Genomic DNA, 57,671 nt, shown 5'->3' on the forward strand with positions numbered 1-57,671 from the left:
GTATATCAATGGTACAAACTGCTGAAGGTGCTTTAGAAGAAGCAGGAAACATAGCTCAAAGAATGAGAGAACTTGGAGTTCAAGCAGGAAATGATACTTTAGCTAGTGCAGATAGATCTAAGATAAAAACTGAGTTAGATCAATTACAAGCTGAAATGGACAAAATAGGTAAAGAAACTAAGTTCAATGGTAAAAACTTACTAAGTGGAGCAGGAAGCTTTACAGTACAAGCTGGAGCTAATAATGAAACTAGAACTATAAATACAATAGATTTAGTAAGTCAAGCAACTAGTTTAGCAAGTGCAGATGTTACTGATAATACAAAAGCGCAAGCTTACGTATCAAAAGTAGATGCTGTGTTAGAGCAAATAAACACAGGAAGAGCTAATTTAGGAGCGACTCAAAATAGATTAGAGTACACTTCTTCAAACTTAACAACAGCTACAGAAAACTTATCAGCTGCAGAATCAAGAATAAGAGACGTAGATGTTGCTAAAGAAATGGTTAAGTTATCTAAGTTAAATATATTAAACCAAGCATCTCAAGCTATGGTTGGACAAGCTAAGCAACAACCTGAGTCAGTAACTCAATTATTAAGATAATTGATTAGAATATATTAAGGTTGAAATTAAGGGGTAAAGCATATGCTTTACTCTTTATTTTTAAACTTAATTAGGAAAAGAGGGAAAAATAATGTTGTTAAGTATTGTTATGATGATTAAAAATGAAGAAAGATACTTAGATAAAACCTTAAATGCGTTAGTCCCATTAATAAATGAAATAGATAGTGAACTTATAATATTAGATACTGGATCTACAGATTCAAGTATAGAAATTGCAAAAAAGTATACAGACAAAGTATATTTTGAAAAATGGAATAATGACTTTGGGCAAATGAGAAATAAAGCTATAAGCTATGCAAATGGAGAATGGATTTTAATATTAGATGCAGATGAAGAACTAACTAATTATGAAAAATTAAAAGAGTTTTTTAACTCTAAGATGTATTTAAAATATAATTCTGCAACAATAATGCTAAAAAATATATTTTCTCAAGATAAAACATCATATAATATATCTCCGATGATTAGATTATTCAAAAATGACGAGGAGTTTGGATATAAAGGCGCTATACACGAACAACCTATATTTAAAAGACCTATATTCAACGGATTAGCAGAATTTAATCACTATGGATATTTGTTTGAAGATGAAGAAGTTAGACAATTAAAAGATGATAGAAATAAAAAGATATTATTAAAAGAAATAGAAGAAAAGCCAAATGATCCATATATGAATTATCAATTAGGTAAACAATATATTATATCTAATGATTATGAAGATGCAATATATTATATGGAAAAAGGATATAAAATATATGAAAGTATTGGATATATACCTATATTTGTAACTCTAGATTTAGCGAGTTTATATATAGATTTAAAAGAGTTTAATAAATGTGAGAAACTATGCTTAAGATATATAAAAAAAGATAATAAAAATATAGATATATATTACTATATTGCATTGAGTCAGAAAAATTTAAATAAGTACAAGCAAAGTATAGAAAACTACAATAGGTACTTATATTTAATAGAAAACTATGATATAACAACTCAAGCTAATGAACCAGAATGCAATTCAGATACTTTGATTCATAAAGATAAATGTAAAGTTAATATTTTAGATATTTACTATAAACTAGAGATGTATGATGAGATTGTAAAGGATATAGATGAGCTAAGTGATTATACCATAGAAGAGTCATATTTAGTTATATTTATGAGTTTATATAAGTTAAATAAAGAAGCAAAGTTAATAGATATATATAATAAGATTTCCACATCTATAGTTCAAAAAAATAAATTCAAAATAGCTATAGAAGTTATTTTAAAACGTATAAAAGAAAAAGACAAAGAAAAAATATACAGATTACTGTCTAATATAGATGGTAACTATGGAATTTTAAATAAGATAAGAGTAGGAAATGTATTAGAAGAAAATCAATATAATGAAATTTTGATAAATGAAAGAGAATCTTATTATGGCGATATAGTTTATTATGCATTAAAACAAGGAATAGATATAGAAAGATTATTAGATGGAGTAGATTATATAAGCATTCAAAATTATATAAGTTACATTGTTAATAATAGAAGGGATTGCATATTAAATTTATTTGATTACTTAGAATATGTTCCTAATACGTTAAATATAAAAAAGATACAACTATATAGTTGCATATCTAAAACATTGTTAACTAATGGAGGATTAACTAAAGATAAGCACAAGATATTATTTCATATGTATATTAGATACACATATGAAAATCTAAAATTGACATATAATCAGAAGTTAGATGATGAAGAAATTATTAATTTGTTAAGATTAGAAGAAGACCAATTTGTGTTTAATATAAATAAAATTAATGCTATAAGGAATATAGAACCATTAGCGTATATAAGAGCTTTAAAAAATTCAATTATTAAACATCAGACACATAAAAAGAGTATACAATTTTTAATTGACGAATTTGAAAGAGAATTAAATGAGAGTACTGAATTGAAAGAATTAAAGTCAAAATATAAATCAATAATTGAAAGTAGTATAGGCAGTGGAAATTTAAAAGATGCTATAACTATGATTGATGAATATGAATCTATATTTAAATCAGAAGACGAGGCCATATTAAATATGAAAGCTATTATAGCTATTATGAATAATGAATTTAAAGATGCGGAAAATTTGTTAAAGAAATCATGGCTTTTAAATGATAATAATTTTAATACTATATTTAATATTGCATATCTAAAAGAAATTTTAGGAGATATAGAAGAAGCTATAAGTTTTTATGGATTAATTGTAAATAGATGTAAAAATGACGAGATAGTAGCAGATGCAAAAGAAAAAATAAATAAATATAAAAGTAATTAAGTTATATTCTTAGGAGGAATAAATGGTAATTGACATAGTTTTAGCATACGCAGAAGGTAAGGGCGGATTAGAAGATGTAATAACTACTTTTAGTAAAGAGCTTATTAAAAGAGGTCATAGAGTAAGAGTATTTCAAGCGTATAAACCTAAATATAAAGAATGGATAGAAACTATAGATGAAATATATTTCTTTGGAGATAAAGATACACTTGAAAATGACAATAAAGAGTCACTTGCAAAAAATTATAAAAATATGATTTTAAAAATAGGAGAGCCAGATGTTGTTTTAGCTACACACTCTCCTTTATTAAGCTATATATGTTATAAAGCTGTTGAATTTTTAAAAGATAAAAGACCAAAAATACTGTCTTGGATACATGGAAGCCCATCATACTATGGAGGAGGACAATATCTAAGATATGCAGATGCACATCTAGCTATATCTAGTCAAATAGGAAATGAGATAAGTAAATATATAAAGAAAGATAAACCTATATACTATATATCAAATCCTGTTAGATTAAATGAAATGAAAAAAATAAATATTAATAGAGATATATTAGAACTTGTTTATGTAGGAAGATTAGACAATGTTCAAAAACGAATAGATATAATGTTTAAAGCACTAAGTTTAGTAGATTGTAATTGGAATTTAGATATTATAGGGAGTGGTAAAGACGAAGAAGCATTAAAATCACTAGCTAAAGATTTAGGAATATATAAACATATAAAGTGGCATGGATGGAAAGAAAATCCTTGGGATGCCTTAGAGTCTGCAACAGCACTTATGTTAACTTCAGATGAAGAGGGATTTGGACTTGTTATGGTTGAGGCATTAGGAAGAGGGATTCCAGTTATATCTACAGATACGGATGGAGCTAAAGACATAATAATAGATGGATTTAATGGATGCATGGTTAATAAAGGTGATTATAAACAATTAAGTGAATTATTGGAAAGTATAAATAATAAAAACATAGAGATTAACCCTAAAAATTGTATTGATTCAATACAAAAGTTTAGTGCAGATTGTGTTATAGATATGGTAGAAAATATAATTAATTATTATGATAAAAATGGAGAATATCAAAGCCTTATATTCAGCACTAAAGAAAATATAAAATTATTAATTGAAAATAATAAATTAGATGAAGCTAAAAAATTAATAAATGAATATACTGAATTAATAAAAGAAGATGCAGAAATATGTAATTTTAAAGCGATTATAAGTATGATGGAAGGTGATTATCCTAATGCATATGAATTACTTAAATATGGGAATATAAAATATGAATTAAGTATAGATTCAATTTTTAACCTAGCATATATATGCAGCTTGATGGAAAAAACTGATGAAGCTATAGAATATTTTAACTATATATTGGTTAACTGTGAAGATGAAGAGATAATTAAAGATGTAGAATTACAATTAGATAATCTATTTAAAAAAGTGCTAGAAACTAAAAGAAAAGATAAAAATTTTATTGTAGATATTGTAATTTATAGTGTCAGTGGAAGAGGTGGAACAGAAAGAGCTATTATTGATGTAAATAAAGCTTTAAGAAAAAGAGGATATAGAGTAAGGGTTTTTCAAGCTTATAAAACTCAGTGTAGAGAGTGGGAAAATGGATTTGAAGAATTATATACTTATGGGCTAAATAGCAGTATGAATGAAGATACAATAGAAAGTTTAGCATTAGGGTATAGAAAAAAACTTTCTCAAATAGGCAAGCCAGATATAATAATTGCCACTCATCAACCTGCATTATGTGGAATATGCAGATTAGCTATTAATGATCAATATAAGGATTCGCCTAAAATTATTTCATGGATGCACTCAGAACCTAAACTCATGGGAAGTAATCATTTATTAAAGTATAGTGATGGACATATGGCTGTTTCGAAATTTATAGCTAAAGATATAAACTTTTTGACCGATTCTTATAGTATATGCTTGGTAGGTAATCCAGTGGAAGAAAATAATTTAAAAGTAATAAATAGAGATAATGAAAAATTAAATTTATTGTATATGGGCAGATTGGAAAATTCTTTTAAAAGAATAGATATATTGTTTAAAGCTGTAAGTTTGTTAGATAAAGAGTGGGAGTTAACTATTGTAGGAAGTGGAGAACATGAAGATTATCTGAAAAAATTATCTAAAGAACTAGGTATACAAGATAATATTAGATGGTTAGGATGGAAAGAAGAACCTTGGGAAGCCATAGATAGTGCAACAGCGTTAGTGCTTCCTTCTGATTCAGAGGCATTTGGACTAGTTTTAGTTGAATCGCTTCAAAGAGGATTACCTGTTATAGTAAGTGACTGTGAAGGACCTAAAGATATTGTTGAAAACTGCAAAAATGGTTTCATATTTGAAAAAGGAAACTATGAACAACTTTCAAATATATTTAATGGTATTTTAGATAAAAATATAAACTTACCTAATTTTGAAGAATGTATAAAATCTGTGAAAAAATATAGCGTAGATAATGTTTTAGATAAAATAGAAGCATATTTACTAAGTAAAATTTAAATGGAGAATATAAATTATGCTAAAAATAATAAAAGAAGAATTAATGAGAAATAATTTAGAAGTAGCATTAAATTTAATACTAGAAAATGAACAAACCTACAAAAACGACATTGAATTTATGAATTTAAAATCTATTTTATGTATAAAGACTGAAGAGTATGATATAGCTAAAAGTAATTTAGAGTTTGCTATGAGCTTAGATTGTTACAATTTAGATATAATTTATAATCTAGCATATGTATATTATAAGTTAGAGGATATTGAGAGTAGTTTAGGTCTATATAAAAAAATATTTGAAGTTGCGGATGATGAAGAAACTATAGATGAAGTGTTGAATTTTGTAAATAGTAAAGAGTATTTTGAGACTACTAAAAAATATATAATAAATTTATTAGATGAAAAAAATATAAACTTTGCTATAGAATTTATAGATAAATTTAAACTAATAATAATAGACTCTAATTTAGAGGAATTAAGAAGTAGGGTTTTAAGTGAGTGTAATATTGAGAATAATAAAAAAATATCTGAAAATGTAGATATAAAAATATTAGATACTATATTAACTGATAAACCTGAAATTCCTAGTGACATAATACAATCAAGAGCTGATATTAATAGTAAAAAAGATAGACCTCTTGTAAGTCTTGCTATATTAGGCTACAACAAGTTAGAAGAATATACTAAAAAATGCGTAGAAAGTGTATTAAAATACACAAAAGATGTTGATTATGAACTTATTTTAGTGGATAATGGATCAACTGATGGAACATATGAGTATTTCAAAAGTGTAGATTATGATAGAAAAAAAATAATCAAAATAACTAAAAATATAGGGGTAGGGTATCCAACATCATATATATTTGATGAACTAAAAGGTAAATATGTAATGTGTTTGCCAAATGATATAATTGTAACTGAAAATTGGTTATCTAATATGATAAAATGTGCCGAATCAGACGATAGAATAGGAATGATAAATCCTGTTTTAGACAATGTAACAAATTACCAATCAGTCGATTTAAAATATAAAGATATAGATGATATGCAACAAAAAGCTGCAGAATATAATAAGTCAAATTCAAGACTATGGAATGAAAGGCTAAAATTAATAACATTAGGAGCGTTATTCAGAAAAGATTGCATAGATGTTATAGGTATAACAGATTATGGGTTTATACATCACTATGCAGATGATGATATAAGCTTTAGAGTTAGAAGGGCAGGATATAAAGCTATATTATGTAAAGATACATTTATAAGTCATATTGGAAAAACAATGGATAAAGGTAAAGATATTGAAAGTATAGGACTATCTAGAGGGGATGAATTTTTCACAAAAAAATATTATGGTATAAAATCAACTGATTCTATGAATTATGAAATAAATTTATTATCGTTAGTTGATGATGAAATAGGTGAAAAAAGAAACTGTGAAATATTAGGGGTAGACACTTTATGTGGAACTCCTATATTAGAGCTTAAGAATAAACTGCGAGAAAATGGAATATTAGATACAAAACTATATTCATTTTCAACAGAAGCTAAATACTGGTTAGATTTAAATACAATATGTGATGATGTAAAGGTAGATAGAATTGAATATATAAAAGAACATTATGAAACTAAATTTGACTATATTGTACTAGGTATGGAATTGAACAATTATAAAGATTCAGGTAAGCTGCTAACAGATTTAACAAGAATGCTAAAGGATGAAGGATCTATTTTAATAAAAGTTAAAAATTGTAATAATGTAAAATCGTTGTTACAAAGTGTTAACTTATTCAAAGATTATGAAAAGCAATTTACAAATAATATTAATATAGATATATTAAATCAACAACTAGCAAGTATGGGATATTACATAAAAGATATAAGTGGAGAACTAATTAGATTTACAAATGAAGAAAAAGAATATATAGATAATATACTATCAAATATGAATATATCTAAAGAACAAGCACCTAATATACTTATAGATACATACTTAGTTAAAATTAAAAAAGAAAAAAATATTTATAAAAAATAATAATTTAAGGAGACATTTAACATGAAAGCAGTAATAAAACCAGCATATGTAAAAGACAGAATAAAATTAGGAGAGGCACTACCTATATCAACACCTTATAGATTAACTATATCGCCAATACAATTATGTAATTTTAAATGTTTTTACTGTACACATTCACTAGATAGGGAAGAAGTTAAAAAAACTGGGTTTAAATTTTCGACTATGAAATATGAAGAGTTTGTTGAATTAGCAGATCAATTTAGAGAATTTCCTGAAAAAATTAAGTTAATTGTATTTTCGGGAATGGGAGAACCTCTATTAAACAAAGATTTTCCTAAAATGGTTAAGTATTTAAAAGATAATGATTTAGCAGAGAGAGTAGAAGTATATACAAATGCATCGCTATTAAGTGAAGAAATAACACATAAGTTAGTAGATGCAGGATTAGATAGTCTAAAAATATCAATACAAGGACTTAACTCTGATAAGTATAAGGAAGTTTGTGGATTTGATTTAGATTATGATAAGTTTATGAAGAATATAAAATATTTCTATGAAAATAGAAAACAATGTAAAATGTATATAAAGATAATAGATGCAATGTTAAAAGAAGGCGAAGACAAACAATTTTACGAAATGTTTGGAAATATGTGTGATGAAATATTTATTGAACATTTAAGTGACTGTCAACCTTTGACAGGAAACTGTGAAGGTAAAGTAGATGCAGGGTTTACTATGTATAATGATGTTGCTAAATATTCTAAAGTCTGTCCTTTATTATTCTATACTTTATATGTAGACGTAGAATGTAATATATATCCATGTGTTACATTAGGTTTACCAACTAGATTTGCAATAGATAATATAAAGAATAGATCAATAGCTGAAATATGGAATAGCGAAGAAATAAGAAAGTTAAGAATAGAACATTTAAAAGGAAATAAAGGATCACAGGATGTATGTGGAACATGTGGAAATATGACGGCTATGTATCATGAAGAAGATGACCTTGATGAATACAGTGAAACTTTATTACAAAAATATAGTAAATAAATTAAATATTAAGCAGGTATTATAATGAAAAATATTTTACATATAACTGCACATATGGGTGGAGGAGTAGGAAAAGTTTTATCCGGAATTTCTACATACGCTAACAAATATAGTGATAGATATAAACATAAAATAGTATTGTTAGAAAAGCCACAGAAAATGAATTTTATAGATATATGTTGCGAATCAGGTGTAGAAATTAAAATTTGTGATGACTTTGAACAAGTTTATGCGGAAATAGAAGCAGCTGATATAGTTCAAATTGAATGGTGGAATCACCCTAAAATGTCTGAATTTATGGCAAGTTTTCCGGAAATAAATACAAGAGTTGTTATATGGGCGCATATATCAGGTTGTACATATCCTAATATACCGTTTGAATTTATAAAAATACCTAGTAAATTTTTATTTACATCAGAATGTTCATACGAAAATCCTATGTGGAACAAGTTAGAGAGAGAGTATGTTAAGAAAAATACTAAAGTAATAAATAGTTCTGGTGGATTTGAAAAGTTAAAAGGGAAAAAACTTAAGAGGCATGAAGGATTTAACATAGGATATATAGGTACATTGAATTATAGTAAATTAAATGAAAAATTCTATGAATATTACCAATCTATAGATATTAAAGATGTTAAGTTTACTATTGTTGGAGATATAGAAAATTCAAATGAAATAGTTAAAGACTTAAAAAAATCAAATTTATATGATAAAACCATCATTAATGGTTATGTTGATGATGTAGGAAAAGAAATGGAAACATTTGATGTATTTTCTTATTTATTAAATAAAGATCATTTTGGAACTACAGAAAACATATTACTAGAAGCCATGGCTATGGGATTGCCTGTTGTAGCTATTAACCAATGTGCTGAAAAATTTATAATAAAACATATGGAAACTGGTATACTAGTTGAGACAGTTGAAGAATACAAACAAGCAATTAATTATTTATATAATAATCCAAAAGAAGCAAATGCTATGGGAGCAAAAGCTAAGGAATTTGTTCTGAATAAATTTTCTGTGGAAAACACTGTAAATAATCTTCATATGATATACTCGGAGATTTTAAATGAAGATAAGAAAATATATAATTTTAGAGAAGTTCTTGGAGAAAGACCTTATGAGTGGTTCTTAAAATTTTTAGGAGAACATGAAAAAATTTTCGATAAAATGTCGAAAAACATTGAAAAAACTCAAAAAAACGAAAAACTAAAAATTAACCTGAGAATTTTAAAAGAAAAGAATAAAAGTTCTATATATCAATTTTTAAAATATTATCCAGAAGATGAAATTTTGAAATATTGGAGTGATATTATAGAGTAGATTTATAATCTACTCTATAATTTTAGATTAAGGAGAATATTATGAACATAGTTGTAAGTGGAGCTACTGGATACATAGGATCTAATTTAGTACGAAAATTGAATTCTTTAGGACATAATATATGTATTATTATAAGAGAAAGTTCTAATATAGAGAAAATTAAAGATATAGAAGGAAAAATAAAAATATATACTTTTAGTGGAAATAGTGAAGAGTTGTGTAATATATTTTATGAATTTAATCCAGATATGGTTATACATTTAGCATCTTTATTTATATCTTCACATGATAGTTGTCAAATAGAGAGTTTAATAAATTCAAATCTATGTTTTTCTACACAGTTAATGGAAGCAGCTAGAAGTGCAAATGTAAAATATTTTATTAATACAGGAACTCAATGGCAACATTATAATTTAGAAGATTATAACCCTGTGAATTTATATGCAGCAACAAAACAAGCTTTTGAAGTTATAGGTAAGTACTATACTGAAAGTTCAGGTATTAAAATGATGACAATAAAACTTCCGGATACTTATGGTGTAGGTGATACTAGACCTAAAATTATGAACTTATTGATGGATATATACAAAACGGGCAAAAGTTTAGATATGTCAGGTGGAGAACAAGAGATAGCATTGTTGTATATTGATGATGTAATAAATGCATTTTTGGTAGCTATTGAAAAAATACAAGATAAAAAATGCATGAAAAAAACAGAATTTTTAGCTCTACCTAATGAAATATATTCATTAAGAGATACTGTATCAATATTTGAAAAAGTTATAGGAAGTAAATTGAATATAAATTGGGGAAAAAGAGAATATAGAGAAAGAGAAATGATGAATATTTATATGAAACAGGAGAATATTTTAAAAAATATACAAACAGTTTCTTTACAAGATGGGATAAAAAATATACTAATTAATATAGAAAATAAATAGGAGCAAATATGTACAATACTATAAATACTGAGTTAGATGGATGTGTAGAGATTATTCCAAATGTTTTTAAGGACAAAAGAGGGAAATCTATAAAAATATATCATAATACTACATTTAAAAATTTAGGAATAACAGAAGAATTCAAAGAAGATTTAATAGTTACATCTAATAAAGGAACTTTAAGAGGGTTACATTTTCAAAAAAAGCCTTATGAGCAAAGCAAGCTGATATACTGTCTAAAAGGTAGTGCATTAGATGTAATATTAGATATTAGAAAAAGTTCAAATACATATGGAAAATATATATGTATAAATATAAGTGCAAATAAAGGAAATATGATATATATTCCAAAAGGGTTTGCTCATGGATATTTAGCATTAGAAGATGATACTATAATAGGATATAAGATGTCACAAGAGTATAATCCAGAATATGAGGATGGCATAAAATGGGATTCTTTAGACATACCTTGGAATATAGAATCACCTATTATATCAGAGAGAGATAAATTATTTAAAAGTTTTTCAGACTACAAAGAATTAAAAGAAGAGGTGTAATATGAAACTAGTAATTCTAGCAGGTGGATATGGCAGTAGATTAGGAGAAGTTACTAATATAATACCTAAACCTATGGTAGAAATAGGTGGAAAGCCTATATTATGGCATATAATGAAAATTTATTCACATTATGGAATAAAAGATTTTGTAATTTGCTTAGGATATAAAGCTAATGTTATAAAAGAATATTTCTTAAACTTTGATAATAGAAACAATGATTTTACTATAGAAATAGGAAGTGGAAATGTAGAGTTTCATTCCAATCACGATGAGCATGATTGGAAAGTTACGTTAGTTGATACAGGTATCGATTCATTGAAAGGTTCTAGATTGAAAAAGGTAGAAAAATATCTAGATGATGAAATAAATTTATTAACTTACGGAGATGGACTAGCGAATATAAATATAAATGAACTTATAGAATTTCATAACAAACTAAATAAAACAATTACAATATCTGGAGTACATCCTCCTGCTAGATTTGGAGAACTTATTTCAAATGGAGATGTTTTAAGCAGTTTTGAAGAAAAATCTCAAACATCACAAGGTATGATAAATGGTGGGTATATGGTCTTTAATAAAAAATTATTAAACTATTTAACTGAAGATGATTCTTGTGATTTAGAGTATGGGGTATTTGAACAATTAGCTCAGATGGGAGAAATATCTGTATATAAACATGATGGGCTATGGGCTTGTATGGACAATGAAAGAGATATGTATAACTTAAATAAACTTTGGAAAGAAGGAAATGCGTTTTGGAAGATATGGTAATGACTAACTGTTTTAATAACGTATATAAAGATAGAGTTGTTTTGGTCACTGGTCATACGGGATTTAAAGGTTCATGGATAACTATGTGGCTAAAATTACTAGGTGCAAAAGTTATAGGGTACTCTCAGAAACCTAATACAAACCCAAGTTTATTTAATATATGTGAAGTAGAAAAAGATATAATAAGTATAATTGGAGATATAAGAGATGAACAACATATATATGATGTTATAGAAAAGTATAGACCAGAAATGGTATTTCATATGGCAGCACAACCATTAGTTAGAGATTCTTATGAAAATCCTAAAGAAACATATGAAATAAATGTTATGGGGACTATTTCGTTATTTGAAGCAATTAGAAAAAGTAATTTTGTAAAAACTATAGTTAATATAACTACAGATAAATGCTATGAAAATAAAGAATGGATTTATGGTTATAGAGAAGTTGATCCTATGGGAGGATATGATCCGTACAGTTCTAGCAAAGCTTGTGTAGAATTACTCACTAGTTGTTATAGAAGGAGTTTCTTTGAAGAAAAAAAAGTGAAGGTAGCTACTGTAAGAGCGGGTAACGTAATTGGTGGTGGAGATTGGGCTAAGGATAGGTTAATTCCAGATATAGTTAGAAGTATAACTTCTGACAATGATGTATATATAAGAAATCCTAAATCAATAAGACCGTGGCAACATGTGCTAGAGCCGTTATCTGGATATTTATGGTTGGGAGCATTGTTGCTAGAAGGGAAATCAGTGTATTCAGAAGGATGGAACTTTGGACCTGAATATAATGATACTTTAACTGTTAAAGAAATTTTAGACAAAACAATAGAAATATGGGGTAAAGGAAATTACGTATTAGATTTAAATCAAAATGTACATGAAGCTAATTTATTAAAATTAGATATAAGTAAAGCTAAATCGATATTAAGTTGGAGACCTTTATATAATTCAAATAAAGCTATAGAAGAAACTGTTGTGTGGTATAAAAATTACTATCAAAATCCTAGTATAAATATAAAAGAGTTTACACTAAAACAAATTAATGAATATGTAAAGTACGCTAGAAAAAATAATGTTATATGGAGTGATTCTAATGAGTGTTAATAATAGAAATCAAATAATAGATTTATCAAAAACATACTTTAATGAGAATATAGGAGAAAAAGAAATTATTCCAGGTAAAGATTACATACCTGCATCAGGAAAGGTGCTAGATGAATCTGATATGGCAAATTTAATAGATTCATCATTAGATATGTGGTTGACATGCGGGAGATATAGCGAAATATTTGAAACTGAGTTTCCTAAACAAATAGAAGCTAAATATTGTTCTTTAGTAAATTCAGGATCATCAGCTAATTTAGTTGCATTTACAGCTTTGACTTCATACAAATTGGGAGATAGAAGATTAAAAAAAGGAGATGAAGTAATAACTGTTGCAGCTGGTTTTCCTACAACTGTTTCACCTATAATACAAAATGGAATGATACCTGTGTTTATAGATGTTGATTTAGAAACATATGATTATAAAGTTGAAGATATAGAAAAAGCTATATCTAGTAAGACAAAAGCTATATTTATGGCTCACACACTAGGTAATCCTTTTAATTTAGATAAGGTTATGGAATTATCAAAAAAATACAACTTATGGGTTGTGGAAGATTGTTGCGACGCATTAGGAGCTAAATATAATGGAACATATGTAGGTAATATAGGTCATATAAGTACATTTAGTTTTTATCCTGCTCATCATATAACTATGGGTGAAGGAGGAGCTGTAGTTACTAATGATGTAAATTTACATAAAATTATAAAATCGATAAGAGATTGGGGAAGAGATTGTATATGTCCTCCAGGAAAAGATAATATATGCAAACATAGATTTGACCAAAAACATGGGGAGTTACCAGAAGGATATGATCATAAATATGTATATTCTCACTTAGGTTATAACTTAAAAGTAACAGATATGCAAGCGGCTATAGGTGTTTCTCAACTTAAAAAACTAAATAAATTTGTAGATGTAAGAAATAAAAACTTTAGTAAATTATATGATGGACTTAAAGGACTAGATGAATTTTTAATTTTACCTAAAGAAACTGAAAATAGCCAACCTAGCTGGTTTGGATTCCCTATAACGATAAAGGAAGATAAAATTGATAGAAATGAATTAGTTAATTTCTTAGAAAATAATAAAATTGGAACAAGATTATTATTTGCTGGAAATATAATTAAACAACCTGCATTTACGGAAAATGACTATGAGTATAGGGTTGTTGGAGATTTAAAAAATACAGATATTATAATGAGTAATACATTTTGGATTGGATTATGGCCAGGCATAAAAGATAATCATATAGATTATATCATTTCAAAATTCTATGAGTTTTTAAAAAAATAAGGATTTTATATAAAAACTAATAAAGGTCTAATTTTAATGAAATATTAAGATTGACCTTTATTAAAAATACTTAGAATTGTTTTAGTTTATTTATTGCAGGAACATAATTGTAACTAGATGATAACTTATAATAGTTTAAAGCTAAGTTTTGCTTCTTAGAGAGTTCATAAAATAAACCAAGGTTAAAGGCGGCTAAATAACTACCTGTACCTTCCACAATTTCAAAGCCACTAGATTCACCTAAATATAGTGCATTTAAATAGCAATTATCTATATTAGAAAAATGATTGATATATTTATTAGTATTATAAGCTACAGCTTCTGTTAAAAATAGTCCACAAATAAAATAAAAATCACAGCAATTATTCATATAATCAAAAACATTATCTATTACATAAAGACCTTTATCGAAATTTTGAACCTTAATTAAATTATATAAGTACAAAATTATACCGTCATATATGTAATTAGAATTATAATGAGTAATATTATCGTAAAATTTATCGAAATAGTAAGATGCATCAACATACATTTTATTAGAATAATACGTTTTTGCTGTTTGGTAAAGTAAGTATAAGTCGTTCTCATTTGTATTGAGCTCATTTAATAGCAGTTGTATGTTTCGGTCAAATTTATTAGTATTTAAATATCCATCATGTTCTATTGTTATAGGAACCTTTATTCTAGGAATGTTTGAATCAATCTGTTCGTGAACACTACCTTTAAAATAAGTTTTCTTTGGAGCTAAACGTGCAATGAAATCGATAGATTTACGAACTTCATTATCTTGTTCAAAATAATTTATTATCTTTATTTGTCCAACTGACTCTGAATTAGAACTCAGTATATTATAAAGAGATTCTAAGTCAATAGAATGTACATACTCATCCGCATCCAATATTAGATTCCAATCTGCATTAGATCTTTCTAATCCAAAATTTCTTGCATTAGAGAAGTTATCATCCCACTTATAATCATAAATTAGAGCATTAAATTTAGATGCTATATTTTTTGTAGCATCAGTAGAACCAGTATCTACAATGATTATTTCATCTACCAAATCTTTAACTGAACTTAAACATCTCTCTAATTTAGATTCTTCATTTTTAGTAATCATGACTAAATTTATTTTAACTGTCATATTTAACTCCTTTGGTTTTAGTTATATAGAATAATTATACGGATGAATCAAAAAGAAGTTAATAGAAAATAACTTGAAAGATAGTGTTAAGTTAAATGTTCGAATAAAAAATGCAAAAAAATACAAATTACGACAAAATAAGAAAGCATGGAAAAAATTTCACATACAAAAATGAAAATATTTATTTATATAATAAATAAAAAAAAAAACAAACGAAATTCAATTGAAATAAAATAAAGAAAATTCTGAAAAAATAGTTTAAAAAATATATAATAAAAGGAAATTATATAATCGTTGAAAATGCTTATAAGCATATGCTTATAATTAAGGTTATTTTAAAAAATAAATTATTTTAGTTTGAAATTATTTTATGGAAAAGTTATTCTTTGATAATAAAGTTGAAAAATGAAAAGAAATAATCAATTTTTTATAAAATGTGAAAATTTATTAATGTTTGAAATAATTAGAAAATAATATATATAGTTGAATAAAGTGAAAATTTGTTATAAAATAATAAAAGAAGTCGAAAAATGATATTAAAGGCAAAACTAGGGAAATCTAGTAACGCAAAGCTATAGGGGCTAAGGCTTATGTAAATAAGTTATGCCAGCCAGTTGCCAAAGGGTTATTAAACTTTTTGTTATCATTGCTAATAGTCAATTCAAAAAATACTATCTTTAATAGTATGTTTTGAGTTGTCTTAATATTAAAAATAAACTAGCAATTATTATGATAATAAAAGTAACTACTCTTTAAGAGTAGTTTTTTTTGTTTTAAAAGGAAAAAGGAGGTTAACATGGAAACATATGGCTTAATGAAAATGGGGTTAGATGCGACGGAGCTTAGAAGTAGAGTGATTGCTAATAATATAGCAAATGCTAATACCCCTAACTACAAAAGAAAATATGTAACATTTGAAGAAACACTTGATGATTCTTTAAATAACCACCCAAAGATAGAAGTTAAGACAGATGAAAACACTACAATGAGAGAAGACGGAAATAATATTGACCTAGAAAATGAGAAAGTTAATCAAGCCGCTACAACGCTTGAATATAATGCTCTTATAACTTTGACTAACATCAAACTAGGAATGAGTAGAAGTGTCATAACAGGGAGGTAAGTAAATGAGCATATTTGGAGGAATGAGAATTAGTGCAAGTGCACTATCTGCTGAAAGATTAAGAATGGACATAATATCATCTAATGTAGCCAATATGAAAACGACAAGGACTGAAGATGGCGGTGCGTATAGACGTAAAGTTCCTGTGTTTGAGGAAAATTATGATGAAAAATTAGGGATGTTAGGTGTTAAAGCTACTTCAATAGAAGAAGATAAATCACCATTAAGAAAATTATACGAACCTAATCATCCAGATGCAGATGAACAAGGGTATGTAGAATATCCAAATGTAGACATATTAGTAGAAATGTCAGATTTAATAACTGCATCTAGATCATATGAATCTAATATAGACACATTGAATGCACAAAAAAACATGGTTTCTAAAGCATTAGAAATAGGCAGATAAAAAGGAGGGTATATTTATGAGTGGAATAAGCGCCATAAGTTCACTAAGCAATATAGGAACTAATAATACAACACTTACAAAGGCTATTGACGTCAGTGGAGCTAAAAAAGAAAAAGAATTTTCAAATGTAATAAAAGAAGCATTTGATAGTGTTAATGATAAGCAAGTAGAAGCTAATCAAAAAATTGAAGGGCTTATAAAAGGAGAAGATGTTACAATGCACGATGTGATGTTATCATCACAAGAAGCTCAATTATCAATGCAGTTAATGATTGAGGTTAGAAATAAAGTGTATGAAGCTTATCAGGAACTAAATAGAGTTCAATTATAACTTCATAGCAAGGAGAATTTTAGATGAATATAAAGGAATTGCCACAAAACGCAAAAGATTTTGTGATAGTTAAGAAAGAACAATTTAATGCTTTATCTAAAAAAAAGAAAATAGCGATATCTGTTGCGGTTGTATCGCTAGTTTTAGCTATTGTATTTGGTGTAGTCCATGCGAAGCAAAATAAGTATGGAGTTCTTTTTTCAGGATTAGAACCTAGTGATGCTACAACGGTAACAAAAGAATTAGAATCAAGAAAAATTGAAACTAAGATAGATGGAGATAGTATATTAGTTCCAAAAGATCAAGTAGATAAGTTAAGGATGGAACTATCAACTAGTATATCTAATGGATCAAAAGGATTCGAAATAATGGATGAAGGTTCTTCTTTTGGAATGACTGATGAAGAATTTCAAATAAAGAAGCAAAGAATGGTTCAAGGGGAAATAGAAAGAACAATAAAAGTATTTCCACAAGTTGAAAATGCAAGAGTGCACATAACGGAAGGTGAGGAATCTGTATTCGCCAATGAGAGTGTACCAGGTAAAGCAGCTGTTTACTTAAATTTAAAGCCAGGAGAAACACTTAAACCATCTCAAGTAATATCGATAATGTCTTTGGTATCTGCAAGTACAGATAATATACCAAAACAAAATGTAGAAGTAATAGACCAAAATATGAAACTATTATCAGAGGGATTGATAGATGAAGATGGAGATATAAATACATCAAACTTAGGTGAAGTAGAAGAATCTTTAAAAGCTGAAAAAGATTTAAGTAGAGAATTTGAACAATCAATAGTGAGTCTTTTAGAGCCAATATTTGGACCAGGAAACGTAAGAGCGGCTGTTAACACTGATTTGAATTTTGACGCACAAGAGACTACGGAAATTGTAATAGATCCAAATAAAGTAATAACTAAAGAATCAAAATCTAGTAATAAATCGACTGAAAAACAAAATACTGGTGGAGCGATTGATAACAATATGAGTAACGTAGATGAAAGTGGTGCTGGAAGTAATGAAAGTACTGATGAAAGTATTGAATATCAAACTGGTAAAAAAGAGACTAAAACAATAAAGTCAAAAGGTGAAATAAACAAAGTAACAGCATCTGTAGCTATAAATGGAAAATTAACTGATGATGTTATAAGAAATGTAGAAACAATGGTTGGAAACACTATAGGAATAGATACTAAAAGAGGCGATGATGTAAAAGTAGTTTCTATGGGATTTGAATCATATGGTGAAGAAAAAGATACATTTAGTGTTATAAAAGATGCAATAAGTAAGGATAAATCAATGTCGAGTATGTTAATGATAGCTGGAATAGCAACTATTATAATTTTAATTTTATTAATAGGAGCTATAGCTTACATGATTATTAAGAAAAAGAAAGCAAAGAAGATTGAAGAAATAGATGAAGAAGATGAATTAGAATTAATCAACCAAAAATTAGAAGAGATAGAAAAGAATAGACAAGAAAGTAACGATGAAGAGGATGTAGAAAACTTAACTCTAGAAGATGAAGTTAAGCAATTTGCAGCTGAAAATCCAGAACAGGTTACAGATCTAATTAATAGTTGGTTAAATGAGTAAAGGGTGATTTTATTTGCAACAAGAAGAAGGTGTTAAAGGAAATGCATTTGATTTAGGTGAGATTCCTAAATTCAGAAGAGTTACAGGTGCAAGAAAAGCAGCAATATTATTAATGACACTAGGCCCAGAAGTCGCTTCTAGTGTTATAAAGAGTTTATCGGATAGAAAAATACAAAAAATAGGTGTTGAAATAGCAAATACAAATACTGTTAAACCTAGAGAAAGAAGAGAAGTTCTACAAGAGTTTATAGAACTAAATAAAGGAAAAGAATTTGTAATTGAGGGTGGTATAGATTGTGCAAAATCACTACTTAATGGAGCATTAGGAAGTCAAAGGGCTAATAAACTTTTAGAAGGTATAAAATATGATGCATATACAAAACTGTTTGTATCTGCAAGAAAGGCTGAGCCAGAGCAGATTTTAACTTGTATACAGGGTGAAAGTCCTCAAGCTATAGCTATACTACTTTCTCATATTCAACCAGATAAAGCAGCTATTGTATTATCAGAACTGCCTGAAGAAGTAAAACTTGAAATAGCACTTAAAATAGGAACAACATCTAATATACCACCTGCAGTTATAAAATCTATAGATAAAGCTATAGAAGAAAAGTTAACTGGATTAGGGAAGATGGATATGGAAAGTTCAGGAGGAATTAATAGCTTAGTAGATATATTAAGTAATGTTGATAGAAAAACTGAAAAGAGCATAATTCATTTTATAGAAGCTAAGAACGAAGAGTTAGCAGAAGAAATAAAAGCTAATATGTTCATATTTGACGATATTGTTAGACTTGATAATATGGCTATACAGAGAATTCTTAAGGAAGTTAATGTTAAAGATCTTGCATTTGCACTTAAAGGAGCCAATGCAGATGTTTCAAATGCTATATTTAAGAATCAATCTCAAAGAGCATCTCAAGCCTTAAGGGAAGAAATAGACTTATTAGGAAAGGTAAAGATATCTCAAGTGGAAGAAGCTCAACAAACTATTGTAAATGTTGTTAGAAGACTTGAAGATGCAGGAGAAATATCATTATCTAGAGGTTCAGACGATGAGTTCATATAAAAATAATATTATAAAATCTGAAGGAGTAGTTTTTAAAGGGTTAAAACCTTTAAAAACTACTCAAATAAATAAAGATACTAGCTCTAAGGAAACAAGGGAAGAAGATGAAAAAATAAATTCTGACTTAAAAGAAATACAGCAAGAAATAGAACTAGAAATAGAAAATGCAAAGAAAATGCATGAAGAAATAATGCAAAATACAGAGCTAGAAAAATCCAATATTATTCAAAGAGCTGTTGAAGAAGCGAATGATATAAAAAAGCAAGCTTATGAAGAAGGCCATTCACAAGGATTACAAAATGGATATGAAGATGGGTACAAAGAAGCGTATGAAGAAAACATACAAAAAGCAAAATTAGAATCTGAAAGAATAATTCAAGAAGCTACTGATATGTTATTAGATTCTAAGCAAAAAGTTACAGATTATATGAAAAACAATAGAAATCAAATAATAGAATTGAGCATAACTATAGCTGAAAAAGTTTTAAAGGATAAATTTAAAGAAGTTGATTCTATGAATAAAATAATAGACTATGCTATACGTGAATATGAAACAAAAGAAAATTTTGTTATTAAGGTAAGTTCAATTTATTTAGAAAATATCAATGCTCAAATAGATATACTAAAAAATGAAAAGTTTATAAAAGGTGAAGCTTTTGTTATAGCAGATGATTCTGTAAGTCAAGGAAATGCAATAATAGAAACTAACAAAGGAAGATTAATTGTTGGAGTAGATTCTGTTTTAGAAAAAGTAAAAGAGGAACTATTATGATGAACTTAGATTTTGATAGATTAAAGCAAAGAGTATCAGATATAAAAGAAGTAGTAGCTGAAGGTAAAGTGACTAAAATAATTGGATTAACAGTTGAAGTTGAAGGGTTAAAAGCTTTTGTTGGAGAGCTATGTATCATTTATAACTATGCTAATGAGCCTATAAATTGTGAAGTTGTAGGATTTAAAGGTGATAACATAATCCTTATGCCACTAGGTGAATTAGCAGGAGTAGCTCCAGGATGTATAGTTGTTGCTAGAGGAATACCTCTAAGTGTCAAATGTAGTGATGATCTTTTAGGAAAAGTTATTGATGGAATTGGAAATCCTATAGATGAAAATCTAGAGTTTCAAGGGGAAAGATATAGTCTTTCAAATCAACCTCCAGATCCAATGAAAAGACCGAGAATAAATAATATAATGCCAACAGGAATAAGAGCTATAGATGGTTTCTTAACTTGTGGAGAAGGTCAAAGAATCGGAATATTTGCAGGGAGTGGGGTAGGAAAAAGTACAACACTAGGAATGATAGCAAGAACAGCTAAAGCTGATGTCAATGTAATTGCACTTATAGGAGAAAGAGGAAGAGAAGTTCTTGACTTTATAGAAAGAGACCTTGGAAAAGAAGGTATGGAAAAATCAGTAGTAGTTTGTGCTACTTCAGATAAATCTCCATTGCTAAGACTAAAAGGAGCTTTAACAGCGACTGCAATAGCTGAATATTTTAGAGATCAAGGTAAGAAAGTTATTCTTATGATGGACTCGGTAACACGATTTGCAATGGCACAAAGAGAAGTTGGACTAGCGATAGGAGAGCCTCCAGCACAAAAGGGATATACACCATCTGTATTTGCAATGTTACCTAAACTTATGGAGAGAACTGGAATGTCTGAGAAAGGATCAATAACAGCATTTTATACAGTATTAGTAGATGGAGATGATTTTAATGAACCTATAGCTGATACAGTAAGAGGGATACTAGATGGGCATATAGTTTTATCAAGGGAACTAGCACATAAAAATCATTATCCAGCAATAGATATACTAAATAGTGTAAGTAGACTTATGAAGGAAATTTGCGAGGATGACCATCAACAAGCAGCTTCTCTAGCTAGAGATATACTTGCTACTTATAAAGAGGCTGAAGATCTAATAAATATAGGTGCCTATGAACAGGGATCTAATAAAAAGATAGATATGGCTATTGAGTATATAGATCAAGTTAATTCCTTTTTAAAACAAGGTGTTAATGAAAAAACTAAGTTTGAAGATAGTTTAGATCAATTAAGAAATATATTTAAATAACAAGGAGAATTTAAGGTGACAAAGCATAAATTTAAACTACAAAAGTTATTAGATATAAAGATACAAGAAGAAGAAGAAAGCAAGTTAGAATATACAAAAGCTCAAAATGACAAAAGAGTTTTAGAGGAAAATATAAAACAGTTAGATTTAAGCTATAAAAAATATTCAAATTTTAATTCTAATGAAGATATTATAAGTCAAAAAATTAGATTTAATTATTTATATTCAATTAGCCAAACAATAGAAGATAGCAATAAAGTATTAGAAGAAAAAGAAAAAAAAGTAAATGAAGCTAAAGAGATATTTATTGAAAAACAAATAAGCAGAAAATCTTTAGAAACTTTAAAAGAAAATAAGTTAAATAAAATAAAAAAAGAAGAAGAACGTAAAGTTCAAATTGAAAATGATGAGTTTGCATTATATGCATACGTAAGAAATAAAAAGAGTATATCGTAAAAGGAAGATAGTATATGAATTTAAATTTAAATGTTTCTCCAAACTTAGAGAAGATAGCGACAGGGAAGTCGAAAACAAATTCAACTTCAGCAACTGGTACTGGATTTGACGATATAATTAATTCTTTAGATGAAATAAATGAAAATGGGAAAGACGACTTATCAGGTGTTGAAGAATTAATAGAGAGCTTAATAGCTAATATAAATACATTTAAAGAAATTGACATTAATAATCAAGATATTAACTTAAAAGATTTAGATTTATTAAAAATAATAAGTTTTGAAATGGATAAAGTTAATACTAAAATAGATGAATTTGATATATCTAAGTATTTAAAAAATATTGAAGATACACTAGAATCAATCGATAAAAATACAGACCTTAAACTAAACTTAGACAATAAAGCTTTAGGAATTAAAAATGATTTACAAGTGAATACTTTAAATGATGAAAAAACTATTGATATGTTTGAAAGAATAGTTCATAAGTTAAATTTAGATAATGAGTTAGATTTAAAAAAAATGTCGAAAAAAACTGATGAAAAAACTATTAAAATAGATAATACAATCGATAAAACTCAAGCAGAAATGATTGGGAAATTAAATGATCAAGTTAAAAGTTTAAAATCGTATGAAGAATTAAATATATCTACAAATTCAAATAAAAATAGCATCAATGACTATAAATTAGATAGTGATGATAAAGATTTAAATGTTTTAACAAATATATTAGATGATAAAGGTAATCTATTTAATATTCAAGGAAATAAAATGTTTACACAAAATACATCTGAAAATCCAAGTTTACCAGTGGTAACAATTAGGTCAGACCATATGACCGAGGATTTTATAAAAATGGTTAAATATTTAAAAACTAATAATTTAGAAGAGATAAATGTAAGTATGAATCCTAAAGGATTAGGAGAAATGACAATAAAACTTATAAAAGATAGTGAAGCAACTAAAATTGTAATAAGTATAAGTAAAGAAGATACTTATAATTTACTTAACAAAAACATAGGTGATATAAATAAGCACCTTATGGATTTAGGAATAAAAGCAAAAGATATAGTTGTTGCAATGAAGTCGAATGATGAAAATCTCTTCTCAGAAAACTTTAATCAACAATTTGGAAACAGAGAAGAACAAAGAAAACAAAAAAGACATAATAATAGACAAAAAAATTCTATAGAAGAAATAGAAGAGATAGAAATATCTCAGCAGAACTTCAATATATTAGCTTAGAGGTTATAATATGAATAATTTTATGAACGTAACTAAACAAAGTGTAAAAGAAATGAATTTACAAACAAAGTCTACAAAATCTTCAGGGAAAACTGAAAATGGAACAGATATAATAATGCCAGGAGAAGAAACTGATAAAGATTTATTTTTAAAGCTTTTGGTGGCACAAATGCAAAATCAAGACCCATTAAACCCACAAGATCCAACTCAATATGTAACTCAATTAGCTCAATTTAATACATTAGAGCAAATGCAAAACCTTAATGATGGAATGAGTTATCTTTTAGGTATGACAAATGGAGTTTTAGTAAACTCAGCTCTTAGCACAGCCTCTTCATTAATAGGAAAAAAAGTAGAGGTATATGCACCAAAAGAAGATGAAGAAATAGATTCTACTGAACCAGAGAGTGTAGATGATATAGATTCAGAAAATGTAGATGACGATGAGCCTAAAACTTTAACTGGAGTAGTTGAAGGAGTAAAAATAGAAGATGGAATTGTCTACATGGAAATTAGAATAGATGAAACAGGAGAGTTAAAATCCATAGAATATGGATCCTTAATAAAGGCAAGTGAAAATAAGTAGGAATTAATACAAAAATTACAAGGAAAAAAGGAGTATAAACCATGTTAAAATCAATGTATTCAGGAATTAGTGGAATGAAGGCAAATCAAACTAAGATGGACGTAGTAGGTAACAATGTTGCCAATGTAGGGACTACAGCCTATAAAAAATCTGGAGCAAGATTTAGTGATGCGCTATACCAAAATATGATATATGCAAGTCAGCCTGGAAATGGAATAGGTGGTGTTAACCCAGGGCAAGTTGGTATTGGAACTAAAGTTACAGGAATATTTAAAAATATGACTCAAGGGGCTATACAACCAACAGGTAGACCAACTGATTTAGCGATAGATGGAGATGGATTTTTCAAAGTTCAATTATCAGAAGGAAATTATGCATATACAAGAGATGGATCATTTAGTTTAGATAATGATGGAAACTTAGTAACAGCTGAGGGGTATTATGTTTTAGGAAAAGATGATAAGCCTATAAAAATACCAAAAGCAGTAGATGAAAATGGAAATGACGTTCCTGTAGGATCAAAAGATTCAAAAAGAGTACTATCTTTTAACTTTTCAAAAGAAGGAAAAATATCATACTTATTAGAAGATGGATCAAAAATGCCAATATTAAATGAGGATGGAAGTGTACAAAAAGGAACTCAACAAATATTAAATATAGCAGTATTTAGAAACCCAGAAGGATTAGAGGCATTAGGTGGAAATCTTTACAAATCTTCTGCAAACTCAGGAGATCCTATAGAAACTGAAGTTATGGGTAAAATAAATCAAGGTGCAATAGAGATGTCAAATGTAGACTTATCAGAAGAATTTACAGAAATGATAGTAACAACTAGAGCATTCCAAGCAGCTAGTAAAGTCATAACAACAAGTGATGAGTTATTACAGGAGATAATAAATTTAAAAAGATAGTCTAGGAGGTTAGTATGAAAAAAATTGATATATTAACTCCTATTGGGTTTGTTTTTGTTGTAGGGGCTGTACTATTTGGGATAATGCAAGGAAGTACAGGTATAGGGGCCTTTATAGACCCCGCCTCTATAGCAATAACAGTAGGAGGATCACTTGCAGCTGTATGTATAACATTTCCTATGGAAGATATATTAGCAGGTCTAAAAGTGACAAAAGAATTATTTAAAGTTGTAAATATTAATAAAGTAGATTTAGTTGACCAATTCAAAGAGTTATCTAGAAAAGTAAGAAAAGATGGACCGCTTGCAGTTGAACAAGAGGTATCAGAAATTGAAGATGACTTCTTAAGAAAAGGACTAGAACTTGCGATAGATGGAATTGATATAGAAGAAATACAAGAGATATTAGAAATAGAAATGACTGAACTAGAAAATAACTATAGTAAAGGATCTAAGATGTATAAGGTTTGGTCAGCATATTCACCCGCATTTGGTATGGTAGGTACATTAATAGGATTAATCCAAATGCTATCAGACATGGGAACGCCAGATGCTATAGCCAGTGGTATGGCAGCAGCTCTTATAACAACTTTCTATGGGGCGTTAATGGCCAATGGGGTATTAACTCCTATGGGAATTAACTTAGAGATAAAAGGTGAAAAAGAGTTAGAGAAAATGGAAATGATGATGTGTGGGATTGTAAGTATGCAAAAAGGTGAAAGTAGCAGGGTAATAGAGGAAAAATTAGTTAATTTCTTATCTTCTAAAGAGAAGAAAAGTTACTATAGCAGAGAAGGTATAGAAGGAGATAAAGCACATGCCGCGTAAGAGAAGAAAAAGTAAAGATGATGATATAGGTGGTTCTTGGATGGACACCTATGCTGATACTATAACTCTACTTCTTACGTTCTTTATATTACTATACTCTATATCAGCAGTGGATAGTCAAAAACTAAAACAACTATCAAAAGCTTTACAAGAATCTTTAGGAGGTAGTACTGCTGTAACTGAATTAAAAAACCTTGATGAGTTAAAAGTTGATGCAGGTGAGGGGAATGAAACTAAAGAAGATCTAGTAAAAAAGGTAAATGAAGCTATAAAAGGCAATAGCCTAGAAGAGGTTATTAAAGTTAGAGAAGAAGAAAGAGGCGTAATATTACAGTTAGACGAAACTATATTGTTTGACTCAGGGAAAGCCGATTTAAAAGAAAGTAGTATAAAAGCCCTTGATACTATAACAACATTAGTAAATAGTATGGAGAATGATATTTTAGTAGAAGGACATACAGATAATGTTCCTATACATAATTCGCAGTTTGCTTCAAACTGGGAATTATCAACAGAAAGAGCAGTAAGTGTTGTAAGATATTTTGTTGGGGAAAAAGGTGTAGCTCCAACTAGATTTTCAGTAAAAGGGTATGGAGAATTTAAACCTTTAGTAGATAACTCAACACCAGAAAATAGAGCTATAAACAGAAGAGTAGATGTTTTAATAGTAGATCAAAAAGATGAGCAACAAGCAAAAAAAACAAATGATGAATAAACTCAAAAGGAGCAAAGTTAATTTATTATGATGGATGAGACATTAAGATATTTAGTTAATTTAAGTACATTTATCATACTAATGTTTTTAATAATACTAGTAGCATATAAATTAAATGGTACTAATTTAAAAGGTGCCGGGATTTATAGATATGCAAAAGTAATAGAAAAGGTAAATATTAATCGAGATATTTACCTTGTTATTTTAAAAACAGGAGAAGATGGATGTGTCTTATTAGTATCACCCAATAACTTAGAAAAAATAAAAGAGCTAAGCAAAGAAGAGATAGAAGATATAGAGACTAAGAAAAAGAGTAATAAATTTAAGTTCAACAAGTCTAACTTTATGAAAGTTAAGTTTAATAAAATTAACTTTCATAAAGATGTATATAATACAATGGATTTAATAAACAAACTAAAGGAGAAAAAAGATGGAGACATTAAGTAATCTAACACCATATGTAAGTGAATATACTCCTTTAATGAAGATGTTTGTAGTTTTAACAATGCTAATGTTTTTAAGTGCTATGGTATTTATGATGACAAGCTTTGTAAGAATTATAATTACATTTTCGTTTATAAAGTCAGCACTAGGAGCGCAACAGTCTATACCAAATCAAGTGTTAGTTGGATTAGCATTGTGTTTAACTATGTTTATTATGGCTCCTACAGTGAAACAAATAAATGAACAAGCTATAAAACCATATATGGAACATGAGATTAAATTTGAAGAAGCAATAGAAAAAGCTGAACAACCTGTTAGAAAGTTCCTTTTAAAGCAAACTAGACAAGAAGATATAAAGCTATTTGTTGAAAATTCTGATGTAGACCAAAAGGAATTAACAAGAAACAATGTACCACTTTATATACTGATTCCGGCCTTTGCTATTAGTGAATTAAAAACAGCTTTTCAAATTGGTTTTTTAATATATTTACCATTTTTATTAATAGACCTAGTAGTATCAAGTGTACTTATGTCGATGGGAATGTTTATGCTTCCACCTGTTATGATTTCATTACCGTTTAAACTATTACTATTTATAATGGTAGACGGATGGAATTTATTAATTAAATCTTTATTATTAAGTTTTCAATAATTAAGGAGAGTACTCATTATGAATGAAAGTATAGTAGTTAGTATAGTAAAAGAAACTTTGTACACAGCCATGCTAGTAGGAGGTCCAATATTAATATTATCTTTATTAGTTGGTTTATTAGTAAGTATATTTCAAGCAACCACTCAGATTCAGGAACAAACATTAAGCTTTATACCTAAATTAATAGTTGTTGCATTGACTTTGGTCGTTGGTGGGTCTTGGATGTTAAATGAGGTAGTGCAATTTACTAATAAAATTATGAGTATGATAGCTGGTATAAAAGGTTAGTTTTAAATTGATATTTGTATTCATTAGATTAATTGCATTTTTTTCATGCATAAATTTAATATTTCCAAGTGGGACACCAAAAGTATTTAAAGTTACTTTTTCATTATTTATATCAGCAATAATATCTTTTACTATAAATATTAATGTAGATGTTACTACAATGTATGACTTAATTTATATAGCGGTAATGGAGACTGTAACAGGATTAGTTTTAGGATATATAACTAGTATATGTATAAATAGCTTGAAAATAGCAGGTAGCTTGATAGATCAACAATTAGGATTATCTATGATAAACATCTATGATCCAAATAGCCAAGACAACACAACTTTAATTGAAAATATCATTTATTGGGTTGGAATAATGGTATTTTTCACTATTAATGGACATCACAAACTAATAACAGGTATAAGTAAAAGTTTTGAACTTATAAAAATAGGAGATTCCATATTACAAAATAATTATAGTTACATAGTAAATGTATTTGTACAATGTTTTGTAATAGGGTTTAAAATTGCAGTACCAATAGTATTAGCTCTTATAATAACAGATTTTATAATGGGGTTAATATCAAGAAGTGTCCCTCAGTTAAATGTAATGATTATAGGCATGCCTTTAAAAATTATAGTGGGGATAATGTTCTTTGTAATATCACTGCCATTTATATTAAATGAGATGCACAACTTATTAATTAATATGACTGATATTTTAGATGGTACCTTTTTAAGTCATAGTTCGTATTTTACTGCTATGGCACCATTAGGAGCAATATTATCTACAGATGATAAAACGGAAGAACCTTCATCTAAGAAAATAAAAGATGCAAGAAAAAGTGGAAATGTAGCTAAAAGTAAAGAAGTTGTAACAACAGTAACTTTATTGGGAGTACTGATGATAATTTATGCTATGTCAGATTTTATAATTTCAGAACTTAAAAACTATATAGTAAAGTTTTTAAATGTTGGGGTTACTAGGGATTTTTCTATAGCCATGGTAAGACAGTTATTAATGACGACACTAGCTGGATTTATGAAATTAATAATACCTATTGGTATGGTAATAATAGTATTTTCAGCGATAGGAAACCTAATGCAGAGTGGATTTATGATGACTGGAGATCCATTAAAACCTAAACTATCAAAATTGAATCCTTTAAGTGGATTTAAGAATATGTTCTCGAAAAAAGCATTAGGAAATTTAGTCAAAAGTATAATTATAGTATCGGTTTTATTAAAGATAGGGTATTCATTTATGGAGAAAAACTTCATGGGAATACTTAAAACAGGAGATATATATTTACCATATTTAATGGAGACTATTATCACACTTCTTAAGGATTTAATACAAAATATACTATTAGCTTTATTAGTGGTTTCCGTATTAGATTTTGCTTATCAAAAATATGTATACAAAAAAGATTTAAAAATGACTAAGCAAGAAGTAAAAGAAGAGCATAAACAAATGGAAGGTAATCCAGAAATAAAAGGTAAGATAAAGCAAAAACAAAGAGAAATGGCATCAAGAAGGATGATGGAGGCTGTACCTTCAGCTAGTGTAATTGTAACAAATCCCACTCATATATCTATAGCTATAAAATATGAAAAAGGAACAGATCAAGCGCCTATGGTAGTTGCAAAAGGAGCAGATTTAGTAGCCTTTAAGATAAGGGAAATAGCAAAAGAACATGATATACCTATAATAGAAAATAAGCCTTTAGCAAGACTTATATATAAAGAGGTAGAGATTGAACAAGAGATACCAGAAAAAATGTATCAAGAAGTAGCAGAGGTATTAGTAGCGGTTTATAAAATAAAAAATAGATATAAAAAAATGTAAAAAAGAGGTTTTAAATGGAAAAATTGAAGCTTAAAAAAAGAGCTGATATATTAGTTGGATTTGGGATAATTGGAATTATACTTATGATAATAATTCCACTACCACCTTTTTTATTAGACATAATGTTAGCTGTTAACATAGGATTTTCTGTGCTGATATTACTTATGACTATTTTTTCAACTAGTATATTAGAATTATCGATATTTCCTACAATACTCTTAGTAACTACTTTATTTAGACTAGGACTTAATATATCATCGACAAGACTTATATTAGGAGAAGGATATGCAGGGAATGTAATAGAGTCTTTTGGTAGTTTCGTTGTTAGAGGAAATTATATAGTAGGAATAATTATATTTTTAATTATAGTAATAATACAGTTTGTTGTTATAACAAATGGTTCAAGTAGAGTATCAGAGGTATCTGCAAGATTTACTCTAGATGCTATGCCAGGTAAACAGATGAGTATAGATGCAGATTTAAATGCTGGCATGATAGATGAAAAAACAGCGAGAAAAAGAAGAAAAGATCTTCAACAAGAAGCTGAATTTTATGGATCTATGGATGGGGCATCGAAATTCGTAAAAGGAGATGCAATAGCAGGTATTATAATAACTACTATAAATATACTAGCAGGAATAGTTATAGGAGTTGTAATGCTTGATATGGATCTTATGGAATCTATACAAACATATACAAGACTTACTATAGGAGATGGATTAGTAAGTCAGATACCAGCACTTATTATATCAACTTCAGCAGGTATATTAGTTACTAAAGTTAACAGTGATGAGAACTTTAGTACTCAGCTTGGGAAACAATTAGTATCAATTCCAAAAGCTATTTTAATGACAGGAATAGTACTATTTTTACTAGGATTTTTACCTGGTCTTCCTAAATTATCGTTTTTCACTTTAGGAGGAGGGGCTATATTTGTAGGATATACGCTAGGTAAAGAAGAAAAAGAAAAAGAACGAGCACAAGAAGCTTTACATGAAATTGAAGAACCACCTACTCCAGAAGAGAGTTTAGAAAATGCAGAGGATGTTTCTACTTTAATAAATGTAGAACCTATTGAGGTTGAGATAGGATATGGAATAATTCCTTTAGCAGATGAAAGTAACGGTGGTGACTTATTACAAAGAATAGTATCTGTAAGAAGACAGTGTGCAATAGATATGGGGATAATTGTACATCCAATAAGAATAAGAGATAATTTACAGTTAAATCCAAATCAATACACTATAAAAATAAAGGGTATACCGGTTACCACATATGAGCTTATGCCTAATATGCTTTTATGTATGAATCCTATGGGAATGGATGCAGATATGGAAGGTATATCAACGAAGGAACCAACATTCGGACTAGATGCTTTATGGATAGAAAAGGATAAAGCAGAAGAAGCTGAATTATATGGATTTACGGTTGTAGATCCAACAACGATATTAGTAACGCACTTATTAGAAACGATAAAAGCAAAATCTCATGAACTTATGGGTAGACAAGAAGTTAAAGCCATAATTGATGCGACAAGAGAAAGATATAGTGCGGTAGTAGATGAATTAATACCAGATTTAATGACATTAGGAGAGGTACAAAAGATATTCCAAAATTTACTAAAAGAAAAGGTATCGATAAAAGACAGAGTAACTATATTAGAAACTTTAGCAGATAATGCAAGAAATACTAAAGATTTAGAGCTACTTACCGAATATGTAAGAATGGCGATGAGTAGAAGTATATGCTTTGAATTGATAGATGAAAACAATTCAATTACAGTAGCAACACTATCTGCAGAAGTAGAAAACTTAGTAGCTAATAGTTTACAAAGGTCTGTAAATGGAACATATCCAGCTATAGATCCAGATACCACTAATAGATTATTTAAAGGAATACAAAATACTATAGAATCTATAAACTTTAACAATAATAGACCTATATTATTAGTTTCTCCAAAAATAAGAGCACCATTTAGGAGATTAGTAGAGATGGTCTTTCCTAACTTAACAATATTGTCATTAAATGAAATACCTAGTGATGTACAAATTAAATCTCAAGGTGTAGTTAATATATAATGATTGGAGAGTTATAGTTATGATCAATAAAGAGGAGCTTATAAATGAAAATATGCCTATTGTTAAAAGTATTGCGTCTAAATATTATACAAATAAGATAGGTATGGAGTATGAAGATTTAGTTAGTTATGGAGTGATGGGACTTTTAGATGCAAGTGATAAGTTTGATGAAGGTAAAGGTGTTAAATTCTCAACATATGCATCTATAAGAATAACATCATATATAATAGATGAAATAAGAAAGCAATCAACTATATCTAGAGGATGCTTAAGTAAAGTAAAATCTTATAAAAATTGTGTAGAACATTTACAACATAAATATCTTAGACAACCGACATTAGATGAAATATCAAACTATATGGATATATCTAAAAAAGAAGTTCATAACATAAAAAAAAGCACTCTTAATTTAACTACAAGTTCTCTTGACAATGTAGTTTTAGATGCTGAAAATGATTTAAAACTTATTGATACAATAAAAGATAATTCTATAAATATAGAAGAGTCTGTTCAAAGAGAAGAATTGATACAAACTATGACTAAAGCTCTAGATATGTTAAAAGAAAGAGATAAATTAGTATTATCATTATATTATTATGAAGAATTAACATTAAAAGAAATTGGAGAAGTATTGGGAGTTTCTGAGTCTAGGGTATCACAATTAAATAAAAAAGCTATTTCAAACTTAAGAGGTATGATGAAAAAATTAAATTACCTAGATTAGGAGGCAATATGATAAGAGGACTATATACATCAGTATCAGCAATGTTAAATCTTCAAGAAAGACAAAGTGTTTTAACTAACAATATGGCTAATATAAAAACTAATGGATACAAAGAAGATACGCTAGTATCTAAAAGCTTTGATGAAATGACCTTAGTAAATCATGATAACTATGTAAATGGAGTTCCTAAAAAACAAGTCTTAGGAGACATAAGTTTAGGAACGAGAATAGATGAAGTAAATACAAACTTTAAACAAGGAACTTTTATATCAACTGAAAATAATTCAGATTTTGCTATAAATGGAAATGGATTTTTTGAAGTTAAGGATTACAATGAAAATACCTACTATTCTAGAGATGGATCATTTAAGGTTAACTCACAAGGATATTTGGTAACAAATGCAGGTCATAATGTTATGGGTATAAATAATGCTACAGGAGCTTTAGAACCTATAAATGTTGGAAATGGAAAAATAAATATAACTCCAGCTAATGATATATATATAGATGGAGTAAATAAATATAAATTTAGCATTAAGGATTTCAATGATTATAAGAGCTTAAAAAAGGCTGGAGATAACTTATATTCTGGAGATAACCCGATAAATGCAAATAACTATTATATAAAACAAGGATATGTTGAAGGTTCAAACGTAGATTATATAAGCACTATGGCTGAGACTATGGAAACTATAAAAGAGTTTGAAGCTAATCAAAAAATTATACAAACAATAGATTCTACATTAAAACAAATTGCTAATGAAATAGGAAGCGTAAGGTAGGTAGAAAAATGTACAATATAATGCATAATAGTAAATCTGGAATGTTAGCAAGTCAATCTAACATAGATGTTATATCTAATAATATAACTAATGCACAAACTGTAGGATATAAAAAATTAGAAATAAGTTTTTTAGATCTATATAGAGAAACATTGGATAGAAGATCATATCCAAACAATGATAAAGATGCAACAACAGGAACTGGCTCTAGAGTATCTCAAACAACTAGAAATTTTAATCAAGGAGCTATAAAAGAAACTCAAATAAATAGCAATTTAGCTATAGATGGAGAAGGACTTTTTAGAGTTAAAAGACCTGATGGAAGTTATGCATATACAAGAAATGGAGAGTTTAACATAGATGCATCTGGAAAATTAGTCGATGACAAAGGAAATGTATTGGATATACAGATGACTAATGGAAATATGGGGAATGTTAACTTAAAAAATGGAGATTTAAGCATAAATAAAAAAGGTGAAGTATACTTAGATAAAAATAAAATAGGTGAAGTCAACTTATATAGATCTAAAGGAGATGCAGACTTTATATCTATAGGTGATAATTTATATACAGCTAAAGAGAATTTGGTAGAGGTAGTGGATAATTCAAATATATTACAGGGATATGTAGAAATGTCAAATGTAAGTATGCAATCTGAAATGACAGATTTGATAATGGCACAAAGAGCATTTCAATACAATAGTAAAGGAATACAAGCTGTAGATGAGATGTGGTCAATAGCAAATAACCTTCAAAGTAGATAACAAATATAAGAATATAACATTTTTTATGTTGTATTCTTAATTGTATATTTTAATAATATATTAACAAACTGATTTGGATTAGTTGAAAATGGGTATGAAAATGAATGTAAATAATGCTTATATCATAGAAAAGTTAAGCATCTATTCTAGAAATTTTATCACGAACTTTAGATATATGTCTTAAGGCTAAGTTAGATTTAAGACATGTAAAGATGACTTTTAAAAGATATATTTGATTTATATAAATTCACTGGCTTTATTAAATTTTAATTATAATTTATAATAGAAGTAATATAATAAGAAGATTAACTTGAAGTTTATAAAGGAAATTAGTGAATATTAATGAATAAATCAAAGTTCATTTGCGAAGGGTGAAAATTATATATGATAAAAATACTAAAAAGTAAATATAGTAGTAGTGGAGAACGATGTGTAGATGCCTGCTTAAATTATGGAGAATTAAGATTTGTAAATGAGGATGGAACTCCTGTAAGTATAGAAATTCCTATGGATAAATACGAGGAAGCTATAGCAGATTTTGAAGATCGAATAAAAGAAGGTATGACACAATCCACACTAGAACCAAAAAAGATATTAAAAAGAGGAAGTTTTACATATAATCAAGCTAAAATTATAGCTAATGAAGGGAAAGTAAAAGGGGTAGACTTTTTTGAAATAGATGGAAGTGTAGAAACTGAACACATTTTAGGTATGTCAGGATGTATAGAATATGCACTTTCTATTTGGAATGGAGATTCCAAAGAAGAGGCATTAATAAAGTCTATTATAAGAAGTATAAAGATTTATGGAGAAGAGTTTATTGAAAGTTTAAACTTAGATAGCACTGTAGATAAAGATGCATATATTAGGTTTGCAAAGAATTTACACTTTACAAGTGGATCATTTGATATAGAACTATATAAGCATAGAAACTATGCTATAGATGAAGAGTTTTACTTAGAAGATAAAAAAAACTATCAAAAGATAAATAATGTTAAGTTATCACTAGGAATAATTGGTGGATCACTAGCATTTCTTTTAGTTTCATTAATTACTAATTATGGTAAGCTGATAGACAACATGAACTTATATATTATTATAAATATAATATGTATAATAATAGGAGCAGTTACATTTTCTAGAGGATCTAAACTTCTGATAAACAAGTATATAAAAGATAGTAATAAAGAAGTTATGGAAATGTTTAATGAAGAAGTTGAAAGAGTATCTACTGATAATTTACTTACACAAAAAGAAATTTATATAATATTAAAAAACATAACTAAGGGAGAATTCTCTAAGCTACTATTAGATATGAAAGGTAGTGTAAATAAAAAGATTTCAAGTGTTAATATAGTTAATAAAGAAAGTAAATTTATATTAGATGCAAGAAGATTTGTAATATTACCAAGTGAATTTGAAATAAAACAAGGTTTATCTATTCTTATAAATGGATACAAAGAAAAACTATCTACTGACTACAATATTGACAATGTATAAACTAAGCTTAAATAATAAAAATAAAAAAGGAGTTAATTCTTAGCTATTCCGATCAACTAAGAAACTCCTTTTTTATTTTTTATAAATAAAAATTTATTTGGCAAGAGAAAATTTTTATTTAAGGCAAGCTATCTCTATATATATACACAATAATTAGATTTCTAAACATAAATTTAAAAAATTATATTATTTTTTAGCACCTTTGTTATTAAGCATCAAGAAGTATATCTCTGCTTTTTCTGTAGTCATGAACTCTTTAGAGTCTTTATACTTATCTACCATTTCAGATGTTAATCCAACCACATCTATCTCCCCAGTTTCATATAGGTTTACAGCAGAGTTAGAATCTTTAACAACTTTAAGATTAACTTTATCTAATTTTACAGTATTTTTATCCCAATAATTTTCATTTTTACTTAATACACAAAGGTCATCCATCTTCCAAGTTGTCATAGCAAAAGGTCCGTTATAAACAGTGTTTTCAGCAGTAGTACCGTTTTTGTCAGCTTGTGCTTCTACGAAATTTTGATTTTGTGGGAAAAATACACAGAATGACATAAGTTGATCAAAATAGTTAACGCGTCTATTTAATTTAACTTCTAAAGTATTATCATCTAAAGCTTTAACTCCAACACCATCTGCATTGTCAACTTTACCATTATTGTAATCACTAGCGCCTACTATATCATACATAACGTATCCGTATTGAGATGCTGTTTCAGGATTTAAAGTTCTTTTCCAAGAATATTCAAAGTCATGTGCTGTTACAGGATCTCCATTAGACCACTTAGCATCATTTCTTATTTTAAATGTCCAAGTCTTACCATCTTCGGATTGTTCCCAACTTTCAGCCATAGCAGGAGTTGCTACACCTTCAGCATCAACTCTAGTAAGACCTTCCATAGTATTTGTTAACATATAGAATGAATCCATGTCCGAAGCTTTACTTACATCTAATGTAGGTATATCTCCGCCTAGTGTTAAATTTAATTCTTTTACATCTTTATCAACATCTGCCCACTTATATGAAGCAGGAGAACCATAAGTATATCTAACTACATCTTTAACATAATCTTTTTGAAGTAGAGAACTACCAACTTGATAAAGAGGAGCTATTTGAGCACCATCTAAGAATAATTTTTCTGCTTCTCCAAACTTTTTAAAACTTTCTTCTGGAGTTTGCGCAGCTTTTGCTTCATCTATTAATTTATCATAGTCAGGATTAGAGTAAGCTAATCTTTGACCATACATTCCTTGTGTTGTAAATAGTTCTAAGAATGTTAATGGATCAGGATAGTCTGCAGACCACCCGTTTAAATCTATATGATAGTCCCCCTTAGTACCAAGTTCAAGTTTTTGTTTTAGAGGTTGTTGCTTTATTTCTACATTTAATCCTTCTAGATTTGAATTAAGCTCTGATTGTATAAACTCAGCTGTTTTTCTTCCATACTCACCTTCATAAGTTAATAACTCAATTGTAACAGTATCAAAGTTGAGCTCTTCTTTAGCTTTATCCCAAGCTTTTTTAGCTTCTTCATCGTTTGATTTATAACCCATATCTCCAACTATTTCTCTATAATCTTTTCCATCTTTTGTATAAGCTAGTTTGTCAGGTGTAACAAAAGATACGGATTTAGATCCATTGTTAAGTATTATATCTGCTATTTGGCTATTATCTATAGACATTACTATGGCTTTTCTTGCGTTTTCATTTGCAAGGACAGCGTAAGGATCTATAGATGAAGAAGAACCTGTACCCCCATTAGATGAATCAGTACTAGAACAACCTGAAAGAGATAATGCTCCAACTGATGATAAAGTGAATAGTAAAGCTAGTTTTTTTCTTAAAACCATATAAATTTCCTCCCAATAAATAAAAAATTATAAAAAATTAAGGATAAACTATAAAAATTGAATTTTATGATGATAAAAATAGGATTAGCCAATTTTATGATTAGATTATTAGTTTTAGTAATATAATAAATTGTTAAAAATATAATTTATTACATTAATAAAAAAATTTCACAATTAAATATATTTACTATGAGTATAACTATATTTCTGATAATTAGCAATTGAAAAAATAATATTTTTTTAATGAAAAATAAATTGATTAAAAATTTTCTGATTATTTTTTATATAAACAATAAAATGCTACTTAAAAATAATAAATATTAAGTAGCATTTTATGTAGAAAATATTTAAATTATAATATTAAATAAATATAAACTTTATTTAAATTGATTTGTGTATTTTTTGTTTTTCTCTTGCTTTGTAGAACAATCGTTTTTGAAAGCCGGGTCACATCCTTCTAATCTCTTTTTTGTTGTATTAGTTAGCTTAACATTACTATTACTTTTATAATTAGGTCTAGTACTCATAAGAAGACACCTCCATATAATTAAAAAAATTTTCTTATTCAATTATAGTATTTACTAAAGTAATTAAAGTATTTTGGAAATTATTTAGAGAATATGAAAAATATTAAAAAAATTTTTTTTTATTTAAAATAGTAATCTAATTATAAAAAGTGAAAGATAGGGGGATATATAGTTCAAAAAAATAAAATAGTAAGTAAAGAATTAAAGTATTGGTATTAGTTATTTTTTAACATAAAGTAAAAAATTACCAGAATGCGTCTATTATTCATTTTGAAGGGGGTATGAATGTATACAATTAATTAACAGAAGATTTGAAAAAATACATGTGAAAACGATTTGATTATTGATATTGACAAGGTACGATAAAAATATATAATAGAAAACGTAATCATACAAAATTTTCAGGAGGAAAACATCAATGTCTGATCAAAACAGGAATTTAACGTGGCAAAATATTGCACTAATGGGATTTGTCATGGTATGGGGATTTGGTAATGTTGTTAACAACTTTGCAAACCAAGGCCTAACAGTTGTATTTTCATGGATATTCATGATAGCATTATACTTTGTTCCGTATGCTTTAATGGTAGGGGAATTAGGTTCTGCATTTAAAGACTCTCAAGGAGGAGTTTCAGCTTGGATAAGATCAACAACAACTCCAATGCTTGCATTTATGGCAGGATGGACTTATTGGGTTGTTCATGTACCTTACTTAGCACAAAAACCACAATCTTTATTAATAGCACTTTCGTGGGCAATTAGTCCATCAGGAGAATTATCTACAGTATTAAAAGAATTAAATCCTTTAATACTACAATCTATGGTTTTAGCGGTATTTTTAATATTCTTATATGTATCAACAAAAGGAGTTAAAGTATTAAAAGTTATAGGTAACGTAGCAGGTATGTCAATGTTTGTTATGTCTCTATTATACATAGTATTAGGATTAGCAGCTCCTGCTATAACAGGACATGCTATTGCAACACCTGATATAACACCAAAATCATTTATACCTAAATTTGATTTTGCATATTTAACTACTTTATCTATGTTAGTGTTTGCAGTTGGAGGATGTGAAAAAATATCTCCTTATGTAAATAACACTAAAAATCCATCTAAAAACTTCCCTAAAGGAATGTTAGTTTTAGCAGGAATGGTTGCTATATGTGCTCTTTTAGGTTCGATAGCTATGGGTATGATGTTCAATGCTAACGCTATACCTGAAGACTTAATGATGAATGGCCAATATTATGCATTCCAATTATTAGGTGAATATTATGGATTAGGAAGTTTATTTGTTATAGTTTATGCATTAGCAAACACAGCAGCTCAATTATCTGCACTAGTGTTTTCTATAGATGCACCACTTAGAGTTTTATTAGGTGAAGCAGATGATAAATTTATACCTAAAGCATTATCTAAAACAAATAAAAATGGTGTATTAGTTAATGGATACATAATGACTGCAATATTAGTTTCTACATTAATAATAGTTCCTGCTTTAGGAATAGGAAACACAAATGAATTATTTAACTGGCTATTAAAACTAAACTCAGTTGTAATGCCAATGAGATACTTATGGGTATTCTTAGCTTATATGGGTCTTAAAAAGATGAGTAGCAAGTTTAAAACTGATTATAAGTTTATAAAAAGTGATAAATTAGGATTTATAGTAGGAGCTTGGTGTTTTGGATTTACAGCATTTGCATGTATAATGGGTATGTTCCCAACAGAAATACCAGCATTTAGTCCAGAATGGATATTTAGAGTATCTTTAAATGTTATAACACCATTAGTGCTAATGGGAATCGGATTAATACTTCCTGTTATAGCTAAGAAGACAAATACAAAAGAAGATATAGCTAATAAAGTTAGTTAAGTTATATAAAAATGAGTGAAGAAATCTTCACTCATTTTTTATTTATTAAATTTTATAAATATTGTTTATCGAATCAATTTTATTAATATCATTTACTAAGTCATAACTTAGAGATTTTATAAAACTTGAATTATATACATATCTTATATAAGTTTTTATAATAGTTTTTAAATTCATTTACATAAAATTATAGAATATATTTAGCAAAATCATACAATAAATAATTTCTTCATAAGTAATTAAATTTTTAATTTATAGATCATAAAAGTATTGATTATTAATTTGAAAATTGTAACTAAGTTGTAACTTTTAATGTGAAGTTTATGTGAATTTTGTTTACAAATTACAAAATATATATTAATATTAATAAAAAGTTACAAAATGGTTACAAAAGCTGAAACTAATTATCAAAGCAGATAAGTAAATTTTAAATATATAGTTTAATTAATTTGGAGGGATAAAATATGAGTATGAATAAAAGAGCAAAAAAATCATTAATATTAACATTAGGTTTAGTAATAGGGGGAATATATGCATCTACAAATGGTGTATACGCAGCTGAAAAAGAAATAGTTAAAGTTGATAAGTTAAATGTAAGAAAAGGGCCATCTGTAGAAAATGACAGAATAGGATCACTAGATAGAGGTATGGTAGTTGAAATAGTAGAAACTAATGATGGGTGGAATAAAGTTAAGTTATCTAATGGAGAAGAAGGTTGGATAAATGGAGATTATACAGAGAAAGAAAAGGGAGAAGTAACAGCAACTAAATTAAACGTAAGAAAAGGGCCATCTATAGAAAATGATAAAATAGGATCACTAGATAATAAAGCTGAGATAGAGATATTAGAAGAACAAGATGGATGGTATAAAATACAATTAGACGATAAAGATAAAGCTGAAGGTTGGGTAAGTGGAGATTATGTATTAACAGAATCTCAAGCTTTAGAGAAAGCTAAAGAAGCTGCTAATAAAAAAGTTGAAGCACCTAAGCAAGTAGAAAAAGCAGTTGCTGCTCCTGTTAAAGAAGAAAGCACTAAAGAAATTACTACTGAAGTAAAAGAAAGTAATAATACAAATAATAATGTAGTTGAGAAAGAAGAACCAGTTCAAGAAGAAACTAACACTTCTAACAATGGAAATAGTGGACGTTTAATGACTGTAAATGCTAGTGCATACTCAGGACATACAATAACAGCTACAGGAACTACTCCTAAATGGGGAACTATAGCAGTAGATCCTTCTGTAATACCTTATGGAACTAAAGTTTATATACCTAAGTTTGATATGGTATTTACTGCAGAAGATTGTGGAGGAGCTATAAAAGGAAATAAAATAGATATATTTATGAATAGTGAAGCTGATTGTATAAACTTTGGAAGACAAAACATAGAGATACAAATATTAGGATAAATACTATAATAATGAATAAAAGTACTACAAATATAATTATTTGTAGTACTTTTTTATTTATATTAAGAAAAATAATCGTTATACAAAGAATTTAATTATAGGAAAAATATGTAATAGTTTGATATTTAAGTTTTTTTTAGCAATATTGAAGAATTACTAAAGTAAAATAGAATAAATACAAATAAAATTAAAGTTAAAAATATAATAACTTAATTTAATTAACTAAAAATGAACATAAAATGTCGAAAACTTTAAAAAAATACACAAAACCTCGAAAATAGTATATAATATAAATATAACAAAGACACGGAGGTATAGACATGAAGAAGTTTGGACTAACTAGTAAAATTTTAATAGGGTTATTTTTAGGAATGGTATTTGGATTAATAATTAGTAAAATGCCATCAAGCTATATGAAAGATACATTAATATTAGATGGAGTTATAAATATTATAGGAAGCGGATTTACAAAAGCTATAAAAATGATGGTAGTACCACTAGTATTCGTATCTCTAGTATGCGGGGTATCTGCTATGGAAGATGTTAAGAAATTAGGAAGAATAGGATTTAAGACTATGGGATTCTATTTAATAACAACTGCAATTGCAATATGTACATCACTAGCGTTAGGAGTACTTTTAAAACCAGGTGCAGGATTAGATTTAGGATCAGTTGCAACTCAAACAACAACAATGTCTGAAAACCAATCATTAACAGATATTATTTTAAATATAATACCATCAAATCCAATAGAAGCATTTGCTAAAGGGGAGATGTTACAAATAATATTTTTTGCTATGCTTACAGGAATTTCAATGAGCTTAGTTGGAGATAAAGCAAAACCTGTTAAAAAAGTATTTGAAAGTGCAAATGAAATATGCATGAAAATGGTAGGTGTAATAATGTCATTTGCACCTTTTGGAGTATTTGCTCTTATAACAAATACATTTGCAACTGTTGGAACACAAGCTATAGGATCATTAATTAAATATATAGTAATAGTTTTATTAGGTATGCTAATACATGTAGCAGTAGTTTATGGAGGAGCTTTAAAAATATTTACTAAGTTTAGTTTAAGAGATTTTATAAAAAGATTTACAAAAGTAGCTGCTGTAACTTTCTCTACAGCTTCAAGTAATGCATCAGTACCAGTAAGTTTAGAACTAATGGAGGAGATGGGTGTAAGTAAGAGTATACGTTCATTTACTATTCCTATGGGAGCTACAATAAATATGGACGGAACAGCTATAATGCAAGGGGTAGCAGCATTATTTATAGCTCAAGTATATGGAGTACAATTAAGTATTAATGATATGATAACTATTGTATTAACAGCAACACTAGCTTCAGTGGGAACAGCGGGAGTTCCTGGAGTTGGTATGATAATGTTATCTATGGTTCTTCAATCAGTAGGACTTCCACTTGAGGGTATTGGTCTTATAATGGGAGTTGAAAGAATAATAGATATGTTTAGAACTACTGTAAATGTTATGGGAGATAATACTTGTACTTTAGTAGTTGCAAGTAGTGAAAAAGAGTTTGAAAAAGGATATGAACAAAAACTTGAAGTAGCTTAGATAAAAACACTGATAAAGTTAAATCTTTATCAGTGTTTTTTTAAGTAGGAATTTGTTGACATATATATATACTGAGTTATAATTAAACTGTAATATAAAATGAATAGCTAGGGGTGCCTAATGGCTGAGAAATGATTTTTCATTAACCCTCAAACCTGATCTGGATAATACCAGCGTAGGAAAGCATTACTAAATATACAAATGAAATTTATTTAATTAGTAAATCAAAAGCTATATTCCTACATACTAGGGATATAGCTTTTTTATATATAAACAACTAAAGGGGGAACATTAAGTGGAAAAGTATAAAATACCAACACTTACAATAGCAGGATCAGATTCTTCAGGAGGAGCAGGGATACAGGCAGATTTAAAAACCTTCAGTGCAATAGGTACTTATGGAATGAGTGTAATAACAGCTATAACAGCTCAAAATACACATGGAGTATTTTTAGTTGAAGATTTAAGTAAAGAAATAATACAAAAACAAATTGAGGTAGTATTTGATGATATACCTCCAAAGGCTGTAAAAATAGGTATGGTTTCAAGCCCAGAAATAATAAAGGTTATAGTAGATACTCTAAATAAATATGAAACTAACTACTTAGTAGTAGATCCTGTAATGATTTCTAAAAGTGGATATTCATTATTAAAACCAGAAGCTAAAGAAAATTTAATAAAGTACCTTATACCTAAAGCGTACATAGTAACTCCAAATACATTAGAAGCAGAAGAAATAACAGGTATGAAAATTGAAAACGTGGAAGATATGAAGATAGTTGGAGAAAAGATACTTAATTTAGGACCAAAATATGTACTGATGAAGGGTGGACACCTGGATGGAGATGCAGTAGATGTTCTTATAGGAAAAGATATTTTTGAAGTTTATAAAAGTGAAAGGTTAAATAGGAAAAATACTCATGGAACAGGTTGTACATTATCATCTGCAATAACTGCTTATCTAGCATTAGGATACAACATAGTAGATGCAGTTTCTAATGCTAAAAAATATATTACAGATGCAATAAGATACAGTTTTGATATAGGGTCAGGAGTTGGGCCTGTACATCATTTTTATAAGTTTGATGAAAATAAATAAGTATATTTACATAAAGGGAGAAAAGAGATGTATAAACTATTAAGTAATGTTAAGCACATAAATCCATTAGTACTTCATTACACAAATGAAGTGACTATAAATGATTGCGCAAATATAACTTTAGCATTAGGAGCGAGTCCACTAATGAGCTATTCATATGAAGAAGTAGAAGAAATAATACCTATTGCTAACTCAGTTGTTATAAATATAGGAACTATGAATTCTTCGCATATAGAGTTATTTATAAAAGCAGGTAAAGTAGCTAATAAATTCAAAAAGCCTGTAGTATTAGATCCAGTAGGGGTATTTGCAACTAAATCTAGAAGTAAATTAGTAGAAAGACTTTTAAATGAAGTAAAGTTTGATGTTATAAAGGGAAATATTTCTGAAATTAAGTATATAGGTGGATTTGATGTAAAAGGAAAAGGTGTAGATTCTTTTGATGAGGAAGAAAATATAGATAATATTATAAAAAAAATATCTAGAAAGCTTGAATGCGTAGTTGTTGCTACAGGAAGAGCAGATGTCATAACTGATGGTGAAAAAATGATAAAAATTTTAAATGGAACACCTAAGCTAAAAAATATTACGGGAACAGGTTGTATGAGTGCTAGTTTAATTGGTAGTTATCTAGGTTCATGTGATGATAAATTAAATTCAGCAGTTATGGGTATTTTAACTATGGCTGTATGTGGAGAATTAGCAGATAGAGATGACATAGGAATTGGAAGTTTTAAAGTTAAACTAATGGATAATATATACAAATTAAATGAGAATATTTTAGAAGAATTTTCAAAAATGGAGGTGTTATAGTGAAATTTACAGACTGTTTATTCGAAGAGGTTAGAGATATATGGGAAGGTTACTTAACACATCCTTTTGTAAGAGAAATAGGAGAAGGAACATTACCTAAAGAAAAATTTAAACGATATTTAATACAAGATTATCTATACTTAAAGGAATTTTCAAAGGTGTTTGCTATGGGAATGATTAAAGCAGACACAGTAAAAGAAATGAAATTTTTCAATGCAGCAGCTAAAGGTGCTATTGAAGATGAAGCAGCTATACATATTACATACATGAAAAAATTAGGGGTACCTCCAAAAGTTGCTGAAAAATGCAATTATGAATTGGTGTCTAGTAGTTATACTAGTTACATGCAAGCTACATCATTAACAGGAGATGTTAAAGAAATAGTAATGGCAACACTACCATGCAACTGGAGTTATAACTATATAGGCCATTATCTATATGATACATATAAAGATAATTTAGAAGGAAATTATTATAAAGAGTGGATTGAAATGTATATGGATTCTAGCTTTGATAATGTATTAAATGAATGGCTAAATTATACAAATGAATTATGTAGTGATATTAGTGAAGTTGAAAGAAAAAAACTTATAGATATATTTAAAAAATCAAGTATATATGAAATGGATTTTTGGAATATGGCATATGAAGATGTAAATGAGGAAGATTTAATATGTCAAGCGTAGTAATAATTATTATAAGTATTTTCTTATTTTATTTATATATTAAAGAAATGCGTAAAACAAAATTCACTACAAAAGAAATAGTTACAATAGCTATGTTTAGTTCAATATCATTTATATTATATATGATTCACTTTATAAAGTATCCCCAAGGTGGAGGGATAACATTATTTTCTATGTTGCCAACAATGTTATTAGCTATTTTATATGGTAGATGTGCAGGAGTAACTGGAGGAATGATATTTGGATTATTAAAGTTATTAAATGGGATTTATATTGTCCATCCAGCACAGTTTATACTAGATTACTTACTTTCGACTATGGCACTTGGACTAGCTGGAGAGTTTGGAAGAGAAAGAAAAAAAGATATAGTAAAAGGATGCCTATTTGCTACTAGTTTAAGTGTACTTGTAAATATAATATCAGGAGTAGTATTTTTCGGACAATATGCACCAGAAGGAATGAATGTAGTGGTATATTCATCTATATATAATATATCTAGTGCTGGAGTAGAGGGTGTTCTTGCAACAATAATAATTGCATTACTACCTATAAATAGATTTAAGAAGGTATTAAAGTTATCTTCTAATTAAGGGAGCGATATTATGAAAGACAAATTAAAACTATATTTAGTTACAGATTCAGATATACTTAAAAATAGAGATTTTTATAAATGTATAGAAGATGCACTTAAAGGTGGTGTAACTACATTACAATTAAGAGAAAAGAATGTAGGAGGTAAAGAGTTTTTAGAAAAAGCTATTAAGCTAAGAGAACTTACAAAAAAATATAATACATTATTCATAATAAATGATAGAGTAGATGTAGCTATGCTTTGTGATGCAGATGGAGTTCATGTTGGACAAAGTGATATACCTGTAGATAAAGTAAGAACTTTAATAGGTAAAGATAAAATTATTGGAGTATCAGCACATAGTGTAGAAGAAGCAAAGAATGCTAAAGATGGTGGAGCTGACTATATAGGTGTAGGAGCAATGTTTAACACTACAACTAAAAGTGATGCTAGCATAGTTACAATAGATACTTTAAAAGAAATAGATCAAAACGTAGATATACCGAAGGTTTTAATAGGTGGAATGAATTTAAATAATATAAGCTTATTTAAAGGTGTAAATATAGATGGTTATGCAGTTGTATCAGCTATATTAAATGTTGATGATATATATGAAGAGTGTATAAAGTGGAAAAAAGCTTTATAAAACTTATATGGAGGGTTAGAAATGATTAATACAGTTATAATAGTACTTAGCATAGTATTTTTTATATATTATATAAAAGGATTAAAAAAGACTAAATTTACTACTAAAACAGTAGTTATTATAGGTATGTTTAGTGCTATATCTTACATATTGAATATGATTGAATTTATAAAATATCCACAAGGTGGTGGGATATCCTTATTTTCTATGTTGCCAACAATGTTATTATCAATACTTTATGGTAACCCAGTAGGAATAACTGGTGGATTGGTATATGGGATACTTAAACTTTTAAATGATGTGTATATAATACACCCAGCTCAATTTTTACTTGATTATATACTTCCAACAATGTTACTTGGACTAGCAGGAACATTTGGAAATGAAAAGAAATCAAAAATTGTATTAGGATGCTTATTTGCAGTAGCTTTAAGTGTTTCTATGAATATAATATCAGGAGTAGTATTTTTCGGAGACTATGCACCAAAAGGAATGAATGTATTTGTCTATTCGTTTATATATAATGTATCTAGTGTAGGAGTAGAAGGAATATTAACAACTATATTAATTGCGTTATTACCACTTAAACGACTAAATACAGCTTTGAAATTAGGAGTTAATTAAAGAAGAGGCTAAATAGCCTCTTCTTTGCATTTTATTGACAATTTTATAGTATAGATGTAATAATAAAATTATAGAATATTATTATATTTAATATTAAATATAATAATATGATAAAAAGGGGATATCATATTACTTTATAGAGTTTATAATAAAGTACTTATACTTACATAGTAGATGATTTTATTTGGAGGGGAAAATGGATAATAAAGTTAAAATAGGGATAATTAGTTTAATTTCAGTAGTAATTTTAGGTACTGCAGGATTTATGATTTTTAAAAATGATAGTACAACTAATCAGTTAAGTAAAAATGGCGAAAAAGTTAAGTCTGAAACAGGCAAAGAGGTAACTTATACAGATACATATCAAAGTATGCTAGATAATGCTTATAATGGAATGAAAGATAATAAATCTTTTAAGTTTGAAAATTATAATGTATATGACTTAGTTCATTGGATATCAAATCCAGTTATAACAGCAAAAGAAAATAAAAAGATAGGATTTATAGAACCAAGTCCACAAAATATAGATAAACTTATAGTTGTAGTAGAAAAATCAGATATAAGTCATAAAAAGTTTTTTTTAGAAACTCTGGAAAAGTGGAAAAAAGGTGATTTTGTAGATGTAGTAGATATGCATAATACTGCTTGGAAGATGTTAGATGGTAATATAGGTAAAGCTAAAGGTTCAGATGAATATGAAATTAATAAGCTAAAAGAAAAATATTATAAATAAAAATATTTAATATAATTGACAATATATAAATTTTGATTGTAGACTATATGTGACATATGAATAGAAAGAAGGTAATTAAATGGAAGAAATATATAAATTAATAGAAGAAAAAATAAAAAATGCGGGATACAATGGAGCTATAAGTGGAGAAGAAATATATGAAGAAATATGTGATGAAATAGAAGAAAAAGAAAATGGTAGTTATATATTTATGTCTAAAAAAGAAGATGATATATTCTTTGAATACAAGATAGATGTTATGGACGAAAACTTTAATTTATCTTATATAGATATAAATACTCCAGTAGGAAAAGTACACGTAGACTTTGATGAAGAGTAAAAATAAAAAGAGTTGTCTGTTTTATATTAAGACAACTCTTTTTTTACGTATTAGCACCAAAAAGATTAATCAAAGCTAATTTTTATATAAAGATTATATGTGATATAATTAGAATATTAATTAAATTAATAAAGAGGAGCGAAATATGGATTTATTTGATTTGCTAGAACAAACTAAAGCTAAAGAAGAAGAAATCAAAGAATCTGAAACAACTAGAGGTGACATTATAAGATTAAATAGCTATGTTGGATCTAGGATGAATACAGATTTTAGAATTAAAAATAAAAAAATAGTTGATTTTGATAAAAAAGAAATTCAGTTAAATGAAAAAGAAGAAAAAAATATAGATAATAAGAATCAATGTGTAAGTTGTGAAATATTAGAAAGTGAAGAGTGTACAGAAAAATTACTTATAATTGATGGATCATCACTTTTAAGTACAAGTTATTTTGCAAGGTTACCAAGACAAATTATGTTTGCTAAAACTATAGAAGAAAAAGAACAATATTATGATAAAATACTTCAAACTAAAGATGGAGTATATACAAATGGAGTATTTGGTTTTATGCAAATAATGATATCTATGATAAGGGAGCAAAAACCGACTCATATTGCAGTATGTCTTGATTCTACACGTATGACATTTAGAAAGTTAATATATGATGACTATAAAGGAACTAGAAAACCAATAGAAGTTCCACTTAAAGAACAATATACGTTATTAAGAGAAATGCTTGAGACTATAGGTGTAAAAGTTTTTATATCAAATCCTAGTGAAAACTATGAAAATGTATATGAAGCTGATGATTTTGCTGGAAGCTTAGCGAAGAAGTTTCAAGATAATATACCTGTTATTTTATATACGAAAGATGAAGACTATCTTCAGTTAGTTGATTATAATACTGTTGTATGGATGAATACGTCAAAGGCAAGCTCTATGGCAGAAGACTGCAATATAGATTTAAAAAGTATGAAGTTGCCTAATAATACTTTCGAATATACTGTAGAGTTATTAAAGAAAGTAAAAAAATTAGCTCCTAAACAAATTATTGACTATAAATCTATATCAGGAGATTCATCAGATAATATACCGGGAATTAAAGGACTTGGAGATACTACAAGTATACCATTGCTTCAAAAGTATGATAGCTTAGAGGATATATACGAAGCTATTGATGGATTAGATGATAAGGAATTGAAAGAGATTGCCAACGATTGGAAGAATGAGTTAGGCATAAGAAACCCTATGAAAAAATTAGTAGAACAAAAAGATAATGCATTTATGTCTAAAAAATTAGCTACAATAAAAACTGATATAGAGTTAGATTTAAAGCTAGATGATTTAAAATTAAACATAGATAAAAAGAAATTACAAGAACAACTTGATAAATATGAAATGAAGAGTATAAAATTATTTTAATTAAAGGGCTGAATTATTCAGCCCTTTTAATTTTAAGATATATTTTCAGAACATTTAGTTTCAGTAAGCTTAGATATTAATGTTGCTAATATACCACCTATTATAGCTGGAACTACCCAATTAAATCCTAAAGTAGCCAAAGGTAGTTTATGAACAATATCTATATTAAATCCTAAACTATCTATAACAGTAAGTAAGCTTACTAAAAGAGTAGAATAAGCAGCTCCTTTTAAAGTTAGATCATTAGTAAATACATTTTTAAATATATTCATAATTACTAATACTATAGAAACAGGGTAAATTAAACTTAATATAGGTATTGCTACTTGTATTATTTTATCTACACCTAAATTTGAAACTAGAGCACTGAAAATACATATGAAAATTACAATGTATTCATACTTTAACTTTTTATTAGTAACATCTTCGAAATACTTACCTGTAACAGATGTTAATCCAACTGCTGTCGTAAGACACGCAAATCCTACAACTATAGCTAAAATAATGGTACCTGTAGTTCCTAAAAGAGAACTAGTTATATTTATAAGCAATGTAGTTTGAGCTATATTGCTATCATATAAAGCTGAAGACGTAGCACCTAAGTATGTTAGACCGCCGTAAACTAGTGTAAGCCCTATACAAGCAATTAAAGAAGCTTTTATAGTAAGACTTATTTTTTCGTTTTTATCTGTATAACCTTTACTCATAAATGAAGTCATAACGAGAGCAACTATTCCACCTATCCCTAATGCATCCATTGTTTGATATCCTTGAGTTAATCCATTTATAAATAAATTATTAGAATTTACATCTTCTAAACTTCCTATAGGAGACACAATTCCTTTAATTATTAAACAAGCTAAAGCTAATAATAATACAGGAGTTAAGAACTTTCCTATTATATCCATAACTTTATTTGGTTTTATAGTAAGTATAAGTGTTATACTGAAAAATACTATAGAAAATATATAAGGATTAACATTATTAAATAATGGTAATATACTCATTTCAAATGTAGTAGCAGCAGTTCTTGGAATTACTAATATAGGTCCAAGACACAGCATCATCAATAACTCTAATGTAACACCAAATTTCTTACCGGCTCTACCTATAACTCCTTGTAAAGATCCAGCTTTTGATACTGCGATTATGGATAAGAAAATTATTCCAACGTCTCCTAATATAAAGCCTAAGAAACTTATGAGCCAACTACTACCTGATGTTAAACCTATATATGGAGGGAAAATTAAGTTACCTGCTCCGAAGAACATAGAAAACAATGCGAAACCTATTATCAATGTATCTTTATTTTTATTCATATTAAAACCTCTTTTCTAAATAATTTATATTTTATATGAAAAAAAGCCACATAGTGTACACTATGTGGCTTTAATTGCCTAGGATTAAAAAAACCACATAGTGTTTATCTATGTGGGCTTAATTACAAGCTAAAGTTAGCCATCATAGATACAAACTTTTTTAGTTTGCATCTATGATGGAATATATATCATAAACACAAACTTAACTATAATAGCTAAAATAAAAGTTATTAAATTGTAAAGCTTTAGTTAAGTTTAAATTATTCATATTAACTCAGTTCTCCTTTAATTAAATATTTATTAGTTGTTAGGAATTATTATAGTAGTTGTTGGTTAAAAAATCAATATTAAATTATAAAAAAATTAAGAAAAATATAAAAATTAAGACTAAAGCATTCATAGAAAAAAATAATAAGTGTTAAAAAACTTTAATTCTAAATATAAGAAATTTTGAAAGGAGATTATAAAAATGAATGAATTTAAGTATATATAGATAATAAATACAAAACGACAAAAAGTAACAATGAAAATTAAATTTAAAATATAATACATAAAAAATATAAAATTATTTTAAAATCTATGTATTACATATGAAAAATAGAAGATAAATAGAGAAAAATATATTAATATAGATTAAAATCGACAAATATGAAGATAAATATAAAAAAATAAATTTAAATAAATAATAATAACGAAAAAAATAAAATTATCAATTGTTTTATTATTTAGAAAAATGAAAAAAATCATAATATTTAATAAAAAATAAATTGTATTGAAAAGTCAAAATAATGATGATATTCTTTGAAATGGAAGAGGGATGATAAATTAATAACAAAAAAGTTGTTAATTTACATACAAAGTAATCATACATATATTTAAGGGGGATTAACATGTCACAACCAAGCAATAATGCAAAAAAACTTACATTAGTACCGTTAATACTTATGATATTTACATCAGTATTTGGATTTACTAATATGCCAAGAGCATTCTATTTAATGGGATATGCTGCAATACCTTGGTACATATTAAGTGCAGCACTATTTTTTATACCATATGCCTTTATGATGGCAGAGTATGGATCTTCATTTAAAAAAGAAAGTGGAGGAATGTATTCATGGATGGAAAAATCTGTAGGGCCTAAATATGCTTTTATAGGAACATTCATGTGGTATGCTTCTTATATAATTTGGATGGTAAGTGTATCTTCAAGTTTATGGATACCGTTATCAAATGCTATATTTGGATCTGATATGACACAAAGTTGGTCTTTATTTGGATTAACTTCAGTTCAAACTTTAGGAATTTTAGGTATGGTATGGATAGCAATAGTAACTTTCGTATCAACTAAAGGTGTTGATAAGATAAGTAAGGTAACTTCTGTTGGTGGTACAGCTGTAGCATTATTAAACATAGTTTTACTAGGTGGAGGAATGTTAGTAGTTTTATTAAAAGGAGAATTAGCTCAACCTATAACTAATATAGCTCAGTCATTTACTCAGTCTCCAAGTCCAAACTATCAAAGTGGAGTATCTATTTTATCATTCTTAACATTTGCGGTTTTTGCATTTGGAGGACTTGAAGTTTTAGGTGGACTAGTTGACCAAACAGAAAATGCTGAAAAAACTTTCCCTAAAGGGCTTGCTATATCTGCAATAGTTATATCTTTAGGATATGCATTAGGTATATTTGCATGTGGTATGTTCACTAACTGGAATGATATATTAGGTGTAGAAACTGTTAACATGGGTAATGCGGCATATGTATTAATGAGCAACTTAGGATACCAAGTAGGTTTAGGATTTGGATTATCTGAAGCAGCGTGTTTAAGTATGGGGGCATGGACAGCTAGATTTGTTGGACTTTCAATGTTCTTATCATTAACAGGAGCATTCTTCACATTAACTTATTCACCACTTAAGACTTTAATACAAGGTGCACCAAAAGAGTTATGGCCTGGGAAATTAGGCGATTTAAAAAATGGAATGCCTGTAAATGCTATGAAAGTTCAAGCTATAATTGTTATAGCTATGATAGCTATGGTTTCATTTGGAGGTAGTAGTGCAGATGAGTTCTTTACTATTTTAACTCTAATGACTAATGTTGCTATGACAATAACATACATGTTCTTATCAGCAGCATTCCCTGCATTTAAGAAAAAGCAATTAAATGGAGAAATAGAAAAATCATATGTAGTTTATAAAACTAAAACATCTGCAATAATAGCTGCAGTTATAGTAACTGCTATAGTAGGATTTGCAAATGTATTTACAATAATAGAACCTGTATTAACATCACCAGATGGATTAAAGAAAACTTTAACTATGATAGGTGGACCATTAGCATTTGCATTAACAGGATTTATATTATTTACAGTTTATGAAAATAAACATGGGAAAAAAGCTAATAAGTCAGAAAAGGCTGTAGGATAGATTAAAGGAGAGTATATACTCTCCTTTTTTAATTAATAAAAATATAATAGAATATGGTTATTATTTATATAAGTAGAAAAGATATTATAGTGTATAATATCTTTTTTTGTGTAAAAATTAAAACTTTTTATTATACATAAAACGTCTATATATATGTAGAAAGGAGGTAAGTGATTTAAAAATGAAATTATTGAGCTCAGATAAAAAAATAAAAGAAAAGAAAATAAAAGATTACATAGTGAACAATCAAGAAAGTTTTTATAAAATAGCATATAGTTATGTGAAAAATGAAGATGATGCATTAGACATAGTTCACGATTCTATATGTAAAGCACTTTCAAAAATAAATTCACTTAATGATATAGAGGTAGTTAAACCATGGTTTTATAAAATTTTAATAAATAGCGCTATAGATTATATAAGAAAAAACAACAAATATATAACTTTAAATCAAGATGAATTTGAAAATGAATATATATCCAATGATGTATATTCTGATATAGACCTTTTACAAGCATTAGATAAATTACCAGAAGAATATAAAACTATAATTATATTAAGGTATTTTGAGGATATGAAAATAGAAGATATAGCTATAGTTTTATCTCAAAATATTAATACTGTAAAAACAAAATTATATAAAGGGTTAAGAAGGCTTAGGATAAAGATAAATAAAGATGATTATTAAGGAGAGCTATTTATGAACAATGATAAAAATAAGATAGATGAATTAAAAAAATATTATGATAGTATTAAAATTCCGGATAAATTAAGCTTTGTAGTAAATGATGCAATAAATAAAAATAAAAGACAAAAAAGAAATAGTAGATACTTAATAACTGCAGCATCTGTAGTTGTAGTTATAGGAGTTATTAATATAAATCCAGTATTTGCACAGACACTAGAAGAAATTCCTGTTATAGGAAGTATTGTAAAAGTTGTAAACTTCGCAAATTACAAAATAAAAGAAGGTACATATGAAGCATCTATAAAAGTACCTAAAATAGAAGGGTTAGACAATAAAGACTTAGAATATAAGCTAAATAAGAAATTTGAAGAAGACGGAGAAAAATTATACAATCAATACTTAGAAGAAGTTAAAGGATTAAAAGATTCAGGTTCTAGTGAGCATAAGGCATCAGAAAGTTGGTATGAAGTTAAAACTGATAATGATAAAATATTATCTCTAGTTATATATAACTATCAAGCGCAAGGATCATCAAATACAACTAGAAAATTTTATAATATAGATAAGAAAAATCAAACGGTATTAACTCTTGAAGGAATGTTTAAAAATGATGATTATATAAACATAATTAGTGACAACATAAAAAGTCAAATGGAAGAACAGATGAAAAAAGATGAAAACAAATATTATTGGTTAAATGATGAAAATATAGGTGATGAAAATTTCAAGGCTATAAAAAAAGATCAAGGATTTTATATAAATAATAATGGTGAATTAGTTATATGTTTTGATAAATATGAAGTAGCGCCAGGGTATATGGGTTTAGTTGAATTTACTATACCTAAAGATGTAATAAAACAATTACTTAATTAGTTATATGAAATTAAAGAATATTCAAATAAAGAAATAGAGTCTACTATATAGGCTCTATTTCTTTATTTATGTGTACTTTTAAAAAGAAAGAGAATAGTAGAAATAATTAAAATTAAAAAAAGAGTAGACTTTTTGGATTTATATGATATACTAATATTGTGAAAAAGGTATACTAATTAAAGTCGGAGGGGAAAAATGTTCAACATAAAAAATATAAATGATGAATTATTTGGGAAGGTAGTAGCAAATCCTACTAGAAGTGAGTTAAGAAATTTAGCAAACAACATGGAAAAAACAACAGAATTTAAAAGTGCTAGCTATATAAGCAAAGTTAGAAATAGAAGTGCTAAAAATACATATATAGTAGATGAAATTGAAGTAGGGGTAGACCAAAAAGAAATAAGTAAATCTAAAGCTGATGAAATTGCAGCTAAGGTTTTTGAATATATAAAAGATAAAGAAGTAATTAGAGTAGATAGAAAAATGGGAATGAATGATAAGTTTTCATTTAACTGTAGATTGTATATATCTAAAGAATATGCAAGAATTGCACACATGTGGAATAATACTTTATTTAATCCAACAAATACTGAGAATCCAGACTTAGTAAGTATATATATACCGGAATGGCCAGAAAGAATGATGTTTGCTTATCCAGAGACTGGAGTTACATTTATATTAGGAAGTGACTATTTTGGAGAATCTAAAAAGTCTTTCTTAAGAATGGCGATGTATAAAGTAAAAAAAGCTGGTGGATTAGGATTTCATGCAGGAAGTAAAGTTCTTAGAGTTTACAATAAAGACAATGAATTAAAAGATGTAGGGTTTATAATGTTTGGACTTAGTGGAACAGGAAAGACTACATTAACTATACATGATCATGAGTTAACAGGAGAGGAAAAAGCAGTTGTAAGACAAGATGATGTTGTATTTATGGATAAAAACGGATACTGCGTAGGTACTGAAAATGGATTTTATATAAAGACAGAAGGGCTAAATCCAAAAAATCAAAGTGTATTATATAAAGCTGCAACTAGCGAAAATGCAGCACTTGAAAATATAACAGTTGATGAAAATGGAAATGTTGATTTTTATGATACAACTTTAACTTCAAATGGCAGAGGTGTTATTCTAAGAGAAGAAATAGAAACAACTGATGATACAGTAGACTTAGAAAAAGCAAATAAAATAATATTTATAACTAGAAGAAATGATATAGTTCCTCCTGTAGTTAAATTAAATCCAAAACAAGCATTAGAAGCATTTATGTTAGGTGAATCTATAGAAACTTCAGCAGGAGATCCTACAAAAGCAGGTCAATCAAAAAGATGTGTAGGAACTAACCCATTTATAATGGGTCCAGAAATTGAAGAAGGAAATAAGCTTAGAGAAATACTTCAAAAAAATCCAGATATGGAATGCTTTATATTAAATACAGGAAGTGTTGGAGCTAAAGATAATACAAGTGGAGAAAAATTAACTATAAAAGTATCTACAACTATAATGAAAGAGATTGCTAAAGATAATATAGAATGGATAGAAGATAAAGAATGGGGATATATGATACCGAAAAATGTAGATGGTTTAGAAATCGATAAATATAACCCAAGAAATTATTATACAAAAGACGAGTATAATAAAATAGCAACTAAATTAAAGCTAGAAAGAAAAGTATGGTTAGCTAAATATGAAGATTCGGTAGTAGATGAAATAGCAGCTACTATATAAAATAAAAAAAGTACTACAACTTACATAAGTTGTAGTACTTTTTAAAATGAGGAAATTTACCCCACAATTATTATTATACCACGAAAAAAAAATAAAAAACAGAATAGTAATTAGAAATGTTTTCCTATACAATTAATGTAAGTTAAATATAAAACCTTTAACAAGTACATATTTAACAAATGTTTTATACAAGGGGGTACTACTTATGAACATAAGAGTAATCGGTAAAAATATAAATCCAACAGAGAGTATAAAAGATAAAATAGAAAATAAGATGGAGAAGTTACAACAGTACCTTAACGTAGATACAGATGTAAAAGTAACAATAAGCACTAATAAAGAAGATCAAAGAGTAGAAGTAACTG

The 57,671-nt window shown here is 27.7% G+C and carries 54 protein-coding genes and 2 riboswitches (1 of these 56 running past the window's edge); of the genes, 50 read left to right on the plus strand and 4 right to left on the minus strand.

The features are described from left to right. The 11 genes from ACEXNK_RS04120 to rfbH form a co-directional block, all read left to right on the plus strand. A partial coding sequence (locus ACEXNK_RS04120; protein WP_373601556.1) for a flagellin occupies nt 1-602 on the plus strand: 602 nt, incomplete at its 5' end. 91 nt (nt 603-693) lie between these two features. Further along, nucleotides 694-2,934 carry a glycosyltransferase gene (locus tag ACEXNK_RS04125; RefSeq protein ID WP_373600017.1) on the plus strand — a complete coding sequence of 747 codons (2,241 nt, stop codon included), beginning with the start codon at nt 694-696 and terminating at the stop codon, nt 2,932-2,934. A 22-nt stretch (nt 2,935-2,956) separates the two neighbouring features. Further along, nucleotides 2,957-5,467, plus strand: a complete 2,511-nt coding sequence (locus ACEXNK_RS04130; RefSeq protein WP_373600018.1) for a glycosyltransferase — start codon at nt 2,957-2,959, stop codon at nt 5,465-5,467. A gap of 16 nt (nt 5,468-5,483) precedes the next feature. Next, nucleotides 5,484-7,496 (plus strand): glycosyltransferase, encoded by a 2,013-nt coding sequence (locus ACEXNK_RS04135; protein ID WP_373600019.1) that lies wholly within the window; start codon nt 5,484-5,486, stop codon nt 7,494-7,496. A 21-nt stretch (nt 7,497-7,517) separates the two neighbouring features. Next, on the plus strand, nt 7,518-8,531 hold the full coding sequence (locus ACEXNK_RS04140; protein ID WP_373600020.1) for a radical SAM/SPASM domain-containing protein: 1,014 nt from the start codon (nt 7,518-7,520) through the stop codon (nt 8,529-8,531). Between the two features lie 24 nt (nt 8,532-8,555). Beyond that, complete coding sequence (locus ACEXNK_RS04145; protein ID WP_373600021.1) at nt 8,556-9,857, plus strand: glycosyltransferase; 1,302 nt, start codon at nt 8,556-8,558, stop codon at nt 9,855-9,857. Nucleotides 9,858-9,898: 41 nt separating this feature from the next. Further along, nucleotides 9,899-10,798 (plus strand): NAD-dependent epimerase/dehydratase family protein, encoded by a 900-nt coding sequence (locus tag ACEXNK_RS04150; RefSeq protein WP_373600022.1) that lies wholly within the window; start codon nt 9,899-9,901, stop codon nt 10,796-10,798. Nucleotides 10,799-10,806: 8 nt separating this feature from the next. Then, nucleotides 10,807-11,355: a dTDP-4-dehydrorhamnose 3,5-epimerase gene (gene rfbC / locus ACEXNK_RS04155; RefSeq protein ID WP_373600023.1), complete on the plus strand. Its 549-nt coding sequence runs from the start codon at nt 10,807-10,809 to the stop codon at nt 11,353-11,355. Between the two features lies 1 nt (nt 11,356). After that, complete coding sequence (gene rfbF, locus ACEXNK_RS04160; protein WP_373600024.1) at nt 11,357-12,130, plus strand: glucose-1-phosphate cytidylyltransferase; 774 nt, start codon at nt 11,357-11,359, stop codon at nt 12,128-12,130. Next, complete coding sequence (gene rfbG, locus ACEXNK_RS04165; protein WP_373601570.1) at nt 12,124-13,236, plus strand: CDP-glucose 4,6-dehydratase; 1,113 nt, start codon at nt 12,124-12,126, stop codon at nt 13,234-13,236. Before rfbF ends, rfbG begins: the two co-directional genes overlap by 7 nt. Continuing rightward, nucleotides 13,226-14,533, plus strand: a complete 1,308-nt coding sequence (gene rfbH / locus ACEXNK_RS04170; RefSeq protein WP_373600026.1) for a lipopolysaccharide biosynthesis protein RfbH — start codon at nt 13,226-13,228, stop codon at nt 14,531-14,533. Before rfbG ends, rfbH begins: the two co-directional genes overlap by 11 nt. Before the next feature lie 70 nt (nt 14,534-14,603). Here the strand turns inward: rfbH and ACEXNK_RS04175 are convergent, their stop codons facing one another. Then, nucleotides 14,604-15,674 (minus strand): glycosyltransferase family 2 protein, encoded by a 1,071-nt coding sequence (locus tag ACEXNK_RS04175; RefSeq protein ID WP_373600027.1) that lies wholly within the window; start codon nt 15,672-15,674, stop codon nt 14,604-14,606. A gap of 531 nt (nt 15,675-16,205) precedes the next feature. Next, nucleotides 16,206-16,296, plus strand: a riboswitch (cyclic di-GMP riboswitch). Nucleotides 16,297-16,470: 174 nt separating this feature from the next. On the opposite strand from ACEXNK_RS04175, the gene ACEXNK_RS04180 reads away from it, so the two are divergent. The 22 genes from ACEXNK_RS04180 (at nt 16,471) to ACEXNK_RS04285 (ending at nt 36,085) form a co-directional block, all read left to right on the plus strand. Beyond that, nucleotides 16,471-16,797 carry a flagellar basal body protein gene (locus ACEXNK_RS04180; RefSeq protein ID WP_373600028.1) on the plus strand — a complete coding sequence of 109 codons (327 nt, stop codon included), beginning with the start codon at nt 16,471-16,473 and terminating at the stop codon, nt 16,795-16,797. Nucleotides 16,798-16,801: 4 nt separating this feature from the next. After that, nucleotides 16,802-17,206 (plus strand): flagellar basal body rod protein FlgC, encoded by a 405-nt coding sequence (gene flgC, locus ACEXNK_RS04185; RefSeq protein ID WP_373600029.1) that lies wholly within the window; start codon nt 16,802-16,804, stop codon nt 17,204-17,206. Nucleotides 17,207-17,222: 16 nt separating this feature from the next. Next, complete coding sequence (gene fliE, locus ACEXNK_RS04190; RefSeq protein ID WP_373600030.1) at nt 17,223-17,537, plus strand: flagellar hook-basal body complex protein FliE; 315 nt, start codon at nt 17,223-17,225, stop codon at nt 17,535-17,537. Nucleotides 17,538-17,560: 23 nt separating this feature from the next. Then, on the plus strand, nt 17,561-19,132 hold the full coding sequence (gene fliF / locus ACEXNK_RS04195; RefSeq protein WP_373600031.1) for a flagellar basal-body MS-ring/collar protein FliF: 1,572 nt from the start codon (nt 17,561-17,563) through the stop codon (nt 19,130-19,132). A gap of 13 nt (nt 19,133-19,145) precedes the next feature. Beyond that, entirely contained in the window at nt 19,146-20,201 is a 1,056-nt protein-coding gene (gene fliG, locus ACEXNK_RS04200; RefSeq protein WP_373600032.1) for a flagellar motor switch protein FliG, read from the plus strand. Beyond that, nucleotides 20,188-20,973 (plus strand): FliH/SctL family protein, encoded by a 786-nt coding sequence (locus ACEXNK_RS04205; protein WP_373600033.1) that lies wholly within the window; start codon nt 20,188-20,190, stop codon nt 20,971-20,973. The genes fliG and ACEXNK_RS04205 overlap by 14 nt, the downstream gene beginning before the upstream one ends. Further along, nucleotides 20,973-22,277, plus strand: a complete 1,305-nt coding sequence (gene fliI / locus ACEXNK_RS04210; RefSeq protein WP_373600067.1) for a flagellar protein export ATPase FliI — start codon at nt 20,973-20,975, stop codon at nt 22,275-22,277. The genes ACEXNK_RS04205 and fliI overlap by 1 nt, the downstream gene beginning before the upstream one ends. A gap of 15 nt (nt 22,278-22,292) precedes the next feature. Beyond that, entirely contained in the window at nt 22,293-22,733 is a 441-nt protein-coding gene (fliJ, locus tag ACEXNK_RS04215) for a flagellar export protein FliJ (protein WP_373600034.1), read from the plus strand. Between the two features lie 14 nt (nt 22,734-22,747). Continuing rightward, nucleotides 22,748-23,977 (plus strand): flagellar hook-length control protein FliK, encoded by a 1,230-nt coding sequence (locus tag ACEXNK_RS04220; RefSeq protein WP_373600035.1) that lies wholly within the window; start codon nt 22,748-22,750, stop codon nt 23,975-23,977. Nucleotides 23,978-23,987: 10 nt separating this feature from the next. Next, entirely contained in the window at nt 23,988-24,563 is a 576-nt protein-coding gene (locus ACEXNK_RS04225; protein ID WP_373600036.1) for a flagellar hook assembly protein FlgD, read from the plus strand. Nucleotides 24,564-24,604: 41 nt separating this feature from the next. After that, nucleotides 24,605-25,474 carry a flagellar hook-basal body protein gene (locus ACEXNK_RS04230; protein ID WP_373600037.1) on the plus strand — a complete coding sequence of 290 codons (870 nt, stop codon included), beginning with the start codon at nt 24,605-24,607 and terminating at the stop codon, nt 25,472-25,474. A gap of 14 nt (nt 25,475-25,488) precedes the next feature. Then, nucleotides 25,489-26,301 (plus strand): motility protein A, encoded by an 813-nt coding sequence (locus tag ACEXNK_RS04235; protein WP_373600038.1) that lies wholly within the window; start codon nt 25,489-25,491, stop codon nt 26,299-26,301. Beyond that, nucleotides 26,291-27,016, plus strand: coding sequence for an OmpA family protein (locus ACEXNK_RS04240; protein ID WP_373600039.1), 726 nt, complete (start codon nt 26,291-26,293; stop codon nt 27,014-27,016). The genes ACEXNK_RS04235 and ACEXNK_RS04240 overlap by 11 nt, the downstream gene beginning before the upstream one ends. A gap of 27 nt (nt 27,017-27,043) precedes the next feature. Continuing rightward, complete coding sequence (locus tag ACEXNK_RS04245; RefSeq protein ID WP_373601557.1) at nt 27,044-27,463, plus strand: flagellar biosynthetic protein FliO; 420 nt, start codon at nt 27,044-27,046, stop codon at nt 27,461-27,463. Continuing rightward, complete coding sequence (gene fliP / locus ACEXNK_RS04250) at nt 27,447-28,112, plus strand: flagellar type III secretion system pore protein FliP (protein WP_373600041.1); 666 nt, start codon at nt 27,447-27,449, stop codon at nt 28,110-28,112. Before ACEXNK_RS04245 ends, fliP begins: the two co-directional genes overlap by 17 nt. An 18-nt stretch (nt 28,113-28,130) precedes the next feature. Then, nucleotides 28,131-28,400, plus strand: a complete 270-nt coding sequence (fliQ, locus tag ACEXNK_RS04255; protein WP_373600042.1) for a flagellar biosynthesis protein FliQ — start codon at nt 28,131-28,133, stop codon at nt 28,398-28,400. A gap of 7 nt (nt 28,401-28,407) precedes the next feature. After that, nucleotides 28,408-30,237: a fused FliR family export protein/FlhB family type III secretion system protein gene (locus ACEXNK_RS04260; protein WP_373600043.1), complete on the plus strand. Its 1,830-nt coding sequence runs from the start codon at nt 28,408-28,410 to the stop codon at nt 30,235-30,237. Nucleotides 30,238-30,251: 14 nt separating this feature from the next. Continuing rightward, nucleotides 30,252-32,315 (plus strand): flagellar biosynthesis protein FlhA, encoded by a 2,064-nt coding sequence (flhA, locus tag ACEXNK_RS04265; protein ID WP_373600044.1) that lies wholly within the window; start codon nt 30,252-30,254, stop codon nt 32,313-32,315. A gap of 19 nt (nt 32,316-32,334) precedes the next feature. Next, on the plus strand, nt 32,335-33,039 hold the full coding sequence (locus ACEXNK_RS04270) for a sigma-70 family RNA polymerase sigma factor (RefSeq protein WP_373600045.1): 705 nt from the start codon (nt 32,335-32,337) through the stop codon (nt 33,037-33,039). Between the two features lie 8 nt (nt 33,040-33,047). Next, nucleotides 33,048-33,821 carry a flagellar hook-basal body complex protein gene (locus ACEXNK_RS04275; RefSeq protein WP_373600046.1) on the plus strand — a complete coding sequence of 258 codons (774 nt, stop codon included), beginning with the start codon at nt 33,048-33,050 and terminating at the stop codon, nt 33,819-33,821. An 8-nt stretch (nt 33,822-33,829) separates the two neighbouring features. Beyond that, nucleotides 33,830-34,585, plus strand: a complete 756-nt coding sequence (locus ACEXNK_RS04280; protein ID WP_373600047.1) for a flagellar hook-basal body complex protein — start codon at nt 33,830-33,832, stop codon at nt 34,583-34,585. A 384-nt stretch (nt 34,586-34,969) separates the two neighbouring features. Next, nucleotides 34,970-36,085, plus strand: coding sequence for a hypothetical protein (locus tag ACEXNK_RS04285; protein ID WP_373600048.1), 1,116 nt, complete (start codon nt 34,970-34,972; stop codon nt 36,083-36,085). A gap of 186 nt (nt 36,086-36,271) precedes the next feature. On the opposite strand, the gene ACEXNK_RS04290 is transcribed toward ACEXNK_RS04285, so the two are convergent. Both ACEXNK_RS04290 and ACEXNK_RS04295 read right to left on the minus strand, forming a co-directional pair. Then, nucleotides 36,272-37,939 (minus strand): ABC transporter substrate-binding protein, encoded by a 1,668-nt coding sequence (locus tag ACEXNK_RS04290; protein ID WP_373600049.1) that lies wholly within the window; start codon nt 37,937-37,939, stop codon nt 36,272-36,274. Nucleotides 37,940-38,316: 377 nt separating this feature from the next. Further along, a complete protein-coding gene (locus ACEXNK_RS04295) occupies nt 38,317-38,466 on the minus strand; it encodes a hypothetical protein (RefSeq protein WP_373600050.1) in 150 nt (49 codons plus the stop codon). A 418-nt stretch (nt 38,467-38,884) separates the two neighbouring features. Here ACEXNK_RS04295 and ACEXNK_RS04300 point away from each other — a divergent pair, with 418 nt between their 5' ends. From ACEXNK_RS04300 to ACEXNK_RS04355, 12 genes are all read left to right on the plus strand, one after another. Further along, the gene (locus ACEXNK_RS04300) at nt 38,885-40,345 is read left to right on the plus strand and encodes an amino acid permease (RefSeq protein WP_373600051.1); all 1,461 of its coding nucleotides are present in this window, start codon (nt 38,885-38,887) and stop codon (nt 40,343-40,345) included. A 464-nt stretch (nt 40,346-40,809) separates the two neighbouring features. Next, the gene (locus ACEXNK_RS04305) at nt 40,810-41,757 is read left to right on the plus strand and encodes an SH3 domain-containing protein (protein WP_373600052.1); all 948 of its coding nucleotides are present in this window, start codon (nt 40,810-40,812) and stop codon (nt 41,755-41,757) included. A 320-nt stretch (nt 41,758-42,077) separates the two neighbouring features. Continuing rightward, nucleotides 42,078-43,334, plus strand: a complete 1,257-nt coding sequence (locus tag ACEXNK_RS04310) for a dicarboxylate/amino acid:cation symporter (RefSeq protein WP_373600053.1) — start codon at nt 42,078-42,080, stop codon at nt 43,332-43,334. A gap of 99 nt (nt 43,335-43,433) precedes the next feature. Continuing rightward, nucleotides 43,434-43,533, plus strand: a riboswitch (TPP riboswitch). A gap of 96 nt (nt 43,534-43,629) precedes the next feature. Then, entirely contained in the window at nt 43,630-44,433 is an 804-nt protein-coding gene (gene thiD / locus ACEXNK_RS04315) for a bifunctional hydroxymethylpyrimidine kinase/phosphomethylpyrimidine kinase (RefSeq protein ID WP_373600054.1), read from the plus strand. Between the two features lie 27 nt (nt 44,434-44,460). Next, the gene (thiM, locus tag ACEXNK_RS04320) at nt 44,461-45,246 is read left to right on the plus strand and encodes a hydroxyethylthiazole kinase (RefSeq protein ID WP_373600055.1); all 786 of its coding nucleotides are present in this window, start codon (nt 44,461-44,463) and stop codon (nt 45,244-45,246) included. After that, entirely contained in the window at nt 45,246-45,932 is a 687-nt protein-coding gene (tenA, locus tag ACEXNK_RS04325) for a thiaminase II (RefSeq protein WP_373600056.1), read from the plus strand. Before thiM ends, tenA begins: the two co-directional genes overlap by 1 nt. After that, nucleotides 45,920-46,522, plus strand: coding sequence for an energy-coupled thiamine transporter ThiT (gene thiT / locus ACEXNK_RS04330; protein WP_373600057.1), 603 nt, complete (start codon nt 45,920-45,922; stop codon nt 46,520-46,522). Before tenA ends, thiT (ACEXNK_RS04330) begins: the two co-directional genes overlap by 13 nt. Before the next feature lie 12 nt (nt 46,523-46,534). Continuing rightward, entirely contained in the window at nt 46,535-47,149 is a 615-nt protein-coding gene (gene thiE, locus ACEXNK_RS04335; RefSeq protein ID WP_373600058.1) for a thiamine phosphate synthase, read from the plus strand. Between the two features lie 21 nt (nt 47,150-47,170). Further along, nucleotides 47,171-47,773, plus strand: coding sequence for an energy-coupled thiamine transporter ThiT (gene thiT / locus ACEXNK_RS04340; RefSeq protein ID WP_373600059.1), 603 nt, complete (start codon nt 47,171-47,173; stop codon nt 47,771-47,773). Nucleotides 47,774-47,969: 196 nt separating this feature from the next. Beyond that, on the plus strand, nt 47,970-48,506 hold the full coding sequence (locus ACEXNK_RS04345; RefSeq protein ID WP_373600060.1) for a DUF6241 domain-containing protein: 537 nt from the start codon (nt 47,970-47,972) through the stop codon (nt 48,504-48,506). A gap of 79 nt (nt 48,507-48,585) precedes the next feature. After that, nucleotides 48,586-48,846, plus strand: a complete 261-nt coding sequence (locus ACEXNK_RS04350) for a hypothetical protein (protein ID WP_373600061.1) — start codon at nt 48,586-48,588, stop codon at nt 48,844-48,846. Between the two features lie 145 nt (nt 48,847-48,991). Beyond that, on the plus strand, nt 48,992-50,266 hold the full coding sequence (locus ACEXNK_RS04355) for a 5'-3' exonuclease (RefSeq protein ID WP_373600062.1): 1,275 nt from the start codon (nt 48,992-48,994) through the stop codon (nt 50,264-50,266). 32 nt (nt 50,267-50,298) lie between these two features. On the opposite strand, the gene brnQ is transcribed toward ACEXNK_RS04355, so the two are convergent. Further along, the gene (gene brnQ, locus ACEXNK_RS04360; protein WP_373600063.1) at nt 50,299-51,585 is read right to left on the minus strand and encodes a branched-chain amino acid transport system II carrier protein; all 1,287 of its coding nucleotides are present in this window, start codon (nt 51,583-51,585) and stop codon (nt 50,299-50,301) included. A gap of 890 nt (nt 51,586-52,475) precedes the next feature. Between brnQ and yjeM the strand changes: the two genes are divergently transcribed. The 5 genes from yjeM to hpf all read left to right on the plus strand — a co-directional run. Then, the gene (yjeM, locus tag ACEXNK_RS04365; protein WP_373601000.1) at nt 52,476-54,017 is read left to right on the plus strand and encodes a glutamate/gamma-aminobutyrate family transporter YjeM; all 1,542 of its coding nucleotides are present in this window, start codon (nt 52,476-52,478) and stop codon (nt 54,015-54,017) included. A 181-nt stretch (nt 54,018-54,198) separates the two neighbouring features. Further along, complete coding sequence (locus ACEXNK_RS04370; protein WP_373600999.1) at nt 54,199-54,705, plus strand: sigma-70 family RNA polymerase sigma factor; 507 nt, start codon at nt 54,199-54,201, stop codon at nt 54,703-54,705. Nucleotides 54,706-54,717: 12 nt separating this feature from the next. After that, entirely contained in the window at nt 54,718-55,578 is an 861-nt protein-coding gene (locus ACEXNK_RS04375; RefSeq protein ID WP_373600998.1) for a DUF3298 and DUF4163 domain-containing protein, read from the plus strand. Nucleotides 55,579-55,773: 195 nt separating this feature from the next. Next, nucleotides 55,774-57,306, plus strand: a complete 1,533-nt coding sequence (locus tag ACEXNK_RS04380; protein ID WP_373600997.1) for a phosphoenolpyruvate carboxykinase (ATP) — start codon at nt 55,774-55,776, stop codon at nt 57,304-57,306. 205 nt (nt 57,307-57,511) lie between these two features. Further along, nucleotides 57,512-57,671 carry the beginning of a ribosome hibernation-promoting factor, HPF/YfiA family gene (gene hpf / locus ACEXNK_RS04385; protein WP_373600996.1) on the plus strand. It continues 380 nt past the right edge of the window, so only the first 160 of its 540 coding nucleotides appear in the window; the start codon lies at nt 57,512-57,514; the stop codon falls past the right edge of the window.

The organism is Paraclostridium bifermentans (assembly GCF_964259345.1).
Classification (GTDB): domain Bacteria; phylum Bacillota; class Clostridia; order Peptostreptococcales; family Peptostreptococcaceae; genus Paraclostridium; species Paraclostridium bifermentans_B.

What these genes read in the sequence shown, in the direction of transcription:
- ACEXNK_RS04125 (WP_373600017.1), top strand. Translation starts at nt 694, where the DNA reads ATGTTGTTAAGTATTGTTATGATGATTAAAAATGAAGAAAGATACTTA.
- ACEXNK_RS04130 (WP_373600018.1), top strand. Translation starts at nt 2,957, where the DNA reads ATGGTAATTGACATAGTTTTAGCATACGCAGAAGGTAAGGGCGGATTA.
- ACEXNK_RS04135 (WP_373600019.1), top strand. Translation starts at nt 5,484, where the DNA reads ATGCTAAAAATAATAAAAGAAGAATTAATGAGAAATAATTTAGAAGTA.
- ACEXNK_RS04140 (WP_373600020.1), top strand. Translation starts at nt 7,518, where the DNA reads ATGAAAGCAGTAATAAAACCAGCATATGTAAAAGACAGAATAAAATTA.
- ACEXNK_RS04145 (WP_373600021.1), top strand. Translation starts at nt 8,556, where the DNA reads ATGAAAAATATTTTACATATAACTGCACATATGGGTGGAGGAGTAGGA.
- ACEXNK_RS04150 (WP_373600022.1), top strand. Translation starts at nt 9,899, where the DNA reads ATGAACATAGTTGTAAGTGGAGCTACTGGATACATAGGATCTAATTTA.
- rfbC (WP_373600023.1), top strand. Translation starts at nt 10,807, where the DNA reads ATGTACAATACTATAAATACTGAGTTAGATGGATGTGTAGAGATTATT.
- rfbF (WP_373600024.1), top strand. Translation starts at nt 11,357, where the DNA reads ATGAAACTAGTAATTCTAGCAGGTGGATATGGCAGTAGATTAGGAGAA.
- rfbG (WP_373601570.1), top strand. Translation starts at nt 12,124, where the DNA reads ATGGTAATGACTAACTGTTTTAATAACGTATATAAAGATAGAGTTGTT.
- rfbH (WP_373600026.1), top strand. Translation starts at nt 13,226, where the DNA reads ATGAGTGTTAATAATAGAAATCAAATAATAGATTTATCAAAAACATAC.
- ACEXNK_RS04175 (WP_373600027.1), bottom strand. Translation starts at nt 15,674, where the DNA reads ATGACAGTTAAAATAAATTTAGTCATGATTACTAAAAATGAAGAATCT.
- ACEXNK_RS04180 (WP_373600028.1), top strand. Translation starts at nt 16,471, where the DNA reads ATGGAAACATATGGCTTAATGAAAATGGGGTTAGATGCGACGGAGCTT.
- flgC (WP_373600029.1), top strand. Translation starts at nt 16,802, where the DNA reads ATGAGCATATTTGGAGGAATGAGAATTAGTGCAAGTGCACTATCTGCT.
- fliE (WP_373600030.1), top strand. Translation starts at nt 17,223, where the DNA reads ATGAGTGGAATAAGCGCCATAAGTTCACTAAGCAATATAGGAACTAAT.
- fliF (WP_373600031.1), top strand. Translation starts at nt 17,561, where the DNA reads ATGAATATAAAGGAATTGCCACAAAACGCAAAAGATTTTGTGATAGTT.
- ACEXNK_RS04205 (WP_373600033.1), top strand. Translation starts at nt 20,188, where the DNA reads ATGAGTTCATATAAAAATAATATTATAAAATCTGAAGGAGTAGTTTTT.
- fliI (WP_373600067.1), top strand. Translation starts at nt 20,973, where the DNA reads ATGAACTTAGATTTTGATAGATTAAAGCAAAGAGTATCAGATATAAAA.
- ACEXNK_RS04220 (WP_373600035.1), top strand. Translation starts at nt 22,748, where the DNA reads ATGAATTTAAATTTAAATGTTTCTCCAAACTTAGAGAAGATAGCGACA.
- ACEXNK_RS04225 (WP_373600036.1), top strand. Translation starts at nt 23,988, where the DNA reads ATGAATAATTTTATGAACGTAACTAAACAAAGTGTAAAAGAAATGAAT.
- ACEXNK_RS04230 (WP_373600037.1), top strand. Translation starts at nt 24,605, where the DNA reads ATGTTAAAATCAATGTATTCAGGAATTAGTGGAATGAAGGCAAATCAA.
- ACEXNK_RS04235 (WP_373600038.1), top strand. Translation starts at nt 25,489, where the DNA reads ATGAAAAAAATTGATATATTAACTCCTATTGGGTTTGTTTTTGTTGTA.
- ACEXNK_RS04240 (WP_373600039.1), top strand. Translation starts at nt 26,291, where the DNA reads ATGCCGCGTAAGAGAAGAAAAAGTAAAGATGATGATATAGGTGGTTCT.
- ACEXNK_RS04245 (WP_373601557.1), top strand. Translation starts at nt 27,044, where the DNA reads ATGATGGATGAGACATTAAGATATTTAGTTAATTTAAGTACATTTATC.
- fliP (WP_373600041.1), top strand. Translation starts at nt 27,447, where the DNA reads ATGGAGACATTAAGTAATCTAACACCATATGTAAGTGAATATACTCCT.
- fliQ (WP_373600042.1), top strand. Translation starts at nt 28,131, where the DNA reads ATGAATGAAAGTATAGTAGTTAGTATAGTAAAAGAAACTTTGTACACA.
- flhA (WP_373600044.1), top strand. Translation starts at nt 30,252, where the DNA reads ATGGAAAAATTGAAGCTTAAAAAAAGAGCTGATATATTAGTTGGATTT.
- ACEXNK_RS04270 (WP_373600045.1), top strand. Translation starts at nt 32,335, where the DNA reads ATGATCAATAAAGAGGAGCTTATAAATGAAAATATGCCTATTGTTAAA.
- ACEXNK_RS04275 (WP_373600046.1), top strand. Translation starts at nt 33,048, where the DNA reads ATGATAAGAGGACTATATACATCAGTATCAGCAATGTTAAATCTTCAA.
- ACEXNK_RS04280 (WP_373600047.1), top strand. Translation starts at nt 33,830, where the DNA reads ATGTACAATATAATGCATAATAGTAAATCTGGAATGTTAGCAAGTCAA.
- ACEXNK_RS04285 (WP_373600048.1), top strand. Translation starts at nt 34,970, where the DNA reads ATGATAAAAATACTAAAAAGTAAATATAGTAGTAGTGGAGAACGATGT.
- ACEXNK_RS04290 (WP_373600049.1), bottom strand. Translation starts at nt 37,939, where the DNA reads ATGGTTTTAAGAAAAAAACTAGCTTTACTATTCACTTTATCATCAGTT.
- ACEXNK_RS04295 (WP_373600050.1), bottom strand. Translation starts at nt 38,466, where the DNA reads ATGAGTACTAGACCTAATTATAAAAGTAATAGTAATGTTAAGCTAACT.
- ACEXNK_RS04300 (WP_373600051.1), top strand. Translation starts at nt 38,885, where the DNA reads ATGTCTGATCAAAACAGGAATTTAACGTGGCAAAATATTGCACTAATG.
- ACEXNK_RS04305 (WP_373600052.1), top strand. Translation starts at nt 40,810, where the DNA reads ATGAGTATGAATAAAAGAGCAAAAAAATCATTAATATTAACATTAGGT.
- ACEXNK_RS04310 (WP_373600053.1), top strand. Translation starts at nt 42,078, where the DNA reads ATGAAGAAGTTTGGACTAACTAGTAAAATTTTAATAGGGTTATTTTTA.
- thiM (WP_373600055.1), top strand. Translation starts at nt 44,461, where the DNA reads ATGTATAAACTATTAAGTAATGTTAAGCACATAAATCCATTAGTACTT.
- thiT (WP_373600057.1), top strand. Translation starts at nt 45,920, where the DNA reads ATGTCAAGCGTAGTAATAATTATTATAAGTATTTTCTTATTTTATTTA.
- thiE (WP_373600058.1), top strand. Translation starts at nt 46,535, where the DNA reads ATGAAAGACAAATTAAAACTATATTTAGTTACAGATTCAGATATACTT.
- thiT (WP_373600059.1), top strand. Translation starts at nt 47,171, where the DNA reads ATGATTAATACAGTTATAATAGTACTTAGCATAGTATTTTTTATATAT.
- ACEXNK_RS04345 (WP_373600060.1), top strand. Translation starts at nt 47,970, where the DNA reads ATGGATAATAAAGTTAAAATAGGGATAATTAGTTTAATTTCAGTAGTA.
- ACEXNK_RS04350 (WP_373600061.1), top strand. Translation starts at nt 48,586, where the DNA reads ATGGAAGAAATATATAAATTAATAGAAGAAAAAATAAAAAATGCGGGA.
- ACEXNK_RS04355 (WP_373600062.1), top strand. Translation starts at nt 48,992, where the DNA reads ATGGATTTATTTGATTTGCTAGAACAAACTAAAGCTAAAGAAGAAGAA.
- brnQ (WP_373600063.1), bottom strand. Translation starts at nt 51,585, where the DNA reads ATGAATAAAAATAAAGATACATTGATAATAGGTTTCGCATTGTTTTCT.
- yjeM (WP_373601000.1), top strand. Translation starts at nt 52,476, where the DNA reads ATGTCACAACCAAGCAATAATGCAAAAAAACTTACATTAGTACCGTTA.
- ACEXNK_RS04370 (WP_373600999.1), top strand. Translation starts at nt 54,199, where the DNA reads ATGAAATTATTGAGCTCAGATAAAAAAATAAAAGAAAAGAAAATAAAA.
- ACEXNK_RS04375 (WP_373600998.1), top strand. Translation starts at nt 54,718, where the DNA reads ATGAACAATGATAAAAATAAGATAGATGAATTAAAAAAATATTATGAT.
- ACEXNK_RS04380 (WP_373600997.1), top strand. Translation starts at nt 55,774, where the DNA reads ATGTTCAACATAAAAAATATAAATGATGAATTATTTGGGAAGGTAGTA.